51 protein-coding genes (1 of these 51 only partly in view) are annotated in these 55,692 nt (G+C 71.5%); 37 read left to right on the top strand and 14 right to left on the bottom strand.

The features are described 5' to 3' along the window. From tpx to ACFFF6_RS03015, 6 genes are all read left to right on the top strand, one after another. Positions 1-393: the 3' portion of a thiol peroxidase gene (gene tpx, locus ACFFF6_RS03040; protein ID WP_376978096.1), read on the top strand. 105 nt of this gene lie to the left of the window's left edge; the window shows 393 of its 498 coding nt (coding positions 106-498); the start codon falls outside the window, past its left edge; it ends in the stop codon at positions 391-393. A gap of 15 nt (positions 394-408) precedes the next feature. Beyond that, entirely contained in the window at positions 409-834 is a 426-nt protein-coding gene (locus ACFFF6_RS03035; protein ID WP_376978094.1) for a DUF488 domain-containing protein, read from the top strand. Then, on the top strand, positions 834-1,637 hold the full coding sequence (locus tag ACFFF6_RS03030; protein WP_376978092.1) for a sulfite exporter TauE/SafE family protein: 804 nt from the start codon (positions 834-836) through the stop codon (positions 1,635-1,637). Before ACFFF6_RS03035 ends, ACFFF6_RS03030 begins: the two co-directional genes overlap by 1 nt. A gap of 146 nt (positions 1,638-1,783) precedes the next feature. Next, on the top strand, positions 1,784-2,905 hold the full coding sequence (locus tag ACFFF6_RS03025) for an ROK family transcriptional regulator (protein WP_376978090.1): 1,122 nt from the start codon (positions 1,784-1,786) through the stop codon (positions 2,903-2,905). A 53-nt stretch (positions 2,906-2,958) separates the two neighbouring features. Then, positions 2,959-3,858 carry a sugar phosphate isomerase/epimerase family protein gene (locus ACFFF6_RS03020; protein WP_376978088.1) on the top strand — a complete coding sequence of 300 codons (900 nt, stop codon included), beginning with the start codon at positions 2,959-2,961 and terminating at the stop codon, positions 3,856-3,858. Positions 3,859-3,899: 41 nt separating this feature from the next. Further along, positions 3,900-4,961 (top strand): Gfo/Idh/MocA family protein, encoded by a 1,062-nt coding sequence (locus ACFFF6_RS03015; RefSeq protein WP_376978086.1) that lies wholly within the window; start codon positions 3,900-3,902, stop codon positions 4,959-4,961. A 124-nt stretch (positions 4,962-5,085) separates the two neighbouring features. On the opposite strand, the gene ACFFF6_RS03010 is transcribed toward ACFFF6_RS03015, so the two are convergent. Both ACFFF6_RS03010 and ACFFF6_RS03005 read right to left on the bottom strand, forming a co-directional pair. Continuing rightward, positions 5,086-5,910, bottom strand: a complete 825-nt coding sequence (locus ACFFF6_RS03010) for an alpha/beta fold hydrolase (protein ID WP_376978084.1) — start codon at positions 5,908-5,910, stop codon at positions 5,086-5,088. Between the two features lie 127 nt (positions 5,911-6,037). Continuing rightward, positions 6,038-8,266: an NADP-dependent isocitrate dehydrogenase gene (locus ACFFF6_RS03005; RefSeq protein ID WP_376978082.1), complete on the bottom strand. Its 2,229-nt coding sequence runs from the start codon at positions 8,264-8,266 to the stop codon at positions 6,038-6,040. Between the two features lie 206 nt (positions 8,267-8,472). Here ACFFF6_RS03005 and hisD point away from each other — a divergent pair, with 206 nt between their 5' ends. The 6 genes from hisD (at position 8,473) to ACFFF6_RS02975 (ending at position 15,817) form a co-directional block, all read left to right on the top strand. After that, positions 8,473-9,798: a histidinol dehydrogenase gene (gene hisD / locus ACFFF6_RS03000; protein WP_376978081.1), complete on the top strand. Its 1,326-nt coding sequence runs from the start codon at positions 8,473-8,475 to the stop codon at positions 9,796-9,798. 229 nt (positions 9,799-10,027) lie between these two features. Beyond that, complete coding sequence (locus tag ACFFF6_RS02995) at positions 10,028-11,125, top strand: LacI family DNA-binding transcriptional regulator (RefSeq protein ID WP_376978079.1); 1,098 nt, start codon at positions 10,028-10,030, stop codon at positions 11,123-11,125. Further along, positions 11,122-12,417: a sugar ABC transporter substrate-binding protein gene (locus ACFFF6_RS02990; protein WP_376978078.1), complete on the top strand. Its 1,296-nt coding sequence runs from the start codon at positions 11,122-11,124 to the stop codon at positions 12,415-12,417. The genes ACFFF6_RS02995 and ACFFF6_RS02990 overlap by 4 nt, the downstream gene beginning before the upstream one ends. Position 12,418: 1 nt before the next feature. Further along, positions 12,419-13,363, top strand: a complete 945-nt coding sequence (locus ACFFF6_RS02985; protein ID WP_376978077.1) for a carbohydrate ABC transporter permease — start codon at positions 12,419-12,421, stop codon at positions 13,361-13,363. Then, a complete protein-coding gene (locus tag ACFFF6_RS02980; RefSeq protein ID WP_376978075.1) occupies positions 13,360-14,178 on the top strand; it encodes a carbohydrate ABC transporter permease in 819 nt (272 codons plus the stop codon). The genes ACFFF6_RS02985 and ACFFF6_RS02980 overlap by 4 nt, the downstream gene beginning before the upstream one ends. A 58-nt stretch (positions 14,179-14,236) precedes the next feature. Then, positions 14,237-15,817, top strand: coding sequence for a glucoamylase family protein (locus ACFFF6_RS02975; RefSeq protein ID WP_376978073.1), 1,581 nt, complete (start codon positions 14,237-14,239; stop codon positions 15,815-15,817). A gap of 69 nt (positions 15,818-15,886) precedes the next feature. On the opposite strand, the gene ACFFF6_RS02970 is transcribed toward ACFFF6_RS02975, so the two are convergent. Next, positions 15,887-16,300 (bottom strand): DUF3054 domain-containing protein, encoded by a 414-nt coding sequence (locus ACFFF6_RS02970; RefSeq protein ID WP_376978072.1) that lies wholly within the window; start codon positions 16,298-16,300, stop codon positions 15,887-15,889. Positions 16,301-16,440: 140 nt separating this feature from the next. On the opposite strand from ACFFF6_RS02970, the gene ACFFF6_RS02965 reads away from it, so the two are divergent. From ACFFF6_RS02965 to ACFFF6_RS02935, 7 genes are all read left to right on the top strand, one after another. Next, positions 16,441-17,583 (top strand): histidinol-phosphate transaminase, encoded by a 1,143-nt coding sequence (locus ACFFF6_RS02965; protein ID WP_376978071.1) that lies wholly within the window; start codon positions 16,441-16,443, stop codon positions 17,581-17,583. Next, entirely contained in the window at positions 17,580-18,185 is a 606-nt protein-coding gene (gene hisB, locus ACFFF6_RS02960; RefSeq protein ID WP_376978070.1) for an imidazoleglycerol-phosphate dehydratase HisB, read from the top strand. The genes ACFFF6_RS02965 and hisB overlap by 4 nt, the downstream gene beginning before the upstream one ends. Next, positions 18,182-18,820 carry a hypothetical protein gene (locus ACFFF6_RS02955; RefSeq protein WP_376978069.1) on the top strand — a complete coding sequence of 213 codons (639 nt, stop codon included), beginning with the start codon at positions 18,182-18,184 and terminating at the stop codon, positions 18,818-18,820. Before hisB ends, ACFFF6_RS02955 begins: the two co-directional genes overlap by 4 nt. 10 nt (positions 18,821-18,830) lie before the next feature. Further along, on the top strand, positions 18,831-19,538 hold the full coding sequence (gene hisH, locus ACFFF6_RS02950; protein WP_376978420.1) for an imidazole glycerol phosphate synthase subunit HisH: 708 nt from the start codon (positions 18,831-18,833) through the stop codon (positions 19,536-19,538). Beyond that, positions 19,535-19,696 (top strand): CG2302 family histidine operon protein, encoded by a 162-nt coding sequence (locus ACFFF6_RS02945; protein ID WP_376978068.1) that lies wholly within the window; start codon positions 19,535-19,537, stop codon positions 19,694-19,696. Before hisH ends, ACFFF6_RS02945 begins: the two co-directional genes overlap by 4 nt. Before the next feature lie 64 nt (positions 19,697-19,760). Further along, entirely contained in the window at positions 19,761-20,495 is a 735-nt protein-coding gene (gene priA / locus ACFFF6_RS02940; RefSeq protein WP_376978067.1) for a bifunctional 1-(5-phosphoribosyl)-5-((5-phosphoribosylamino)methylideneamino)imidazole-4-carboxamide isomerase/phosphoribosylanthranilate isomerase PriA, read from the top strand. Then, on the top strand, positions 20,492-21,310 hold the full coding sequence (locus tag ACFFF6_RS02935) for an SseB family protein (protein ID WP_376978065.1): 819 nt from the start codon (positions 20,492-20,494) through the stop codon (positions 21,308-21,310). Before priA ends, ACFFF6_RS02935 begins: the two co-directional genes overlap by 4 nt. Before the next feature lie 348 nt (positions 21,311-21,658). On the opposite strand, the gene ACFFF6_RS02930 is transcribed toward ACFFF6_RS02935, so the two are convergent. After that, positions 21,659-22,018, bottom strand: a complete 360-nt coding sequence (locus tag ACFFF6_RS02930) for a DUF1844 domain-containing protein (RefSeq protein WP_376978064.1) — start codon at positions 22,016-22,018, stop codon at positions 21,659-21,661. A 43-nt stretch (positions 22,019-22,061) separates the two neighbouring features. After that, entirely contained in the window at positions 22,062-22,793 is a 732-nt protein-coding gene (locus ACFFF6_RS02925) for a DUF4352 domain-containing protein (RefSeq protein ID WP_376978062.1), read from the bottom strand. Between the two features lie 333 nt (positions 22,794-23,126). Between ACFFF6_RS02925 and infC the strand changes: the two genes are divergently transcribed. From infC to ACFFF6_RS02900, 5 genes are read left to right on the top strand one after another with little or no spacing between them, the layout of a single operon-like run. After that, complete coding sequence (gene infC / locus ACFFF6_RS02920) at positions 23,127-23,729, top strand: translation initiation factor IF-3 (RefSeq protein ID WP_446680627.1); 603 nt, start codon at positions 23,127-23,129, stop codon at positions 23,727-23,729. Positions 23,730-23,752: 23 nt separating this feature from the next. Further along, positions 23,753-23,947: a 50S ribosomal protein L35 gene (gene rpmI / locus ACFFF6_RS02915; RefSeq protein WP_376978060.1), complete on the top strand. Its 195-nt coding sequence runs from the start codon at positions 23,753-23,755 to the stop codon at positions 23,945-23,947. A 59-nt stretch (positions 23,948-24,006) separates the two neighbouring features. Continuing rightward, the gene (gene rplT, locus ACFFF6_RS02910) at positions 24,007-24,387 is read left to right on the top strand and encodes a 50S ribosomal protein L20 (protein ID WP_376978058.1); all 381 of its coding nucleotides are present in this window, start codon (positions 24,007-24,009) and stop codon (positions 24,385-24,387) included. Between the two features lie 19 nt (positions 24,388-24,406). Further along, positions 24,407-25,267, top strand: a complete 861-nt coding sequence (locus ACFFF6_RS02905) for a TrmH family RNA methyltransferase (RefSeq protein WP_376978056.1) — start codon at positions 24,407-24,409, stop codon at positions 25,265-25,267. Then, a complete protein-coding gene (locus ACFFF6_RS02900; RefSeq protein WP_376978054.1) occupies positions 25,264-27,354 on the top strand; it encodes a bifunctional copper resistance protein CopD/cytochrome c oxidase assembly protein in 2,091 nt (696 codons plus the stop codon). Before ACFFF6_RS02905 ends, ACFFF6_RS02900 begins: the two co-directional genes overlap by 4 nt. Before the next feature lie 25 nt (positions 27,355-27,379). Here ACFFF6_RS02900 and ACFFF6_RS02895 read toward each other — a convergent pair whose 3' ends face one another. The 3 genes from ACFFF6_RS02895 to ACFFF6_RS02885 are packed head-to-tail and all read right to left on the bottom strand — an operon-like array spanning position 27,380 to position 29,714. Continuing rightward, positions 27,380-27,976 carry a hypothetical protein gene (locus ACFFF6_RS02895; RefSeq protein WP_376978052.1) on the bottom strand — a complete coding sequence of 199 codons (597 nt, stop codon included), beginning with the start codon at positions 27,974-27,976 and terminating at the stop codon, positions 27,380-27,382. After that, entirely contained in the window at positions 27,973-28,593 is a 621-nt protein-coding gene (locus tag ACFFF6_RS02890) for an MBL fold metallo-hydrolase (protein WP_376978051.1), read from the bottom strand. Before ACFFF6_RS02890 ends, ACFFF6_RS02895 begins: the two co-directional genes overlap by 4 nt. Continuing rightward, on the bottom strand, positions 28,590-29,714 hold the full coding sequence (locus ACFFF6_RS02885; protein ID WP_376978049.1) for an S-(hydroxymethyl)mycothiol dehydrogenase: 1,125 nt from the start codon (positions 29,712-29,714) through the stop codon (positions 28,590-28,592). Before ACFFF6_RS02885 ends, ACFFF6_RS02890 begins: the two co-directional genes overlap by 4 nt. 161 nt (positions 29,715-29,875) lie before the next feature. Here ACFFF6_RS02885 and pheS point away from each other — a divergent pair, with 161 nt between their 5' ends. The 3 genes from pheS to ACFFF6_RS02870 are packed head-to-tail and all read left to right on the top strand — an operon-like array spanning position 29,876 to position 34,789. Further along, positions 29,876-30,991 carry a phenylalanine--tRNA ligase subunit alpha gene (gene pheS, locus ACFFF6_RS02880; RefSeq protein WP_376978047.1) on the top strand — a complete coding sequence of 372 codons (1,116 nt, stop codon included), beginning with the start codon at positions 29,876-29,878 and terminating at the stop codon, positions 30,989-30,991. Position 30,992: 1 nt separating this feature from the next. Beyond that, a complete protein-coding gene (pheT, locus tag ACFFF6_RS02875) occupies positions 30,993-33,602 on the top strand; it encodes a phenylalanine--tRNA ligase subunit beta (RefSeq protein WP_376978045.1) in 2,610 nt (869 codons plus the stop codon). Beyond that, the gene (locus tag ACFFF6_RS02870; protein ID WP_376978043.1) at positions 33,599-34,789 is read left to right on the top strand and encodes a family 20 glycosylhydrolase; all 1,191 of its coding nucleotides are present in this window, start codon (positions 33,599-33,601) and stop codon (positions 34,787-34,789) included. The genes pheT and ACFFF6_RS02870 overlap by 4 nt, the downstream gene beginning before the upstream one ends. On the opposite strand, the gene ACFFF6_RS02865 is transcribed toward ACFFF6_RS02870, so the two are convergent. From ACFFF6_RS02865 to ACFFF6_RS02840, 6 genes are all read right to left on the bottom strand, one after another. Then, on the bottom strand, positions 34,770-37,031 hold the full coding sequence (locus ACFFF6_RS02865; RefSeq protein ID WP_376978041.1) for an endo-beta-N-acetylglucosaminidase: 2,262 nt from the start codon (positions 37,029-37,031) through the stop codon (positions 34,770-34,772). The two genes, ACFFF6_RS02870 and ACFFF6_RS02865, sit on opposite strands and share 20 nt — an antisense overlap. A gap of 235 nt (positions 37,032-37,266) precedes the next feature. Beyond that, positions 37,267-39,021, bottom strand: coding sequence for an ABC transporter substrate-binding protein (locus ACFFF6_RS02860; protein WP_376978039.1), 1,755 nt, complete (start codon positions 39,019-39,021; stop codon positions 37,267-37,269). A gap of 4 nt (positions 39,022-39,025) precedes the next feature. Next, positions 39,026-40,009 (bottom strand): ABC transporter ATP-binding protein, encoded by a 984-nt coding sequence (locus tag ACFFF6_RS02855; RefSeq protein WP_376978037.1) that lies wholly within the window; start codon positions 40,007-40,009, stop codon positions 39,026-39,028. Between the two features lie 158 nt (positions 40,010-40,167). Beyond that, a complete protein-coding gene (locus ACFFF6_RS02850; RefSeq protein WP_376978035.1) occupies positions 40,168-41,286 on the bottom strand; it encodes an ABC transporter ATP-binding protein in 1,119 nt (372 codons plus the stop codon). Beyond that, positions 41,283-42,212: an ABC transporter permease gene (locus ACFFF6_RS02845; RefSeq protein WP_376978033.1), complete on the bottom strand. Its 930-nt coding sequence runs from the start codon at positions 42,210-42,212 to the stop codon at positions 41,283-41,285. Before ACFFF6_RS02845 ends, ACFFF6_RS02850 begins: the two co-directional genes overlap by 4 nt. A 1-nt stretch (position 42,213) precedes the next feature. Then, a complete protein-coding gene (locus tag ACFFF6_RS02840; RefSeq protein ID WP_376978031.1) occupies positions 42,214-43,170 on the bottom strand; it encodes an ABC transporter permease in 957 nt (318 codons plus the stop codon). 383 nt (positions 43,171-43,553) lie between these two features. On the opposite strand from ACFFF6_RS02840, the gene ACFFF6_RS02835 reads away from it, so the two are divergent. From ACFFF6_RS02835 to tyrS, 10 genes are all read left to right on the top strand, one after another. After that, positions 43,554-44,585 carry an endo-beta-N-acetylglucosaminidase gene (locus tag ACFFF6_RS02835; RefSeq protein WP_446680626.1) on the top strand — a complete coding sequence of 344 codons (1,032 nt, stop codon included), beginning with the start codon at positions 43,554-43,556 and terminating at the stop codon, positions 44,583-44,585. 66 nt (positions 44,586-44,651) lie between these two features. Then, positions 44,652-45,785 (top strand): N-acetyl-gamma-glutamyl-phosphate reductase, encoded by a 1,134-nt coding sequence (gene argC, locus ACFFF6_RS02830; RefSeq protein WP_376978028.1) that lies wholly within the window; start codon positions 44,652-44,654, stop codon positions 45,783-45,785. 59 nt (positions 45,786-45,844) lie between these two features. After that, on the top strand, positions 45,845-47,014 hold the full coding sequence (gene argJ / locus ACFFF6_RS02825; RefSeq protein ID WP_376978027.1) for a bifunctional glutamate N-acetyltransferase/amino-acid acetyltransferase ArgJ: 1,170 nt from the start codon (positions 45,845-45,847) through the stop codon (positions 47,012-47,014). Further along, positions 47,011-47,958: an acetylglutamate kinase gene (argB, locus tag ACFFF6_RS02820; protein WP_376978025.1), complete on the top strand. Its 948-nt coding sequence runs from the start codon at positions 47,011-47,013 to the stop codon at positions 47,956-47,958. The genes argJ and argB overlap by 4 nt, the downstream gene beginning before the upstream one ends. Continuing rightward, a complete protein-coding gene (locus ACFFF6_RS02815) occupies positions 47,951-49,204 on the top strand; it encodes an acetylornithine transaminase (RefSeq protein WP_376978024.1) in 1,254 nt (417 codons plus the stop codon). Before argB ends, ACFFF6_RS02815 begins: the two co-directional genes overlap by 8 nt. Before the next feature lies 1 nt (position 49,205). Continuing rightward, positions 49,206-50,189 carry an ornithine carbamoyltransferase gene (gene argF, locus ACFFF6_RS02810; RefSeq protein WP_376978022.1) on the top strand — a complete coding sequence of 328 codons (984 nt, stop codon included), beginning with the start codon at positions 49,206-49,208 and terminating at the stop codon, positions 50,187-50,189. After that, on the top strand, positions 50,186-50,734 hold the full coding sequence (locus tag ACFFF6_RS02805; protein WP_376978020.1) for an arginine repressor: 549 nt from the start codon (positions 50,186-50,188) through the stop codon (positions 50,732-50,734). Before argF ends, ACFFF6_RS02805 begins: the two co-directional genes overlap by 4 nt. Beyond that, positions 50,731-51,963, top strand: a complete 1,233-nt coding sequence (locus ACFFF6_RS02800; RefSeq protein ID WP_376978018.1) for an argininosuccinate synthase — start codon at positions 50,731-50,733, stop codon at positions 51,961-51,963. Before ACFFF6_RS02805 ends, ACFFF6_RS02800 begins: the two co-directional genes overlap by 4 nt. Beyond that, positions 51,960-53,438, top strand: a complete 1,479-nt coding sequence (argH, locus tag ACFFF6_RS02795; protein ID WP_376978016.1) for an argininosuccinate lyase — start codon at positions 51,960-51,962, stop codon at positions 53,436-53,438. Before ACFFF6_RS02800 ends, argH begins: the two co-directional genes overlap by 4 nt. Positions 53,439-53,688: 250 nt before the next feature. After that, the gene (gene tyrS, locus ACFFF6_RS02790) at positions 53,689-54,957 is read left to right on the top strand and encodes a tyrosine--tRNA ligase (protein ID WP_376978014.1); all 1,269 of its coding nucleotides are present in this window, start codon (positions 53,689-53,691) and stop codon (positions 54,955-54,957) included. The last annotated feature ends 735 nt before the right edge of the window (positions 54,958-55,692 follow it).

Raw genomic sequence — 55,692 nt, 5'->3', positions numbered from 1 at the left:
CCCGTCACCGTCGCGGGCCTGCGCGGACGCCGCGTCGTGCTGAACATCTTCCCCTCCCTCGACACCGGCACCTGCGCCATGTCCGTGCGCGCCTTCAACCAGCGCGCCGCGGGCCTGGAGAACACGACCGTCCTGTGCGTCTCGAAGGACCTGCCCTTCGCCCAGGCGCGGTTCTGCGGCGCCGAGGGCATCGAGGACGTCGTCACCGCCTCCGCCTTCCGCTCCGACTTCGGCGAGGCCTACGGCGTGACCATGGTCGACGGTCCCCTGCAGGGTCTGCTCTCGCGGGCGGTCGTCGTCCTCGATGCGGAGGGCACCGTGCTGTACACCCAGCAGGTCGGCGAGATCGCCGACGAGCCCGACTACGATGCCGCCCTCGCGGCCCTGGCCTGATCGCGCCGGCCTGAGATGAGCGGCGAGGCGACCTCGCTCCCGGACGGTCCGCAGCTGCGGATCGTCCGGGTGCACGAGGTGCTCGACACACCTGCGGAGGACGGCGAGCTGCGCGTCCTCGTGGACCGCCTGTGGCCCCGCGGCGTCCGCAAGGAGCGCCTGCAGGACACGTGGTGGGACAAGGACGCATGCCCCTCCGCGGAGCTGCGCAGGGAGTACCACAGCGGCGCCCTCGAGCGCCCTGCGTTCGCCGCCCGGTACCGCGCGGAGCTCGATCGCTCCGGCGCGGCCGAGGAGCTCCTCGGCCGCGCCCGCGGCGAGCACGCCCGGGTGCTGAGCCTGCTCGTGGCGGAGCGGGACCTCGCCTCCTCTCATGTCCATGTCCTCGTCGACGCCCTCGTCGACGCGGCGTCCCCGCCCCACGGAGATCCCCCCGCCTGATGATGGATCCGCTGTCCCTGGTCGTGCTGCTCGTGCTGGGCACCTTGGCCGGGATGATCAACGCCGCCGTGGGCTCCGGCTCGCTGCTCACCCTTCCCGTCCTGCTCGCGCTGGGCATCCCTCCCGGCACCGCGGTGCGCACCAACACCCTGGGCATCGTCTTCTCGACCATCGGCTCCGTGGTCGGCTTCCGGCGGGAGATCCGCGCGGAGGGCCGGGCGCTCCTGCCGCTCGTGCTGGTCACCTTCGTGTGCGCGGCCGCGGGATCGGTGCTGCTGCTCGTCTCGCCCTCGGAGGCCCTCGAGAAGGTCGTCCCGATCCTGATCGTCCTCGCGCTCGTGCTGGTGGTCGGCCAGCCGTGGCTCACGCGTCGGCTCGCCGCCCGCCGGGCACGACGCGAGGCGGCGGGGGAGGAGCCCTCCGCCGCGAGCCCCTATGCCCATCCCGGCATGCTCGCCGCGATGGGCGGCGCCGCGGTGTACGGGGGCTACTTCACCGCCGCCCAGGGCATCCTCTACATGGGGATCCTCGCGACCGGCACCGGGTCCTCGATGGTGCGGATCAATCCGGTCAAGAACCTGCTCTCGCTCGTGGTGAACGTGACGGCCGCCCTCGTGTACCTCGTCGCGCATCTCGCCTTCGGCGCGGAGATCCTCTGGCTCGGCGCGGCGGCGATCGCGGTCGGCGCGCTGATCGGCGGCTACGCGGGGGCGCATGTGGCGAAGCGGCTTCCCGACATCGTGCTGCGCGGTGCGATCGTGGTGGTCGCGCTGGTCGCCCTCGCCCGGCAGATGCTCGGCTGAGTCCCCGAGCCTCGAGGGCAGGGGTCCTCGCGCAGCGGGATCTGCGCGTGCTCGTTGACTCGCGGGCTTCGGGTCCCTAGGCTGGCATCGATTCTGCAACTGGGTTGCGAATACGGTTCCGCAGTGAGGCGAAGGAGAGGTGGCAGATGACCGGCGTCGACAGCTCTCCCGCGAGCATCCGCCATGCCACCACGCGCTCCTGCTATCTCGCCCTGCGCGACTCGGCGACCCCGCTGAGCGTGGCCGAGCTCGTGGCCGCGACCGGGCTCTCCCGGCCCACCGTGGACAGCGTCCTGACGGACCTGCAGGCCACCGGTCTCGTCGTCCCCGCCGCTCCGGGCGGCGAGGGAGCACCCGGTCGGCCCGCACGTCGTGTCGTCGTCGATCCCGCCGCCGCCCAGGTCGCGGCCCTCGACATCGGCGCCCGCACCATCCGCTGCGTCCTCACCGACGCGGCCGGCGCCGTCCAGGCCCGCAGCGCCGTGCCCGTGGACCTCGCGGACATCGGCGCCTGCATGCTCCGGGCGATCGCGGAGACCGGCGGCGAGCCGCGGGCCGTCGGCGTCGCCGCCCCCGGCCTGCTCGCCGCCGACGGCACGATCGCGCAGAGCCTCGCCCTGCCCGAGCTGGTGGGCCGCGACCTCGCCGGCGACCTCGAGCGCGCGCTGGGGTGCCCCGTCACCCTCGAGAACGACATCAAGCTCGCCGCCTACGCCGAGCATCATCTGGGCCCGGACGCCGACAGCCTCGTCCTCGTGCAGATCGGGCATCGGATCTCCGTCGGCCTCGTCGTGGGCGGGCAGATCCTCCAGGGCGCGCACCGTCTCGCCGGGGAGCTCGGCACCCAGCGCGGCATGCGCTGGACCCGCAGCTCGCAGCGCGGCCGCCTGGTCTGGTCCACGGGCGACGAGGCCCGGCCGCTGCTCGAGAGCGCGGCGACGGGAGAGTCCGAGGCCGTCGCGGAGATCGCCCGCTTCTGCGACGAGATCGCGCCCCGGCTCGCGGGCCTGCTGCTCGCCGTCGACCCGGAGCTCCTCGTGATCGGCGGCGGTCTCTCCCGCGCGGGGGAGACGCTCCTGCATCCGCTGCGCGCGGCGATCGAGCATCAGCTCATGGCTCCCGGCCGACCCCGGGTGCTCGCCGCCGCCCTGCCCACCGACGGCTCGCTCATCGGCGCGCTGGGCCGTGCCTTCGAGCACGGCTCGCCGGCGCTGCTGGGCGTCCCCGGCATCCCCCCGCCCTGGCACCGCCTGCGCGAGGCCCTCTGACCACCCGCCTCGCCCGACCTCCACAGAGCCCGACCCTGACAGAGAAGGACACCATGACCACAGACATCCGCTTCGGCTTCAGCTCCTACAGCTTCTGGCCCAAGCTCGCCTCCGGCGAGATGACCCTGCTCGACGTGATCGCCTGGGTCGCCGCGAGCGAGGGGGAGCACCTCGAGCTCGCCGTGCTCGGCGACGACGCCGACAGCCCCATCCCGACCATCGAGTCCGACCCCGCCTTCGTCCGGGAGGTGCGCGCCGCGGCGGAGTCCGCAGGCGTGGTCCTCTCGACCATGGCGATCGGCGCGGACCTCTCCTCGGCCGATGCCGAGGAGCTCGCCGCACAGGTCGCGCGGGTCAAGCGCTACGTGGACCTGGCCGACTCCCTCGGGATCCGCCAGATGCGCCACGACGTCGTCGCCCACGCCGGCCGCGAGGGCGACGACACGCCGCTGTTCGAGCAGGCCCTGCCCTCGATCGTCGCCGCCTCGAAGGAGATCGCGCAGTACGCGGCGACCAAGGGCATCACGACGAGCCTCGAGAACCACGGCTTCTTCGTGCAGTCCGCCGATCGCGTGCGCCGCATCATCCACGCGGTCGACGAGCCGAACTTCCGCACCACCCTGGATGTCGGCAACTTCGTGTGCGTCGACGAGGATCCCGCGGTCGTCGTGCCCCAGAACCTGCCGTACGCGATGGTCGTCCACTTCAAGGACTTCTACATCCGGCCCGCGGACGCCGACCCGGGCGAGGGCTGGTTCCGCAGCCGCGGCGGCAAGCATCTGCGCGGCGCCGTCGTCGGCAACGGCGACATCGACCTGGTCGCCGTCGCCCGTGCCATCAAGGAGTCCGACTACTCGGGCTTCGCCTCCATCGAGTTCGAGGGCTGGGAGGACAGCCTTCTGGGCTGCTCCCGCGGCATCGCCAACGCCAAGCGCCTGCTCGAGAACTCCTGATCCGCCCCACCCCACCACCCAGAACTGAGGAAGTCACCCCCATGACGAAGCTCCGCATCGGCGTGATCGGCGCCGGCAGCATCGCGCAGATCCACCTGGAGTCCTACAAGAACAACGCCGACGTCGAGCTCGTCGCCGTCTCCGACATCAACCACGAGCGCGCCCGCGCCGTGGCCGACAGCTTCGGCGCGCCCGATGCGTACGGCGATCCGCACGAGATGCTCGCCGACCCGAGCATCGACGCGGTGAGCGTGTGCACCTGGAACAACTCCCACGCCACCTGGGCGATCGCCGCGATCGAGGCCGGCAAGCACGTCCTGGTCGAGAAGCCGATCGCCCGCACCCTCGCCGAGGCCCTGGAGATCCAGAAGGTCGCCGAGGCCCACGACGTCGTCGTCCAGGTCGGCTTCGTGCGCCGTCACGCGCCCAACTGCCAGGTGCTGAAGACCTTCATCGACGCCGGCGACCTGGGCGAGATCTACTACGCCAAGGCCAGCTGCATCCGCCGCAACGGCAACCCCGGCGGCTGGTTCGCGGACAAGGAGATCGCCGGAGGCGGTCCCCTCCTCGACATCGGCGTGCACGTCCTGGACCTCGCCTGGTACCTCATGGGTTCGCCGAAGGCCGTCGCCGTGAGCGGCTCCGTCGCCCACCGCCTGGGCAACCGTGCGCACATCACGACGATGCCCCGGTACCAGGTCGCTGACTACGACCCCACCAAGAACAGCGTCGAGGACCTCGCCAGCGCCATGATCCGCTTCGAGAACGGCGCGACGCTCATGCTGGACTGCTCCTACTCGCTGCACGCCACCAAGGACTCGATCGAGGTGTCGGTGTATGGCGACAAGGGCGGCGCGGACCTGGAGCCCTCGCTCCAGATCGCGACGGAGATGCACGACTCGGTCGTCAACATCACCCCGCAGATCGCCTCGGGGACCTTCGAGTTCGGCGGCGGCTTCGCGAACGAGATCAAGAACTTCGTCGACACCTGCCAGGGTCGCGCCGAGTCCGTCGCCCCCGCCTGGCACGGCGTCGAGGTCGTCCGCCTGCTCGAGGCGATCTACCGCTCCGCCGAGGAGGGCCGGGAGATCTCGCTGGTCTGACCGCCCCGCGCTGCGCTCAGCCGCGGGCCCGCTGCGGCGCAGAGGATATGAGGCTGGCGAACCGGGATCGGAGGATCCCGGTTCGCCAGCCTCATACGGTGCGGCGGTGGAGCGGCGCCGCCGCTCAGCGCGGCGTCGGGCCGTCCAGGAAGGGGAGGACCTCGGCGAGGACGTCCTGCGCGGGGGAGAGGGTGCCCGCATGCGTGCGCCCTGGCAGCGGGACGAAGCGCCCGTGCGGCATGAGCGCGGCGGCATGCCGGGACTGCGCGAACCGCGGCTGATCGAGGTCGCCGGTCATCCACAGCGCGGGGACCTGGCAGGCGGCCAGGCGCTCCTCGGCGATGCCGGGGGTGGCATCGGTCGCGGTGAACAGCGCGGCCATCGCCAGCGGGTCGGTCCGGAGGAAGGCCGTCCGGGTGGCCTGCGCCGTGCGGCCGGGGGTGCCCGGGCCCAGCCCCTGGCGGGTGCAGAAGGCGTCCATGCCCTCCTCGCGCAGGGTGCGGATCGTGCCGGGGAAGAACAGGGAGTCCACCGCGCCCCGCTGATCGGCGGCGGAGCCGCCCAGGCACACCAGACGCGAGATGCGCTCGGGGTGCTCGAGGGCGAGGGTGAGGGCGATCCGGGCGCCCAGGGAGTAGCCGATGATCCCGACGGGCTCCTGCGCGCCGATGCGGTCCAGGACCGCGAGGACATCCGCGGCGAGCCCCTGCTGCGTATAGGCCCGTGGGTCGTGCGGCGTCCCGGAGCGGCCGTGGCCGCGCAGGTCGAGCCGCACCACCCGATGCCGGGCGGCGAGCGGCTCCAGGTAGCCCAGGCCTCGCCAGATGGCCCGGGAGAGCACCGACCCGTGCAGCAGCACCAGGGTGCGCGGAGGCGCGGCGGAATCGGCCGGGCCGGTCACGTCGTAGGCGATCGGCACGTCGTCGATCGGCGAGGTGATGGTGGGCATGGAGCTCCTGGGAGGAGAACGGCGAGGGGCCGGCCGGGGGAGGGGAGACAGACGGGGCCGATGGGCGCGGATGCGGGGATCCGGGCCCATCGGCCCCGAGACGGTGCCGCTCAGCGCGGCATGGGCGTCACAGCGCGGCGCTGATCTTCTCGACGATCGCGTTCAGGGTCGCCGAGGGACGCATCACCGCAGCGGCCTTCGCCGGCTCCGGGCGGTAGTAGCCGCCGATGTCCGCGGGCTTGCCCTGGACGGCGAGCAGCTCCGCGGCGATCGTCTCCTCGGAGGCCGCGAAGTCCGCGGCGATCGGTGCGAAGGCGGCGGCCAGCTCTGCGTCCTCGGTCTGCGCGGCCAGCTCCTGGGCCCAGTACAGGGCCAGATAGAAGTGGCTGCCGCGGTTGTCGATCGTGCCCAGCTTGCGCTGCGGGGACTTGTCGTTGTTCAGCAGGGTCTCCGTCGCGCGGTCCAGCGCGTCGGCGATGACGGCGGCGCGCGGGTTGTCCGCGGTCCGCGCGAGGTGCCGCAGCGACTCGGCCAGCGCGAGGAACTCGCCCAGGCTGTCCCAGCGCAGGTAGTCCTCCTCGACGAGCTGCTGGACGTGCTTGGGGGCGGAGCCGCCCGCGCCCGTCTCGAACAGGCCGCCGCCGTTCATGAGCGGGACCACCGAGAGCATCTTGGCGCTCGTGCCGAGCTCCATGATCGGGAACAGATCCGTCAGGTAGTCGCGCAGCACGTTGCCGGTCACCGAGATGGTGTCCTCGCCGCGGCGCACCCGTGCCAGGGTGTGCTTGGTCGCCTCGACGGGGGAGAGGATCCGCAGGTCCAGGCCCTCGGTGTCCTCCTGCGCGAGGTACTCCTCGACCTTGGCGATGAGATTGCGGTCGTGGGCGCGGGACGGATCCAGCCAGAACACGGCCGGCATGCCGGACTCGCGGGAGCGGCGCACGGCCAGCTGCACCCAGTCGCGGATCGGCGCGTCCTTGGCCTGGCAGGCGCGGAAGACGTCGCCCGCGGCGACCTCATGGGACATGAGCACGGCGCCCGAGGCGTCGCGGACCTCGACGCGGCCCTCGGAGGCGATCTCGAAGGTCTTGTCGTGGCTGCCGTACTCCTCGGCCTTCTGCGCCATCAGGCCCACGTTGGGGACCGTGCCCATCGTGGTCGGGTCGAAGGCGCCGTTCTCCTGGCAGTCCTCGATGGTCGCCTGGTAGACGCCGGCGTAGGAGGAGTCGGGGATGACGGCGAGGGTGTCCTGCTCGGCGTCGTCCGCGTTCCACATGTGGCCGGAGGTGCGGATCATCGCCGGCATGGAGGCGTCGACGATCACGTCGGAGGGCACGTGCAGGTTGGTGATGCCCTTGTGGGAGTTCACCATGGCGAGCGCGGGGCCGTCGGCGAGGTCCTGGTCGATCGCGGCGCGGATTCCTGCGCGGACGGGCTCCTCGAGGTCCTCGGCGCCGGCGAGGATGCCGCCGAGGCCGTTGTTGGGGGAGAGCCCCGCGGCGGCGAGCACGTCGCCGTACTGGGTGAACAGGGTCGGGAAGAAGGCGCGCACCGCATGGCCGAAGAGGATCGGGTCGGAGACCTTCATCATCGTGGCCTTCAGGTGCAGGGAGAACAGCACGCCCTGCTCCTTCGCGGCCGCGACCTGCGCGCGCAGGAACGCATCGAGCGCCTCGGCGCGCATGATCGTGGAGTCCACGACCTCGCCGGCGAGCACGGGGATCGAGGCCTTGAGCACGGTCTCGGCGCCGTCGGCGGCGACATGGACGATCGAGAGCGCGCCCTCGTCCTCGAGCACGACGGACTGCTCGTTGCTGCGGAAGTCGTCGGCGCCCATGGTGGCGACGGAGGTCTTCGAGTCCGAGGCCCAGGCGCCCATGCGGTGCGGATGGGTCTTCGCGAAGTTCTTCACGGCCGCGGGGGCGCGGCGGTCGGAGTTGCCCTCGCGCAGCACCGGGTTCACGGCCGAGCCCTTGACCGCGTCGTAGCGGGCGCGGACGTCCTTCTCCTCATCGGTCTGCGGGTTCTCCGGGTAGTCGGGAAGGGCGATGCCCTGGCCCTGCAGCTCCGCGATCGCGGCCTTCAGCTGCGGCACGGAGGCGGAGATGTTCGGCAGCTTGATGATGTTCGCCTCGGGCGTCTTCGCGAGCTCGCCCAGCTCGGCGAGGGCGTCGGCCTCGCGCTGGTCCTCGGGGAGCAGGTCGCCGAAGGCCGCGACGATGCGGCCGGCCAGGGAGATGTCCCGGGTCTCGATGTCGATGCCGGCGGCATGGGAGAACGCCTCGAGGATCGGCAGGAAGGAGACGGTCGCCAGCATCGGCGCCTCGTCGGTGTGGGTGTAGATGATGCGCGACATGGTCGGGGGTACTCCCTCTGGTCGGGGGCGTGGATATGTCTTGAGGTCAAGACTATCGAAGCGGGGCTGTGTCCTCCGCGGGCCGGCCGCGGCTGTCGGTCACGTCACCATGGTGGCACCGCAGGGGCGGTCGCGTCGCCCCGCGCCCGGTTCCAGCGTGCGGATCGCCCGGGGGGAGCGGAGGACGGGGCGCCTAGACTTCCCCCATGACCTACCTCTCCGTGACCGACCTGCGCGGCGCGGCCCTCAGCAGGGCCCAGCTCGCCGCCGCCCTCCCGCGCGCCGATGTGGACGTCGAGTCCGCGATCGCCGCGGTGCGCCCGGTGGTGGAGGACGTCGCCCATCGCGGCGCGGAGGCGGTGCTGGAGGCCTCGGAGCGCTTCGACGGGGTGCGCCCCGCGCATCTGCGCGTGCCCGAGACGGCGCTCGCGGCCGCGCTCGCGAGGCTCGACCCGGCGATCCGCGCCGCTCTCGAGGACGCGATCGCGCGCGTGCGCGCCGTCTCCGAGGCCGATGCCCGTCCGGACGAGCGCGTCGAGGTCGTGCCCGGCGGCATCGTCACCCAGCGCTGGATCCCGGTGCGCAGGGTGGGCCTGTACGCGCCCGGCGGGCGCGCCGTGCTCCCCAGCAGCGTGGTCATGAACGTGGTCCCTGCCCAGGCCGCGGGCGTCGAGCAGATCGTGCTCGCCTCGCCGCCGCAGAAGGAGTTCGACGGGCTCCCGCACCCCACGATCCTCGCCGCCTGCGCTCTGCTCGGGGTGACCGAGGTGATCGCCGCAGGCGGGGCCCAGGCGATCGCGCTGCTGGCCCACGGCGCGGAGGACCTGGGCGGGGGAACGGGCCTGGACCCGGTGGACCTCGTCACCGGACCGGGGAACGTGTATGTGGTCGCGGCCAAGCGCCTGGTCTCCTCGCGTGTCGGGATCGATGCGGAGGCCGGCCCCACCGAGATCGCGATCCTCGCCGATGCCGAGGCCGATGCCCGCTTCGTCGCCGCGGACCTCATCTCCCAGGCCGAGCACGACCCGCTCGCCGCGAGCATCCTCGTCACCGACAGCGAGGAGCTGCTCGGCCGGGTCGAGGAGCAGCTCGCGATCCAGGTCCCGCAGGCCGAGCATGCCGCCCGGGTCGAGGAGGCGCTGCGCGGCGTGCAGAGCGGGGCGATCCTCGTCGAGGACGTCGAGCGGGGTCTCGAGGTCGTCGACGTCTACGGCGCCGAGCACCTCGAGATCCAGACGGCCGATGCCTCCGCCGTGGCCGCCCGTGTCTCGAACGCGGGGGCGGTCTTCGTCGGTCCGCACAGCCCCGTGAGCCTCGGCGACTACGCGGCCGGGTCGAACCATGTGCTGCCCACGGGCGGGACGTCCCGCTCGACGGGCGGGCTGGGGACGCAGACCTTCCTGCGCGGCATCCATGTGGTCGAGTACGACCGCGAGGCCCTCGCCGGCGCCCGTGCGACCGCGACGACCCTCGCCGCGGCGGAGGGCCTGCCCTCCCACGGACGCGCCGTGGACATCCGCTTCGAGCGCTGAGCCCGGGTCGGCCGCGCGCCGCCTGCCCTGACGGCCCCCGTCCTCGGATGGGGGCCGTCGGCGTGCGTGGGCCCTGGTGGGGATGATCCTCCGGGACGGCCTTCGCGCCCGCTCTCGGGCACGATGTTGCCATCGGCCGATGGAAGCGCTTACAGTTGTCCGAGGCGCTGTAAGCGCTTCCAGTTCCGGTGCCCGACGCGGGCACGCCGCCGCTCGACGAGGAGGGCTCGTGATCACCGACGGCTCGACGCCCTCGACGGGCGCCACCATCTACGAGGTGGCGGCGCGTGCCGGGGTCTCCATCGCCACCGTCAGCCGGACCTTCGCGGGCCGCGCCGGCGTCGCCCCCCGCACCCGGGATGCGGTGATGACCGCCGCCCAGGAGCTGCGCTACGTCCCGGCCGCCGCGGCCCGTGCGCTCGCCGTCCGGCGGAGCAGGGCGCTCGGGGTGGTCCTGCCGCACATCGCCGGTCCCTACTACGCCCAGCTGCTGGTCGGCTTCGAGATCGCCGCCTCCGATCTCGGCCTGTCCGTGGTCCTCGCCCTGGTCTCCCCGTCGGACCATCGCGCCGACGCCGTCCGCGAGCTGCTGGGCCGCGTCGACGGCATCGCCTTCATGGCGCGCAGCGGAGCCGACGACGACGCCGTGGCGCGCGTCGCCGCCGTCCGCCCGACGGTCACCGTCGCCCGCGGTCGCAGCGCCGGAGCCGATGCCTTCTATGCGGAGAACCGCGGCGCCGCCCGGGAGCTGACGCGTCATCTGATCGACCACGGCCGTCGCCGCATCGGATTCGTGGGCCTGGCCGAGGACGGGTCCGACATCGGCACGCGTCACCGCGGGTATCTCGCGGCCCTCGAGGAGGCCGGGCTCGCGCCGGCACGGCACCTGAGGGCCGATCCCGTCGAGGAGGCCGGGCACGCCGTCGCCGATCAGCTCCTCGAGGGTCGCGGGGTCACCGAGCTGGATGCACTGGTCTGCGGGAACGACGAGCTCGCCATCGCGATCATCGCGCGCCTGACCGCGGCCGGGGTGCGGGTCCCCGAGGATCTCGCGGTCACCGGATGGGACGACACCCTCACCGCGCGCTACCTGGCGCCGAGCCTGACCACGGTGCGCTCGGACGTCGACGCGCTCGGCGGCCTCGCCGCCCGCCGGCTCGCGGGCCGCATCGACGGCGAGCCGGTGCAGGAGCCCGTCACCGTCGACTCGACTCTCGTGCTGCGGGGCTCCTGCGGCTGTCCGGCCCCGGCCCTCCGTCCTCCCGCAGCCCCTCCGCATCTCGCACGGCTCTCCCTCACCACCATCGAATCCGAGGAGTCATCATGACCATCACCCCGCGCCCCACCCGCCGCACCGTCACCGGGCTCGGCGCCGCCGCCGCGCTCGGCCTGCTCGCCGCCTGCGGGCGCCCCGAGGAGAACGGGGACGGCAGCGCCCCCGCCTCCGCCGAGCCGATCGCCGAGGGTCCCGCCACCGGATCCCTCACCGTCTGGGCGATGGGCGCCGAGGGCGAGAAGCTGCCCGAGCTGCTCGCGGGCTTCCAGGAGCAGAACCCCGACGTCACCGTCGAGGTCACGCCCGTCCCCTGGGACAGCGCCCACGACAAGTTCACCTCCGCGATCGCCGCCGGCACCGCTCCCGACGTCGCCCAGGTGGGCTCCACCTGGATGGCGGAGTTCGTGGGCCTCGGCGCCCTCGAGCCCACCCCCGAGGAGATCTCCGTCGACGACTTCTTCACGGGAGCGCTGGACAGCGTGACCGTCGGCGACACCGTCTACGGGGTGCCGTGGTATGTCGAGACCCGCGTGGTGTTCTACCGCAAGGACCTCGCCGAGCAGGCCGGGATCACCGAGCCGCCCGCCGACTGGGAGGGGCTCCTCGCCCTCGCCCGCGCCCTCCAGGAGAAGGCCGGTGCGACCTGGGGCATCTCGCTCCAGCCCGGCGGCACCGGCTCCTGGCAGAGCGTCATGCCGCTGATCTGGTCCAACGGCGGCGACGTCGTGGACGACCAGGGCGCCGAGTTCACCTTCGACGCCCCCGCGAACGAGGAGGCGCTCGCGTACTACCAGTCCTACTTCAGCGAGGGCATCTCGAACCCGACGCCGGCGGACGGGACCACGGAGCAGGACTTCGTCTCCGGGGCGGTGCCGATGTTCATCTCCGGCCCCTGGATGATGAGCGCCGTCGAGGCCCTGGGCGGAGAGGGCTTCGCCGAGAAGTACGGCGTGTTCGTGATGCCGCAGAAGGAGAGCAGCGCGAGCTTCCTGGGAGGGGCGAACCTCGGCGTCTTCCAGGGCACGAAGAACCGGGACGCGGCCTGGAAGCTCGTCCAGCACCTCTCGAGGCCCGAGGTGCAGGTCCAGTGGTTCGGCATCTCCACCGACCTGCCCGCGCTCCAGCAGGGCTGGGAGGACCCCGCGGTCGCCTCGAACGAGAAGTTCGAGGTGTTCCGCACCCAGCTCGACACCGCATTCGCCCCTCCGGTCGTCGCCACCTGGGAGCAGGTCGCCGCCGCGTTCGACGCCCAGATCGAAGAGGTCTGCAAGAACGGCCTCGCGGCGGCGGACGCCCTGGCGGCCACGCAGTCCGAGGCCCAGAGCATCGGGACCGGAGCCTGACATGAGCACCCTCACCCCCACCGCGGGAGCCGCCGGCTGCGGGCCGACCCGGGTCCGTCGGCGCCCCCGGCGCGGGACCGCCGAGGCCCGGGCCGGTCTGCTCCTCGCCCTGCCCTTCGTGGTCCTGTTCCTCGTGTTCACCGCCTGGCCCGTGCTGCAGTCGATGATCATGTCCTTCACGGACATGCGGATCACCGACATCCGCACGCCCTTCGCCGTCGACTTCGTGGGTCTCGACAACTACCGGACCGCCTTCGCCGACCCGGTGTTCCGTCGTGCGGCGCTCAACACCGGGGTCTTCGTCGTGCTCGGCGTGCCGCTGACGATCATCGCGGGACTCGCCGCGGCCGTCGCCCTGAACCGCGGAGTGGGAAGGCTGCGCGCGGTCTACCGGGTGGGCTTCTACACCCCGGTGATCACCTCGATCGTCGCGGTCGCGGTGGTGTGGCGCTTCCTGCTCCAGCCCGGGACCGGACTGGTGAACACGGTCCTCGGCTGGGTGGGCATCGACGGCCCGCACTGGCTCGGCGACCAGCGCACGGCGCTGCTCTCGCTCGTCGTGATGGCCGTCTGGCGCAACTTCGGCACCTCCATGGTCATCTTCCTCGCCGGGCTGCAGGCCGTGGATCCCGGACTGCACGAGGCGGCCGCGCTCGACGGCGCGGGGCGCTGGCGGAGGTTCCTGAGCATCACCCTGCCCTCGATCCGTCCGACGATGCTGTTCGTCCTGGTCACCACCACGATCGGATACCTGCAGTTCTTCGAGGAGCCTTTCGTGATGACCAGCGGCGGTCCGCTGAACGCCACCGTCTCCGCCTCGATGTACACGTACAGCCAGTTCGGCTACGGCAACTACGGCGTGGCCGGGGCGATGGCGTACCTGACGTTCGTGGTGATCGGCATCGTCACCCTCGCCCAGTTCCGACTCATGAGGGAGAAGCGATGATCGAGCGCCGCCGCCCCGTGCTGACCTCCATCGTCCTCACGATCTTCCTGCTGCTCGTGATCACCCCCTTCGTCTGGATGATCCTGGGGAGCCTGAAGACCCAGGGCGAGCTCCTGAGCGTGCCGCCGACGTGGCTCCCCGAGCAGCCCACCTGGGACAACTTCCGCCGGCTCTTCGAGAGGCCCTTCGGAGCGTTCTTCCGCAACTCAGCCCTGGTCGCCGTCGCCGTCACCGCCGGGAACCTGCTCTTCAGCTCGATGTTCGGGTACGCGCTCGCCCATCTGCGCTTCCCCGGAAAGCGGATCCTCTTCGCGCTGGTCCTGGGCTGCCTGATGATCCCGGGACTGGTCACGTTCATCCCGCAGTACGTCCTGGTGGTGAACCTGGGACTGGCCGACACCATCCCGGCGCTCATCCTGCCGTTCCTGGTCCAGCCCTTCAGCGTCTTCCTGATGCGGCAGTTCTTCCTGGGTCTGCCCCGCGAGCTGCTCGAGGCAGGACGGATCGACGGCGTGGGGGAGATCGCGATCTTCTTCCGCATCTACCTGCCGCTGGCGGGCCCCGCCTTCGCGACCCTCGGGATCCTCACCTTCCTGGGCTCCTGGAACAACTTCCTGTGGCCGCTGGTCGTCTCCTCGAGCGAGTCGACCTACACCCTCCCGGTGGCGCTGGCGCTCATCTCCACCGGGCAGAACGAGACCGACTACGGGCTCCTGCTCGCCGGCGCGACGCTCGTCGTGCTGCCGATCCTGGTGGTCTTCCTCTTCTTCCAGCGCTACTTCATCCAGGGCATCGCCGCCACCGGGATCAAGTGAGCGCGTGCTCAACGCTCCCGATCCTGCAGATCACCATCCACCGCCTCGAGGAGGCACCGTGAACACCGTCCATCGACGCACTCTGCTCACCGCCCCCGTGCTCGCCGTCCCGCTGCTGGGAGCCGGAGCCCCCTGCGGCCTCGCCTCGGCGGCGCGGAGCCCTGCCGCCCGCACCGCTGGAGGACCGGTCCCGGCCCCGCCCCTGGGGCCGCCGCGTCGCGGGGGCGGACAGGACGCGGTGCTGCGCCGCTGGGCGGCCGACACCTGGCGCAGCCTCGACGCGATGACCGTCCGCTCGACCGGTCTCGTCTCCGACGGCATCGGCGCCGACCTCACCGGCCGCTCGCGCCACACCTCGCCCACCAACATCGGCGGCGCGCTCTGGTCCGCCCTGATCGCGCGGGAGCTGCGTCTGATCACCCCGGGCGAGGCCCGCAGCCGCATCGCCGTGACGCTGGCCTCGCTCGAGCGCATGGAGCATCACGAGCCGTCGGGGATGTACGTGAACTGGTACGACGAGACCGACGGCACCGTCCTGCGCTCCTGGCCCGGCTCGGGCAGCCCCATGGTGCCCTTCGTCTCGAGCGTGGACATGGGCTGGCTCGGAGCGGCGCTGCACGTCGTCGCCCAGGCCGATTCCTCGAACCGCCGGGCGGCACGGCGCCTCGTCGACCGCATGCGCTGGGACGTCTTCTTCGACCGCGACGTCGCCGAGCAGCCGGGCCGGACCATCGGCGGTTTCTGGATCGAGGATCCGGGCCGCGACGACGCGGAGCTGCTGCCGCTGTTCCACGGGATCGCCGGGGAGGACGTCTGGTACCACACCGGGCACCACTACGACACGGCGGTCTCCGAGGCGCGGATGGTCACCTACCTCGGCATCATCACCGGTCAGATCCCCGCCGGCGCCTACTACACGACGCTGCGCACCTTCCCGCCGGACTGGACCTGGCCGGAGATGACCCCGGTGGGGGACTGGGCGGAGCACGAGGGGGTGCGCGTGTTCGAGGGCGCCCACACCTACCGCGGCATGGAGATCGTCCCCGGCTGGGGCGGCTCGATGTTCGAGGAGCTGATGCCGGACCTGTTCGTGCCGGAGGCGGCCTGGGCGCCGATGAGCTGGGGACGGAACCACCCCCTGCACGTGCGCGCCCAGCGCGAGCACGGCCTGGACGAGGCCGGCTACGGGTACTGGGGGTTCTCCCCGAGCTCGGACCCGCACGGCGGGTACCGCGAGTACGGGGTCGATGCCCTGGGCCTGAACCCGACCGGGTACTTCTCCGATGCGGCTGGAACGGACTGGCACGTGGGCGAGGAATACCCCCGGGGGCTCGACGGGGTCGTCACGCCGCACGCGGCCGCGCTCGCGCTGCAGTACGAGCGGGACGCCGCCGTCGAGAACCTCTCGAGGATCGAGACCGAGCTGGGCGCCTACGGGCCCGGCGGCTTCCACGACGCCGTGGCCGTGCGCTCGGGCGTGATCGCCCGGCGCCACCTCTCGCTGGACCAGTCGATGGTGCTCGGCGCGCTCGGCAACGTCCTGCTCGACGGGCAGCTGCAGGAGTGGTTCGCGACCGACGAGGTCGAGACGAGCCTGCGCGGGGTCATCGGGCAGGAGGAGTTCCGCACGCGCGGCTGACCGCACCGCCGGGCCCCGCGCCTCGCGCCGGCCCTCTCGCCGAGCGCCGGTGGCCGGGTGGGAGAGGGGTCAGGCCTCGGGGTCGTCCGCCGATGCGGCGAGGGCGGAGCCGTCGACGACCTCGACCCGCTCGCCGCGCGTGAGGAACAGGGCGACTGCGCGCCAGCCCAGCATGAGCACGCCGGTGACCGCCGCGGTGACGATGACGAAGCTCATCTCGGTGCCTGCGGAGAACAGGGCCCGGATCGCCATGCAGGCGACGACCGTGATCGCCCAGATCATCACGCCGTGCGGCCACAGGCGGAAGGGATGGTTCCACGAGCGGATCGCGAGATGACCCAGCAGCACTCCCACCAGGAACGGCCAGCCGACGGCGAACATGGTGGCGGTGGACAGCTGCTCGCCGTGCTGGAGCAGGCCGATCACGACGAAGACGAGCACGGCCAGGATGTCGCCCACCAGGGCGCCGACGGAGCGGAACATGCCGTCCAGGGTAGAGCAGGACGCGCCGCGGACCCTGACCGCGCCCGCCTCATCGGCGCACGGGGCGATGCGCATCACGCCCCCGCCCGGGCAGCGGACACGCCCGGGGTCCGCGGGCCCCGAGCCTCTACGATGGGCCCATGCCCGATGCCCGCTCCGCGCCCTCGCCCGCCCCGGCCCGTCCGGGCACCCCCGCGCCCCGCGAGGACCTGGCCGGCATGCATCCCTACGGGGCGCCGCAGCTCGACGTGCCGCATATGCTCAACGTCAACGAGAACCCCTTCCCGCCCTCGCCCGCCCTCGCGGCCGCGATGGGGGAGGCCGTCCGCGAGGCCGCGTCCTGCCTGAACCGCTATCCCGACCGCGAGTTCGAGGCGCTGCGCGCGGACCTGGGTGCCTACCTCGCCGAGGAGTCCGGGATCCCTGCACCGGCGGCCTCGCAGGTGTGGGTCGCCAACGGATCCAACGAGGTCATGCACCAGCTCCTGCTCGCCTTCGGCGGGCCGAACCGGACCGCGCTCGGCTTCGCCCCGCACTACTCGATGTACCCCGAGTACGCGCGGGACACCTTCACGCGCTGGGTGGCCGCCGACCGCGGTCCCGCCCCGGAGTTCGCGCTCGGCACCGAGCAGGTGCTCTCCGCCATCGCGGAGCACAGCCCGGACGTCGTGGTGCTCACCAGCCCCAACAACCCCACCGGCACCGCGCTCGACCTCGAGATCGTGCGCGCCGCCGCGAAGGCCCTCGCCCCGCGCCGCGGACTGCTCGTGGTCGACGAGGCATACGGGGAGTTCCGCCGTGACGGGGTGCCCAGCGCCCTGACGCTGCTTCCCGAGCATGCGAACCTCGTCGTCTCCCGCACCATGTCGAAGGCCTTCGCCCTCGCGGGCGCGCGCGTGGGCTACCTCGTGGCTGACCCCGCGATCGTCGACGCGATCCGCATCGTCCGCCTGCCCTACCATCTGTCCGCCGTGACCCAGGCCGTCGCCCGGACGGCGATCGCGCACCGCGCGGAGCTGCTGTCGCAGGTCGCCGTGCTCCGTGCCGAGCGGGACGCGCTCGCCGAGCACCTGCGCGGACGGGGCCACCAGGTGGCCCCCTCGGACGCCAACTTCATCCTGTTCCACGTCGGCGAGGACCGCCATCGGATCTGGCAGGCGCTGCTGGACCGGGGCGTGCTCATCCGCGAGGTCGGCCCCGAGGGCTGGCTCCGCGTCTCCCTCGGCACCCCCGAGGACAACACCGCATTCCGCACCGCCCTCCAGGAGGCCGACCCCCGATGACCGCCGCCCGCACCGCCCGCCTCACCCGCTCGACCAAGGAGTCCTCGGTCGAGGTGTTCCTGGACCTCGACGGCACCGGAATGGTGGACGTCTCCACGACCGTGCCGTTCTTCGACCACATGCTCACGGCGCTCGGCACCCACGCCCGCTTCGACCTGACGGTGAAGGCCACGGGGGACACGGACATCGACGCCCACCACACCGTCGAGGACACCGCGATCGTGCTCGGGCAGTGCCTGCGCGAGGCGCTCGGCGACAAGCAGGGCATCGCCCGCTTCGGCGACGCGATGGTCCCGCTGGACGAGGCGCTCGCCCAGGCCGTCGTCGACGTCTCCGGCCGCCCCTACTGCGTGCACAGCGGCGAGCCCGACGGGCAGGAGTACCACCTCATCGGCGGCCACTTCACGGGCTCCCTGACCCGGCACGTCCTCGAATCCCTCGCGCATCACGCGGCGATCTGCCTGCACATGCGCGTCCTCGCCGGACGCGACCCCCACCACATCGTCGAGGCCCAGTTCAAGGCGCTCGCCCGTGCCCTGCGCGCGGCCTGCGCCCGGGACGAGCGCGTCATCGGCGTCCCCTCGACGAAGGGAGCACTGTGAGCACCATCGAGCCGCCCGGCGAGGGCGAGGACCCCCGCCGCCCCGACGACGACATCGACGCCGAGTTCGCCCGGATGATGGAGGGCATGAGCCTCTCCGAGGAGCCGCTGACGGTCGAGGACGTCCTGTCCGCCCCCTCCGCCGTCCCCGAGCCCGAGGCGGATGCCGCCGGTGCCGAGGAGGAGCCTGCCCCGATCGCGGTGGTGGCGACCTCCGTCGCCGCGGCCAAGGCGCTCGCCGGTGCGATCCGCCTCGGCCGCGAGGCCCGCAGCGACGGCGTCGACATCCCTGCCGGGACCCTCGTCTTCGGCTCCGAGACCGGGGCCTTCGCCGCCGGCCGTCTCGACGAGGCCTCGGCCCATGATCTCGCCGCCGTCATGTCCACGGCGCTGCAGCGCGCCGGTGTGGTGCTGTTCTGGCGCCGCGGGGACCGGATGACCGCGACCCGGTACCACGGCGGCCAGCGCGGCGAGGACGTCTCTCCCGCGCTCGTGCTCGGCGCGGTGGACCCGCTCGTCGAGCAGCTCCTGCTGGGCGCCCTCGACCTCGCGGAGATCGGCGAGGGCATCGATCCCGCCTCGATCTCCCGCGCCCAGGCCGTGCGGTGGGTCGCGTTCCGCCGAAAGAAGGAATGACGTGACTGACGTGACTGACGTGCCCGAGGTGACCTCACCCCCCGTCCGCGGCGCCGCAGGCGTCCCCGCCCCCCGCGTCGTCGTCCTGGACCACGGCAGCGGCAACGTCCGCTCGGTCGTGCGCGCCCTCGAGGCCGCGGGCGCCGCCGTCCGCCTCACCGCGGACGCCTCCGCCGCCCTCGCCGCGGACGGGCTGGTGGTCCCCGGGGTCGGCGCCTTCGAGGCGACCGCGGCCGGCATCCGCGCCGTCGGCGGGGACCGGATCATCGAGCGACGCCTCGCCGGCGGTCTTCCCGTCCTCGGGATCTGCGTGGGTCTGCAGGTGATGTTCGACTCCGGCACCGAGCACGGGAGGACCAGCGCGGGGCTCGGCCAGTGGCCCGGCGAGGTCACGTGCCTGCAGGCGCCGGTCGTCCCCCACATGGGCTGGAACACCGTCGAGGTCGCCCCGGGATCGCGCCTGTTCGCCGGGATCGAGCAGGAGCGCTTCTACTTCGTCCACTCCTACGGGGCGCGCAGCTGGAGCCTCGAGCCCCTCGCGCCGCTGCCCGCGCCCCTGGTCACCTGGGCGGAGCACGGCGGGGACCGCTTCGTGGCCGCGGTCGAGAACGGGGCGCTGTGCGCGACCCAGTTCCATCCGGAGAAGTCCGGCGCCGCCGGAGCCCGTCTGCTGCGCAGCTGGCTGGACACCCTCCCCGTCGTGGCTGACGCCGCATGAGCCTCGCCCTCGCCTTCATCATGCTCTTCGCCGGTGGAATGCTGCTCGGCGGCACCTGGTCGTTCTTCCGTACGAAGAAGCCGTGGTGGCAGACAGCGCTGCTGGGGGTGGTCGGCGCCGTATGCATCGGCGTCTCCCTCTGGCGCATCCTCGCCTGACCTGCGTCCCCTCCTGCCGGACCGCACCGGCCCCGATCCACGACCCGCATCCCGGAGGTGCCCCGTGACCGCTCCCATCCTCGAGCTGCTCCCCGCCGTCGACGTCCAGGGCGGCCAGGCCGTGCGTCTGGTCCAGGGCGAGGCCGGCAGCGAGACCTCCTACGGCTCCCCGCTCGAGGCGGCCCTGTCCTTCCAGGAGGCCGGCGCCCGCTGGCTGCACCTGGTCGACCTCGACGCCGCCTTCGGCCGGGGATCCAACGCGAAGCTCCTCGCGGAGGTCTCGGCCGCCGTCGACCTGCAGGTCGAGCTGTCCGGCGGTATCCGCGACGACGAATCGCTCGCCGCGGCCCTGGCGACCGGCTGCCGTCGCGTGAACCTCGGCACCGCCGCCCTCGAGAACCCCGACTGGACCGCCGAGGTCATCGCCGAGCACGGCGACCGCATCGCGGTGGGCCTGGACGTGCGCGGCACGACGCTCGCCGCCCGCGGCTGGACCGAGGACGGCGGGGACCTGTGGGAGGTCCTGGACCGTCTGGACGAGGCGGGCTGCGCGCGCTACGTGGTGACCGACGTGACCAAGGACGGGACGCTGCGGGGCCCGAACCTCGAGCTGCTGGCCGAGGTCTGCTCCCGCACCGACGCCGCTGTCGTCGCCTCCGGCGGCATCTCCTCCCTCGCGGACCTCGCGGCCCTGCGCGAGCTGGTCCCGGCCGGGGTCGAGGGGGCGATCGTCGGCAAGGCGCTGTACGCGAAGGCCTTCACGCTGCCGGAGGCCCTCGAGGTCGCGGGGCGCCCGTGACCTCCGCCGGGGACGGCTCCGGCGCCGATGCCGTCCGGCGGACGCTGCCCGCGCACTTCCGGGAGAAGTCGCCGCTCACGGACACCGCCGGCACGCCGTGGAAGGGGCGCGACTACACCGTCAGCCCCTTCCCGACCGATGACGGCTCCGCACCGGCCCCTCTCGCGGCCGCTCTCGCAGCGCACCGCGCCGGGGAGGACCCGTATCGCGCCGCGCTGGTCGCGGAGCTCTCACGGCACCGGCTGCTGGTCCCGATCATGGCGATCGCCACCGAGACGGGCACCACGGCGCACGGCCTGACCGGGGACAACGGCGCGGACATGGCGATGGTCTCGATCACCGCCCCCGACGGCTCCCGCGTGCTGCCCGTGTTCTCCTCCGTCGCCGAGCTCTCCGCCTGGCGCGGGGATGCCCGGCCGGTGCCCGTGCCCACGGCACAGGCGGCGCAGGCCGGCGTGCAGGAGGGGTGCACGGCCCTGCTGCTGGATCCGGCGACCCCGGGGCCGGGAGGGGCACCGATCCTGCTGCCGCGCTCGGTGCTGTGGGCTCTCGCCCAGGGCCGGGACTGGGTCCCGCCCTTCGAGGACCCGGAGGTCGCCTCCGAGCTGGTGCAGATCGCGGAGCGCTGCGCAGGGGTGCTGGGCCTGCAGGCGCTGCCGGGCGACCGCACCGAGGTCAAGCTCCAGGTCCGGCTGCGAGCGGGGCTGGATCAGCGCGCGGTGCAGGCGGTCGTCGCGGACCTGGGCGCGCGCCTCGGGGAGTCGATGCTGATCGCGGATCGGATCAGCTCCCTGACCCTCGCCCTCGTGGGCTGACCGTCCCCGGGCGCTGCCTGTGGATGTGTCGGACGGGCGGGGGTTCTGCCTTATCCCCGGGCAGGCGTGGCCGTGGGGCGGAGGGCTGCCCGTGGATGTGTCTGATGGGCGGAGGTTCTGCCTTATCCCCGGGCAGGTGAGGTGCGCTGGGCGGGGGTTGTGCCTCAGCCCCGGGCAGGCGTGGCCGTGGGGCGGAGGGCTGCCCGTGGATGTGTCTGATGGGCGGGATTCTGCCTCATTGCCGGGCAGGTCGGGCGTGGTGGGCGGGGTCCTGCCGTATCCCCGGACAGGCGGGGCGTGGGGCTCGGGGCCCTGTCGTCGGCGAGCGGGGGCGGACGATCCCGGTGCTCAGCTGACCCGTCCGGTCCACTTCTCCCCGGGGGCCTGGCCGGGCTCATCGGGGAACGGGAGCGCCTCGGCGAAGGCGAGCTGCAGGGTGCGCAGGCCGTCGCGCAGCGAGCGGGCATGATCCCCGCCGATCTCCGGCGAGGCCGCGGTCACGAGCCCCGCGAGCGCCGTGATGAGCTTCCGCGCCTCGGCGAGGTCCTGGTACTGACCGGCCTCCTCGTCCTCGGCGAGGCCGATCTTCACCGCCGCCGCGCTCATCAGATGCACGGTCGCGGTGGTGATGATCTCGACCGCGGACACCTCCGCGATGTCCCGGGCGGGGTCGGCGGCATCGTGGAGCTCGGGCTCGGGCGTGGTCATGCGGTCCTCCTGAAGCGCCGGGGCGGACGCGGGGGCAGGCCGCTCACAGCGGCAGCTCGCCCGAGCCGCCTCCGGGGTAGCGGCTGAAGTCGACGTCGGCGCCGCGGATGACGGTGCCGACGGGCACATCGTAGACGGCGTGGAAGCGGACGGCCTCACCGGTGTCCGCCAGGCCATAGGCCTCGCTCTCGGCGAGGTGCGCCCGCCCGGCCTCCGGATCGGGCTCGTAGGTCGTCCCGTCCTCCCCGATGAGGCGGATCGAGGCGCCGAGGGAGACCGGCTGCGGGGAGTCGTTGACGATCTCGACCGTGAGGACGGCGAACTCGCCCTCGGGCACGATCTGCCGCCCGGCGTCGCCGACGGAGGCGACCCCCTGCTCGAGGGCGGCATCCCGGACCGTGATCCCGCCGAGCACGAGCTCGCCCCGGGCAGGAGAGCTGCTCGCCGCGGGGTCGTCCTGCGCGGAGGATCCGGACCGCTCGAGGTTCCGCAGCACCAGGAACCCGGCCCCGGTGCCGATGGCGCAGATCAGGATCCCGATCATGCACAGCGCGAGGATCAGCCCGCGACGGCTGCGGCGGCGGAGCGGCTCCGCGCCGGCGGGCTCCGGCATCCGACGGTTCCAGCCGGCCGGGCGCGGGGGAGGGGTCGGGAACTCCTCGGGCACAGGACGCATGACGGCCTCGCGGGGAGCGGTGCCCGTCGAGGGCGGAGCCCCGTCGTACGCATAGGGGGCCTCGCCTGCGGGGCTCTGACCGGTCCGGGGCTCGCTCACAGATCACCTTCATCGCTCGGACGGTGTCGCGGGCCGCGCACGGGCGGTGCGCGACGCACATCACCCTGCGGTGTCCCGCATCGCTGGTAGGATAGTGGATCGGAACATGTCGTTCCCGTCGAAGTGGAGACCCTCCCACCTCGCGGCAACCGCCCTCCGGGCGACAGCCGCCGGGTCAGTATCGCAGCCGGATTCTCGGATCCGGCGGGGCGCGCGTGCGCGTCCGGCGTGATCATCGGGCCTCCGCTGCCGCAGCGGGGGCCTTCGTCATGTCCGTGATACACGAGGTGAGGAGCCACCATCAGCGAACAGCGAATCAATGGCCAGATCAGGGTGCCGAAGGTCCTTCTGGTCGGCCCGGCCGGCGAGCAGGTCGGCATCGTCCGCGTCGAGGACGCCCTGCGTCTTGCCACGGAAGCGGATCTGGACCTTGTCGAGGTCGCGCCTGGGGCGAACCCGCCGGTCTGCCGTCTCATGGACTACGGCAAGTACAAGTACGAAGCCAACATGAAGGCGCGCGAGGCCCGCAAGAACCAGGCCAACACGGTCCAGAAGGAAATCCGGATGGGCCTGAAGATCGACAAGCACGACTACGAGACCAAGCGTCGCAACGTCGAGAAGTTCCTCGACGGCGGCGACAAGGTCAAGGTCATCATCCGCTTCCGCGGCCGCGAGCAGTCCCGCCCCGAGATGGGCATCAAGCTGCTGGGCCGTATGGCGGAGGACGTCGCCGACCGCGGCTTCGTCGAGGCGCACCCGCGCCAGGACGGCCGGTCCATGGTGATGGTCCTCGGTCCCCACAAGAAGAAGGCTCAGGCGATGGCGGAGGCGCGCAAGCGCCGGTCCGACGCCGAGAAGGCCGCCGCCCGCACCACGCAGGCGCCCGAGGCCTCGGACGGCGAGGACACCGCTCCCGCCGAGACCCCCGAGTCCTGACACACCTGAAGGAGATAAGGCACATGCCGAAGAACAAGACCCATTCGGGCACCAAGAAGCGCGTCCGCGTGACGGGCTCCGGCAAGCTCATGCGGGAGAAGGCCAACGCGCGCCACCTCCTCGAGCACAAGTCTTCGACCCGCAAGCGCCGTCTGGGCAGCGACACGACCGTCGCCAAGTCGGACACCAAGCGCATCAAGAAGCTGCTGGGCCGCTGAGCCCCTGTGCGGGATGAGATCCCGCACCCCAGAACTCGTCATCATCGAAGGAGAATCACGTGGCACGCGTGAAGCGGGCAGTCAACGCCCATAAGAAGCGTCGGGAAATCCTCGAGCAGGCCAGCGGCTACCGCGGTCAGCGCTCGCGCCTGTACCGCAAGGCGAAGGAGCAGGTGCTCCACTCGCAGACCTACAACTACCGCGACCGGAAGAAGAACAAGGGCAACTTCCGCCAGCTGTGGATCCAGCGGATCAACGCGGCCTCCCGCGCGAACGGCATGACCTACAACCGCTTCATCCAGGGTCTCGGCCTCGCGGGTGTCGAGGTGGACCGCCGCATGCTCGCCGAGCTCGCGGTCAACGACGCGCCGGCCTTCGCCGCGCTCGTCGAGGTCGCCAAGGCCGCCCTCCCCAAGGACGTCAACGCTCCTGCCGCCTGAGCGTCGAGATCCTGACGCCATGAGCTTCCCGGAACGCCCGGACGACCAGACGATCACCTCCCCCCGCTCGGATCGGGTGCGCAGGATCGCCTCGTTGTCCGGGCGTTCCGCACGCCGGCGTCACGGCCTGCTGCGCGTGGAGGGGCCCCAGGCCGTGCGCAGCCTGCTCCAGCACCGGCCGGATGCGCTCGGCGAGCTCTTCCTCACCCAGGAGGCTGCTGCCGCCCACCCCGAGCTCGCCGCCCTCGCGGCGCAGGCTGGGCATCGGCCCCGCCGCATCGAGCCGGAGGCCCTGCGGGCGATGGTCCGCGAGCAGGATGCCGAGGGCGCGCTGCAGAACCCCCAGGGCGTCGTCGCGACCGCGCGCACCGCCGCGCTCGACCTCCCGCTCGCCGCCGCCCTCGCGGGCCTGCCGGCGGGCCCGTCGAGCATCCTCGTCCTGCACGAGCTGCGCGACCCCGGCAACGCGGGGACCCTGATCCGCACGGCCGATGCCGCCGGCGCCGACCTCGTGATCCTCACCGCCGGCAGCGTCGACGTGCACGCCCCGAAGGTCGTGCGCGCCAGCGTCGGCAGCCTCTTCCACCTGGGGGTCGTGACCGGAGCGGATCCCGCGACCCTGTACCGGGACCTCGCCGCCGCCGGCGTGAGCATCGCGGCGACCAGCGGGTACGCCGCATCGGACCTGTTCGGCACCGCGCTGCCGCCGCGGATCGCCTGGGTCATGGGCAACGAGGCGCACGGGCTGCCCGATGCCGTCCTCGAGATCGCGGACCTCGCCGTCCGCATCCCTCTCGCGGGGAACGCCGAATCCCTGAACGTCGCGACCGCCGCGACCGTCTGCCTGTTCGAGAGCCTGCGCCGTCGAGGTGATCCGTGAGAACCGCCCCCCGCCGGGCCGCGGCGCTCGTCGTCCCGGCAGCGCTGATCCTCGCGATCCTCACCTCCTTCCTCGGCCTGCTCTCGACGGGAGCCCTGGCCGGGGTCCCGCTCGTCCCCGCCTCCCCGCTGGTCACGTGGGGCATCCCTGCGATGCGGGCGCTGCACCATCTGGGTTTGCTGCTGACCATCGGCGCGGGCGGCACCGCGCTGCTGCTCATGCCGGGCCCCGGTCGGAGCGAGACCGTCGCGCTGCGCGCGGCGGACGGCGATCGGATCGGCCGAGGGCGGGTGCTGCGCCTCGGCGCGGCGGGCGCGGCGCTGTGGTCCGCGGCGTCCCTCGTGCTCATCCCGCTGGGCGCCCTCGAGGCGGCCGGTGCCGGAGCGGGCGTGGACCTGTGGGAGCTGGGCCTGGGAACCGAGCTGGGACGCATCCAGCTGGCCGTGGCGATCCTCGCCGGCCTCGCGGCCCTGTGCATGGGACTGGCGCGAACGACCGTCGCCGGATGCTGGGGTCTCGCTTTCGCCGGCATCGGAACGCTGTGCCTGGGCCTGGCCGGCCACGCCGGGGCGAGCCTCGACCACCTCAACGCCGTCGACGCGATGGCCCTGCACCTCGCCGCGGTCGCCGTCTGGGGCGGCGGGCTGCTGGTCATCGGCCTGGTCCAGTCCTCTCTCGCCGCAGAGCATGCGAGCACGCTCATCCGCCGCTTCTCGCCGTGGGCGCTCGGTGCCGTCGCCGCCCTCGCGCTGAGCGGGCTCCTCAGCGCCTCCCTGCGCCTGGGCTCACCGGTGCAGCTGCTGAGCACGGCCTACGGGCGGCTGATCCTGATCAAGGCGGTCCTCCTTGTCGGCCTCGCCGTCCTCGGCGCCCTCCAGCGGCGGCGCCTCGGCGACCGGGTGCGCTTCCGGCATCTCGCCATGACCGAGGGGACGCTGATCGCGGTCGTGATCGGGGTGTCGATCGCGCTGGGGCGCAGCGCCCCGCCCGTGCCGCAGGCCATCCCGCCCGTGGGAGAGCTGCGGGTGCTGTCGCTGCTGGGCTTCGAGCCTCCCGCGCAGCCCTTCTCCCTGGTCACCCTGTTCACCGGCTTCCAGCCGGACTGGGTCTCGCTCATGATCGCCGCGGCCGCGGCGGGAGCGTATCTCGCAGGCGTCATCCGGCTGCGCCGCCGCGGCGATGCCTGGTCTCCCGCACGCACCATCCCGTTCCTGCTGGGCTGCCTCGCCTTCGCCTGGGTGATGAACGGCGGACCCGCCGCCTACGGCCGCTTCCGCTTCGACGCGCACATGGTCCAGCACATGGCGATGATGATGATCGTGCCGCCCCTGTGGGCGGTCGGCGGGCCCGTCACCCTGCTCTCGCGGGCGGTCGCCCCGCGCACCGACGGCTCCCGCGGTGTGCGCGAATGGGTGCTCGCAGCGCTCCACTCGGGCTACGCGCAGATCGTGTCCTCGCCGCCGGTGGCGGGCGTGATCTTCGCCGGGTCGCTGGTGCTGTTCTACTTCACGCCGCTGTTCGAGCTCGCCCAGCAGCACCACGCCGGGCACGTGCTCATGACCGTGCACTTCCTCGCCTCCGGCTACCTCTTCGCGTGGGTGCTGATCGGCGTGGACCCGGCGACGCGGCCCATCAACCCGATGCTGCGGCTGATGACGCTGCTGATCACCCTCAGCTTCCACGCCTTCTTCGGGGTCGCCGTGGTCTCCGCCACCTGGATCATCGCCGAGGGCTGGTACACCGAGCTCGGCATGTACGACCTCGCGGAGCTGACCCTGATCCAGAAGCGGGGCGGCTCCATCATGTGGGGTATCTCCGAGGTGCCCACCCTCATCTATGCGATTGTCCTCGCGCTCGGCTGGGTGAGGTCCGATGCGCGGCGGGCCCGCCAGTGGGACCGCAAGGCGGATCGCGACGGCGGCGCCGAGCTCGAGGCGTACAACGCCTACCTCGCGAGTCTGCGCGGGGAGGGTGCCGCGGCCCCGACGCCGGTCGCCGGGGAGCAGGCGGAGGCCGTCGCCGAGGGGGAGGCGCACGCGCCGCGTCCTGCGGAGCACCCCGCTCCCCTCGACGGCCCCGGGTCCTAGCGCGTCGGCCCGCGGGCGGGGAGTGTCAGCGCCCGAGGACGCGCGTCCCGGCGACGCGGTCGTGCAGGCCGCGTCCTGGTGCGAGCGCGACGGCGCCGATCATGGCACCGATCAGGGGGTAGGTGACCACGGCGGAGGCCAGGGTCGCGGGATCGCGCTCGTCGAAGCCGCCCCAGGCCGCGCCGAGGGCGAGCGTGTGCCCCAGTTGCCAGGGCAGGGCGATCTTCACGGTGTTGCGCAGCAGCGCCCGGGGCACCCCCATGGCAGGGCCGGCCGAGGGATCGAGGGGATCTGCGGTGGCGGCACCTGCCGTCCCGCCCTCGCCGTCATGCCAGCGCACGACCTGCAGCCCCTCCCGTCGCTTGCCCCAGGTGGCCCGCTGAGGACCGGCCTCCGCCCGGGCGGCGGCGATCGTGGCGAGCACCGGGGGGACGGCGCTCGCCACGGTGACGATGCGGCGCAGCGCCCGCGGATCCCGCACCGTGCGGGAGAGCAGGATCCCGGCAGGGACCATCGCCGCCGCGATGCCGAGGTATCCCAGGCAGTCGCGGGCATAGGCCCGTCCCCGTGCCGTCGCGAGCGGGTCGCGCCGCAGGAGGGTCGGGGACGGGCCGCCGCTCACAGCCAGTCGCCCCGCGCGCGCTCGAGCTCGGCGCCGATCGTCGTGGACGGGCCGTGACCCGTGTGCACGACCGTCTCCGGCGGGAGCTCGAACAGCCGCTCCCGGAGGGATCGCTCGATCGTCTCCCGGGACGAGAACGACCGCCCGGTCGCGCCGGGCCCGCCCTCGAACAGGGTGTCGCCGCTGAAGAGGACTCCCAGCTCCGGGACGTGGTAGCAGGTCGAGCCGGGGGAGTGCCCCGGGGTCGCGATCGCCTCGATGTCCACGCCCGCGACGGTGAACACGTCGCCGTCCTCGACCGCGTCGTCCCAGGGCAGCTCTCCGTGGGTGAGCGCCCACAGCTCGGCGTCGGCCGGGTTCAGCAGCATCGGCGCCTCGAGGGCCTCGGACAGCTCGGGGACCATCCGCACGTGGTCGTCGTGGGCGTGCGTCATGAGGATGCCGACGCATTCGCGGTCGCCCACGAGCGCTGTCACGGCGGAGACGCTGTGGGGGCCGTCGAAGACGACGCACTGCTCGTCGTCGCCCAGCACCCAGATGTTGTTGTCGACCTCGAAGGTCTCCCCGTCCAGGCTGAACGTCCCCGAGGAGACGCCGTGGTCCACGCGCGCGCTCATGCGGACGCCCCCTGCTCCTCGCGCACGCCGTTCTTCACGACGGTGCGCAGCACATGCCCCTCGTGCAGGGAGTTCAGGGCCTGCTCGACGCCGGCGAGGTCGGTGGTGCCGGTGACGAAGCGTCCCAGCGGCAGGCGGCCCTGGAGATAGAGGTCGGTGAGATAGGGGAAGTCCCGCTCGGGGAGGCAGTCCCCGTACCAGGAGGACTTCAGCGCCCCGCCCCGTCCGAACACGTCCAGCAGCGGGAGCGTCAGCCGGGCGTCCGGTCGGGGCACGCCCACGAGGACCACCCGCCCGGCGAGGTCGCGGGCGTAGAAGGCGGTCTCGTAGGTCTGCGGGATGCCGACGGCGTCGATCACCACATCGGCCCCGAACCCTCCGGTGAGCTCCTGGACCTTCTCGACGATCTCGTCGCGGGAGAGCCCGGCGGTGTTGATCGTGTGCGTCGCGCCGAGGTCCTTCGCCGCCTGCAGCTTCTCCTCGACGATGTCGAGGCCGATCACGGTGCTCGCCCCCGCCAGCACGGCGCCGGCGATCGCGGCCGAGCCCACGCCGCCCAGGCCGATCACGGCCACGGACTCGCCGCGCTGCACGGCGCCCGTGTTCAGCGCTGCGCCGAGGCCGGCCATGACGCCGCAGCCCAGCAGGCCCGCGACCTCCGCGGGCGCCTCGGGGGAGACCTTCGTGCACTGGCCCTCGTGGACGATGGTCCTCTCGATGAAGGCGCCGATGCCGAGGGCGGGGGAGAGCTCGGTGCCGTCGGCGAGGGTCATGGCCTTCGAGGCGTTGTGGGTCGCGAAGCAGTACTGCGCGACGCCCTTGCGGCAGGCGCGACACTGGCCGCACACCGCCCGCCAGTTCAGGACGACGAAGTCGCCGACCTCGACGTGTGTGACGGAATCGCCGACCACGGCGACACGGCCGGCTGCCTCGTGACCCAGCAGGAAGGGGAACTCGTCGTTGATGCCGCCGTCGCGGTAGGCGAGGTCGGTGTGGCAGACGCCGCAGGCCTCGATGTCGACGATCACGTCGTGCGGCCCGGGATCGGGGATGATCACGTCGACCAGCTGCGCCGGCTGCTTCTCGGCGAGGGCGACGACGCCCGTGACGGTCCAGGACATGGCTGGTCTCCTAGCTCCCCGCATGGGGTGATGGCGAGTGGATCATGTTGCGCCCAGCGTATGCGGTCTCGCGGTGCGGGACCTCCTAGAATGGTCGACGGTGCGGGTGCGCCCCGCTGGCGTCGCACCGTGCGCACACACCCCCGGACGAAAGCGAAACCGTGTCCGATACACCCCAGGACTCTCAGGACTCTGTCCTCCCGGTCATCGACGAGCAGGCCATCGGAGCCGCTGTCGAGACCGCCCTCGCCGCGATCGCCGCAGCGACCTCCACGACCGAGCTGAAGCAGGTGCGCATCGACCACACGGGCGATGCGAGCGTGCTCACGACGGCGAACCGTTCCCTGAAGAGCCTGCCCAAGGATCAGCGGGCGGCCGCGGGGAAGCTGGTGGGCCAGGCGAAGGGCCGCGTGCAGCAGGCCCTCGGCGCGCGTCAGGGCGAGCTCGCCGCCGCCGAGGAGGAGGCCGCGCTCGCGACGGAGACCGTCGACGTCACCGTGCCCACGGATCGTCGCCCGCGCGGTGCCCGCCACCCCCTGCGCATGCTCGAGGACCGGATCTCCGACTTCTTCGTCGGGATCGGCTGGGAGATCGCGGAGGGGCCGGAGATCGAGTCGGAGTGGTTCAACTTCGACGCCCTGAACGCGGACGCCGACCATCCCTCGCGCTCCCTGCAGGACACCCTGTACATCGCACCGGAGGGCTCGGGGGCGCTGCTGCGCACGCAGACCTCCCCGGTGCAGATCCGCGCGATGCTCGAGCGCGGCGCGCCGCTGTACATCGCGTGCCCCGGCACCGTGTACCGCGCCGACGAGATGGACGCGACGCATTCGCCGATGTTCAACCAGGTCGAGGGGCTCGCCATCGACAAGGGCCTGACCATGGCGAACCTCGTCGGGACCCTCGACGCCTTCGCCGCGCACCTGTTCGGCGGGAAGCCGATCACGCGCCTGCGCCCCAATCACTTCCCCTTCACCGAGCCGAGCGCGGAGATGGATTTCCGCTGCTTCCGCTGCGAGGCCCGCCTGGGCCTGGACCATGACGCGGATCCGCTCTGCCGGGTCTGCGGCGGCACAGGATGGATCGAGATGGGCGGCTGCGGCATGGTCCACCCGAACGTGCTGCGCGCGGCGGGCGTGGATCCCGAGGAGTACCAGGGATTCGCCTTCGGCCTCGGCATCGAGCGCATCCTCATGCTGCGCAACGGCGTCAAGGACATGCACGACATGGTGGAGGGCGACGTGCGCTTCCCCCAGCACTACGGGACGGAGATCTGACATGCCCCGCATTCCTCTCACCTGGCTCGGCGACCATGTCGAGCTGCCCGCGGACACCAGCGCGGAGGCGGTGGCCGCGGCCCTCGTCTCGGTCGGGCTGGAGGAGGAGGCGATCCACGGCGCACAGGTCACCGGGCCTCTCGTCGTGGGCCGCGTCCTCGCGCTCGTGAAGGAGCCGCAGAAGAACGGCAAGACCATCAACTGGGTGCGCGTGGACGTCGGCCCGGAGCACAACGACGTCGGCCCGGAGCACAACGAGGCCCTCGACTCCCCGAAGGACCCGCAGCCGGGCGACGAGGTCCCCAGCCGCGGCATCATCTGCGGCGCCCACAACTTCGTCGAGGGCGACCTCGTGGTCGTCTCGCTGCCGGGCACGGTGCTGCCCGGCCCGTTCCCGATCGCGGCCCGGAAGACGTACGGCCACGTCTCCGACGGCATGATCTGCTCGGGCGAGGAGCTGGGGCTGGGCCCGGACCCGGACGGCGAGGACGGGATCATCGTCCTCGGCCGCGGCCATGCCCGCGGGCTCGACGCCGAGCCGGGCGATGACGCGATCGCGCTGCTGGGCCTGGGCGACGAGGTCGTCGAGATCAACGTGACCCCCGACCGCGGCTACGCCTTCTCGATGCGGGGCGTCGCCCGCGAGTACGCGCACGCCACCGGCGCCGCCTTCCGCGACCCGGCCGCGAGCATCGAGGTGCCCGCGGCCTCCGGGCCCGGCGTCGAGGTCCGCCTCGCCGATGAGGCGCCGATCCACGGCCGCCCCGGTGCGACCCGCTTCGTCGCCCAGACCGTCACCGGCATCGACCCGTCCGCGCCGTCGCCGCGCTGGATGCAGCAGCGCCTGATCGGCGCGGGCATGCGTCCCATCTCGCTGATCGTCGACGTCACCAACTATGTGATGCTGGATCTGGGCCAGCCGCTGCACGCCTACGACGCCGCCCAGCTCGTCGCCCCGATCCGGGTGCGCCGCGCCCGCTCCGGGGAGCTGCTGGAGACCCTCGACGACAAGCCCCGGGCCCTGGATCCCGAGGATCTGGTGATCGCCGATGCCGGGGGTCCGGACGGCGACCGCGCGATCGGCATCGCCGGTGTGATGGGCGGCGCCTCGACCGAGGTGTCGGCTGCGACGACGGACGTGGTCCTCGAGGCCGCGACCTTCGATCCGACCTCCGTGGCCCGCTCGGCCCGCCGCCACCGCCTGCCCAGCGAGGCGTCCAAGCGCTTCGAGCGCGGCGTGGACCCGCAGCTGCCGCTGATCGCGGCGACGCGCGCCGCGCAGCTGCTGGCCGAGCACGGCGGCGGCACGATCGCCGCCGGCCGCACGGACGTCGGCGAAGCCCCCGTCCCCGCGCCGATCACCCTCGCGGTGGACGCCCCCGGGAAGCTCGTCGGCGTGGACTACACGCCCGCCGAGGTCGTCTCCTCCCTCGAGCAGATCGGCGCCGTCGTCGCCGGCGAGGCCGTCGCGGGCGGCACCCTCGAGGTCACGCCGCCCAGCTGGCGGCCGGACCTCACGATCCCCGAGGACCTGATCGAGGAGGTCGCACGGATCGTCGGCTACGACCGGATCCCCTCGGTGCTGCCGCAGGCCCCGGGCGGCCGCGGCCTCACCCGCGCCCAGCGGCTGCGCCGCGCCGCCGCCCTCGCTCTCGCCGAGACGGGCCTGACGGAGGTCACCTCCTACCCATTCATCTCCGGCGGCGTGCTCGACACCCTCGGCTACGAGGCCGATGATCCCCGCCGCGAGGCCGTGCGCCTGCTGAACCCGCTGTCGGAGGACGAGCCCCTGTTGCGCACCGCGGTGCTGCAGACCCTGCTGGCCACCGCGAAGCGGAACCTGGGCCGCGGGCAGGAGTCCATCGCCATCCTCGAGATCGGTGCGGTCTCGCGCGCCACCGGCGGCATCGTCCCGGTCCCGGCCCCCGCGGCGCGTCCCGGGGACGAGGAGCTGGCGCGGATCGAGGCGGCGCTGCCGGTGCAGAGCCGTCACCTCGCCGCCGTGCTGGGCGGGGCGAGCGGCCCGTCCTCCTGGTGGGGGAAGGCCGAGGCCTGGGACTGGGCCGATGCGATCGAGGGCGCCCGCCGGGTCGCCGCCGCCGTCGGCGCGCGCCTCGAGGTCCGCCAGGCGCAGCAGGCGCCGTTCCATCCGGGACGCTGCGCGGAGCTGCTGCTCGAGGACGGCACCGCGATCGGTCATGCCGGCGAGCTGCACCCGAAGGTCGTCACGGCATACAGCCTTCCCGCGCGCACCAGCGCTCTCGAGCTGGACCTCGAGGCGCTGATCGCCGCCGCCCCCGGGCTCGTCGCCGCGGAGCCCGTGCCCACGTACCCGCTCGCGAAGGAGGACTTCGCCTTCGTCGTCGAGGCCTCCGTGCCGGCGAGCGCGGTCGAGGCCGCGATGGTCGTCGGCATCGGCGACGTGCTCGAGAGCATCCACCTGTTCGACGTGTACACCGGCGACCAGGTCGGCGAGGGCCGGAAGTCCGTCGCCTTCTCGGTGCGGCTGCGCTCGGAGACCGGGACGCTCACCGCGGAGGAGATCGGGGCCGCGCGCACCCGCTGCATCGAGGCGGTCGCCGCCGCCGTCAGGGGCGAGCTGAGGGCGTGAGCAGGCCGGCCGCGGGACGGGAGGCCGCCGCGTCCCGTCCCGCGGGGCATCCGCGCAGCGGCCTCGAGGAGGGACGCTATCGCGGGCTCAGCCTCGACGTGGCGCGCCGCGCCTTCACGATCGATGGGACCGTCCGGCTCCTCGATCGCATGGCGGAGCTGGGGCTGACCGCCCTGCACCTGCACCTGACGGAGACAAGGCGGGTCGGTGTGCGGCTGCCCGGCTTCGAGGAGCTCGCCGCCCCGGACGCCTGGACCGCCGCGGACTGCGCCCGCCTCGTCGCGGCGGCCGATGAGGCCGGGATCGCGCTGATCCCCGAGATCGACCTGCCCTCGCACGCGGCGGCGCTCCTGTCCGGCCGCGAGTATCTGCAGCTGCGCGACCGCCGCGGCCGGGTGCACGCCGACCGTCTGGACGTCTCGCATCCGGAGTCCCTCGAGCTCGCCGCTGCCCTGCTGCGCGCGGCCGCGCAGCTCTTCCCGGGCGACGCGGTGCATCTGGGAGGCGACGAGTACTTCGCGGCCCCCTGGGAGACGGAGGAGGAGCAGCGGGCGGACCGCTTCCCGAGCCTCCTCGCCCACGGCCGGTCCCTGGTGGGGACGGCCGGCACCGCCGCGGACTCCTTCGCGCACTTCATGAACGCCCTCGCAGAGGTGGCCCGCGACCTGGGACGCACGCCCCTGATGTGGAACGACCACGTGGTCCCCGCCTCCCAGCATCCCGGGATCCCGATCAGCACCGACATCGTCCTGGACGTCTGGATCCGGTGGCGCGCCTGGACCCCGTCGGTCCTGGACTACCTCGCCTCGGGCTACCGCGTGATGAACTCGCACGGGGATCTGCTGTACTTCGTGCTCTCCGCGGACGGGGCCCCGGCAGCGCATGGGCGGCGCCGCTTCGGCCTGCTCGAGGATCTGTTCCGGCCCCGTCGGTTCATGGGGCTCGCGGCGCAGAACGAGCATCTGGACGTCCCGCCGGTCCCCGAGGGACATGCCGATCCCGTGCTCGGCGCGTCCCTGTCGGTGTGGTGCGACGCCCCGGAGGTGCTGGGCGAGAAGGAGCTCCTGGCGCTGCTGGACACCTGGCTGGTGCCCTTCGCCGCCTCCTTCGGGACCACGGCCCGAGCCGCTGCGCCCGCCGCCCTGGAGGGCGGCGGGCAGGCCCGGCTCAGGCCACCGGCATCGTGACGGCGGCCGGCTCCGACGTCCGTCCGTTGGGAGCGGTCGCCCGCAGCAGCAGCTCCACGGACGCCTCGCCATCCCGCACGGGGACGGTCTGCAGGTAGCAGCGGTCCGCGGTGATCCGCCCGAGCCAGACCAGCTGCGCGGGATCCTCGGCGCTGCCGCTGCGCAGGACGTCGTAGTACGCGACCGAGCTCTCGACGTCCCAGATCAGGCGTGCCTCGGCCGATGCTCCGTCGGGGCGGAGCCGGCTGTCCTCGAGGACGAGGCCGGTCGGAGCCGCGGGGGTCTGCTCCTGGAGGCCGTTCGCGGACACGGCGAGCTCCCCGATGCGAAGGTCGACATCGGTCCCGGCCGGCGCTGTGACCGCGAGGGAGACACCGATGATCGTGCGACCCTCCTCGCCGCCCAGGCCGATGACGGCCTGCTGCCAGTCCGAGCCCGCGCGGATGGTCCGCCATCCCGCCGCCCACGAGCTCGACGGCACCCAGCCACCCCGGCCCCAGCCGCGGCCGCCGCTGCCGTAGCCCCAGGTCGGACCGAAGTCGTCGTTCTGCGGGAGGACGTCGAGGTCGTGCCATGTCGTCGTGTCCGGATCGTCCTCGAAGACGAGGCCCAGGGACAGGTGCGCGACCGAGCCGGAGGTGTAGGTGAGGCTCGCCCAGGACTCCGCGGGGAGCTCGAGCTCGGTGCGGAACAGGCGGATCTCGACGCCGTCGTCGTCCTGGGGCGTGCCCGTGATCGCGAGGCTCGCACCACCGTCGAAGGCGGTGCCCAGGTCATAGTCGACGTCGAGCGGTCCGGTCGCAGGCTCGCCCGTGGTGAGGTTCCGCGTCCAGAACTGCCAGGTCGGCAGGAGGTCCTGGATACCCAGGTTGTACCAGGGCTCCGCCGAGCTGCGTCGCCCGGCGAGGGAGAACTGATCCGAGGCTCCGGTGTTGAAGCGGGTGAGGAACGGCAGCTCGGCGACCGCGGAGCGGGCGTGGACGTAGTCCGCCATCCCGTAGAGGCCGATCGGGCCGTCGGCCGGGAGCGCCGGGTTCTGGTGGGGACCGGACCAGAAGCGGCGCTCGCCGCGGTAGACGGCGTGGCGGACCTCTTCGAAGTCGGGCAGCTCGCCGCCGTGGGCGTCCTTCAGCTCCGCGTGGACGCGGCGGGTCGTCTCTGCCGTGAGACTGAACAATGCGGTGCTGCCCAGCGGCAGGCTGGAACCGTGGGGTGGGATCGCCTCGGCGAGCGGAGACCGGGTCGTGTCCACGCCGATCTCTCCCCGGAACCCCTCGAGCTCGATCCCGAAGAAGACCTGTCCGAAGGGGTCGATGTCGGTGACGGCGAGGGTGTCCACCGTCGTGCCCAGGTAGTCGGACCAGCTGTAGTCCAGGAACCAGCTGTCGGCCGCATCGGGTGTGGTGAGGTAGTCCGCCTGCTCCTGGGAGATCGATTGCCAGTCGGCGTAGCTGCGTCCATCGGGATTCGGGCCGTAGATCTGGAGGTGGATCTCGAAGCCGCTCTCGCGGGCGCGCTCGTGCATCGACTGGAACATGGCGAGCAGGAGGGGCTTGTCCGCCGAGTCGACGACGCCTTCCTCCATATCGAACATATATCCGTCGAAGCCGAAGTACGCGGCGAGATCGACGAGGCGGTCTCCGACGGGGAAGGAGCCGTCCGGGTCCTGCCGAAGCATCGCGTCGCGGGAGAAGTTGGTTGGCCCGGAGTTGAACATGAAGGCGAGGCAGCGCCCGCCGTTGCGATGGACGACATCTGTCAGGGCCGCGTTCGGGACGGCCGTGAAAACCTGCCAGTAGGAGACGAGGTCGCGATACTGGTGGAAGCGTGGGACCTGCACGTCACGCGCGTTTCCTGCACGGAAGTCGTGGGCGTACGTGAAACCGTCCGCTCCGTGCTCCACGAAGCTGTAGAACTCGGAGAAGTCAGCGACCTGAGGGCGGGCATCGAGCTCCGGGTGAGCCGCGAGGAGGGACGGGTCAGAGACGCGGCGAGCGCGGGGCACGAACGAGCGGTGATGGGCGAGATCCGCGTTGCGGTAGTCGAAGGCCAGGAACTCGTCGAGATCGGTACGACTGTCGAGGTAGAAGGCGAAAGAGCCTTCGCCGTCCTCGCGGGGCCATTCCCGGAAGAGGGGAGCGATTGAGTCAGGGTCGCCGCCGGCGGCCTGGGAACCAGGGGTCAGCATCGGTGAGCCGGGGAGGTAGGGGACAGCGCCGACGGCGGCCGCCACGGCGCTCATGCGCAGGACGGTCCGTCGGCTGAGGGGATGGCGTGAAGGTTGAGGGGAACCGGGGTGGTGGGATGACATCGTGAGCCTCCTTGCTCGGGCGGTCGAGGTGCTTAACCGCTGTAGTTCAGCGTAGACGTCGCTGTCCGCGCTGTCCACGGAGAGCTGGAGGGGCCGCGGTCTCCCGTGGCCCCTCCATCGCTCATCGGAACGACACCCCAAGAATCACGGTGTGCTGTCGGCTTCGTCAGGCCTTGGACGGAGTGAGGTCCGTGACCGTCCTGATGAGGTTGTTGTAGCCGTCCACGCGCGGGAAGTAGTCGATCTCCGAGGCCTCTTTCAGCCCGGACCACTTCTTCGTCGTGAACATTCCTCCGGCACCGTTGGACTGCACCGGGATATAGGGCGCTTCATCGGCTACCGCCTGCTGCAGGATCTGGCAGTTCTCCGTGATCTGATCGACCTGGTCCGGAGGTGTCGTGGTGATCGCCATGATCGCGTCGTTCGCAGCCTGAGGCATCTTCCACCGGCCGTAGTTGCCGTCCGCCGTCTCGTCGCCGATCTCGTAGATCTTGGTGTGCATGTACATGGTGAAGGCCTGGAATGCGCCTCCCGCCGCGTTGGTCGTCCAGAGCGACAGCTCGTAGTCGCCCTTGGCCTGCGCGGGTCCGAACACATCCGGGGGAAGCGGCGTGAAGGCGACTTTGAGTCCGAGATTCTTCGACCACTGGTCCACGACGATCGGCATCGTGGTCATCTCCGCCGGATTGTCGTTCTGGATGTGGAGCTTGAGCGGATGCTCAGTGCCGTCCTTCTCGAGGTTTCCGGCCTCGTTCACGGTCCAGCCGGCGTCTGCGAGCTCCTTCTTCGCGGCCTCGAGGTCAGGCGTCATCGGGTCCTTGAACTCGTCTTTCAGCATCGAGGCGTAGATGCCGGTGTCGAGCCCGGTGATCGACGGGACCGTGTAGGCGATGCCCGCGGCCTCGGCGACGATGCTCATGTCAGCGGCGGCGCGCAGGGCGCGACGGACCGCGACGTCCTGGGTGGGTCCCTTGTGCGTGGCCATGATGATGCCGCGGGTCGAGCCGTCGGGGTAGTAGTAGTACCCGTTGTGGTCTTCCATCGTGACGAAGTTGGTCACGACGCCGGGTGCCCCGCCCTGGGACCAGTCGACGTCTCCCTTGGTGATCTGGGACTCGATGTTGCCGGCTGTGCCGGACGGGATGAGGTGGACCTCCGTGAGCTCTGGGGCGATCTCGCCCCAGTAGTCGTCGCGGATCTCGATCTCGATCTGCTGCCCCGCGAACTTCTTCAGCCGGCCGGGACCGGTGCCGACGGGGTCGCGGTCCTGGTAGTTCTGCCGGTCGAGATCCTTGTAGATGTGCTCGGGGTAGATCGGGAAGTACAGCGACAGCGGCAGGTCCTCGGTGTACTGCGGCTCGTTGTAGGTGACCACGACGGTCTTCTCGTCGGGCGTCTCGATCGCCTTCGCGAGCCAGGGGAGATTGCCGTTCTCGTCGGGCGTGGTCCCAGGCTCCTCGAAGATGAACCCATAGGTGAAGGCGACGTCCTTCGAGGTGAACTTCTCTCCGTCGTTCCAGGTCACGTCGTCTCGCAGGACGTAGGTCGCGACTTTGCCGCCTTCGGTGTACTCGACGCTCTCGGCGAGGTTCGGGACGAGCTTGGAGCCGTCCGTCGAGGAGATGCGGAACAGCGTCTCCCAGAACAGGGCGTTTCCGGGCGCGGAGTCGCCGCCGCCGAAGACGTTGAAGTTCTCGGGGAAGACGTTCGAGGTCGCGACGGTCGCGCCGATGCGGAGGATGCCGTCGTTGTCGATCGTCCCCTCCGTGGCGCGTGCGCCGGAGCCGCCTGCGGGATCCGAGGTCGTCTCTGTGTCGGATCCTCCGCCGCAGGCGGCGAGCGCGGTCGCGGTGAGCGCCGCAGCGCCGAGGCCGAGCACCGAGCGCCGATCGAATGAGGTGCGCGTCATGCGCTGTGTCATGGAACTACTCCTTCTTCGCAGAGTTCTTGGGGGTCCGGGATCGGTCAGACGACGCACGTTCGTAGTCGGCGTCGTCCTCCGCCTGCCAGCACTGCACCGTGTGGGAATCCCGGATGCTGCGGAACAGGGGGAGGTCTTCAGAGGTGCACTTCGGCATGGCCACGGGGCACCTGTCCGCGAATCGGCAGCCCCGGATGTCCGACGTGTTGTCGACCGGGCGCGAATCCGCGATCGGCTCGTGCGTCGGCTTCCCGGAGCCCTTGTACCGGGCGGGATCGGGAGCGGCGCTTAGCAGCAGCTTCGTGTACGGATGCACTGGCGCGGAGATGATCGACTCGGTGCTGCCCGCTTCGATGATCTTTCCGCCATACATCACGTTGATGCGATCGGAAAGGTAACGTGCGCTCGCGATGTCATGCGTGATGTACATGACCGCGACCTTCTCGGTCTCTCGGAGGTCGCTGAGCAGGTTGAGCACATCGAGGCGGATCGAGGCGTCGAGCATGGAGGTCGGTTCGTCCGCGAGCAACACCTTCGGGTTCACTGCGAGAGCACGGGCGATTGCAACGCGCTGACGCTGCCCGCCGGAAAGATCCGTCGGATAGCGGTCGAGATACCGAGAGGTGGGGGTCATATTAGCTCGCTCGAGGAGCTCTGCGGCGCGCGCCCGGATTCCTGCCCGTCCCAGCCGCGGGAAGTGGATCTTCACGACGCGCGAGATGATGGTTCGGATCTTCTTGAGCCCATTGAGGGACGCGAAGGGATCTTGGTAGATGAGCTGCACGTTGCGGTAGTACGCCCGCTCGGCGCGTCCTCCGCGGACTCGGATGGGTGTTCCGTTGTAGAGCAGCTCCCCGCTCGTGGGTCGGTAGATGAGCGCGAACAGCCGAGCGATCGTGGTCTTGCCGGAACCGGACTCGCCCACGAGTGCGCTGATCTGCCCGGGGTAGAGGGTGAGGTCGACGCCGTCGAGAGCGCGGATCGTCACGGCCCGGCCATGGCTGTCGGTGCCTTGGAAGTGCACGTGCACGTCACGTGCTTCCAGGACGGGAACGACGTCGTCTGCGGCGCTCCCGAGGTTGCGTTGCGAACAGTCCTCCTGCCTCTGAGCAGGCTCGGGGGCGGGGCTGCGGTGTGCGGGCGAAGTCATGCGCTCTCGCCTCCCTTCGGTGCGTGGTCGCCAGAAGCGGCGGCCTGCTGACGCGCACGTTCGGCATCGTCGAGCTCGCCGTTCGTGATGAAGCATGCGCTGCGCCCTTGGGGGATCTCGCGCAGCTCCGGGGGCCGCTCATGGCAGATGGGCATAGCGAGCTCACAACGTGGGGCGAACGCGCAGCCCGACGGAAGGTCGAGCAGGTCCGGTGGGGATCCGGGGATACCCGAGAGACGCCGGACCGGTTCCGACAGTGGGGGGAACGCGCGGCGCAGCGCCCGCGTGTACGGATGCTTCGCGTCGTGATGGAGCCGCGCTGCCGTCCCGACCTCGACGATCTTCCCGCCGTACATGATCGCGATCCGGTCGGAGATCTCGAGCAGCAGGGAGAGGTCGTGGGTCACGAAGACGACGGCGAAGCCGAGCCGCTCCTGGGCGGCGAGGACCTGGTCCAGGATCTGGCGCTGCATGACGACGTCGACGGCCGTGGTGGGTTCATCCATGAGCACCAGGTCCGGGTCGCAGGCGAGCGATAGGGCGATGAGGGCCCGCTGCTGCATGCCGCCCGAAAGCTGGAACGGGAAGGCGGTCAACCGGTCGCGGCTGATGCCGACCATGGTCAGCAGGTCACCGGCCTGTGCCATGGCCTCCTTCTCACCCAGCCGGGGGTCGTGGGTCCGGATGACGTCGGTGAACTGCTCTCCGAGGCGGATCACCGGATTCAGGCTCGCCATGGCGGACTGCATGACCACGGAGACCTTCGTCCAGCGGTAGGGCGCGAGCTCCTCCTCGTCGAGGGCTGCGAGGTCGACAGCAGGCTCGTCGCCCCCGGGGTGGTACCAGATCGAGCCCGCGCTCGTGGCGGCGGGCATGCGCTGCAGGCGTCCGAGGGCGTTGAGCAAGGTGGACTTCCCGCTCGCCGACTCGCCGGCGACCCCGAGGATCTCTCCGCGCTTGAGCGTCAGGTCGATCTCATCGCAGGCACGGATGTTTCCCGCCTCGGTCACATAGTCGACGCACAGGCCGCGGACGTCCAGAAGGGTGGGCGATCTGTCGAGCCGCTCGAGGATCTGGGCCTCGGTCTCCTGGTTCTGGGGGACGGTGAGGGTCATCGTGCAGCCACCTCCTGGGGGGCCTGCGCAGCGGCCCGGCGTGCCTTGTCACGCAGGAAGATGCGCATGAGCTTCATCCGCTTGCTGGAGAGCGTGGGGTTGGTGATCTCGTCGAGACCGAAGTTGACCATCGTGGTCGCGAAGCCGATGAGGCACAGCGCGAGGCCCGGTGGGACGAACCACCACCAGAGACCGCGGAAGAGCGCGTTCTGGGTCATCGCCCAGTTGATCATGAGGCCCCAGGACGGCTCCGAGGGGTTGCCGATGCCGAGGAACGCGAGGGCGGCCTGCTGGTTGACTCCTGCGGCAATGAGGCCGAGGAAGAGCGGGGAGATGACCCCGAGCAGGTGCGGCATGACCTCGACGAGGATGATGCGGGCGCGGGATTCGCCGACGGTGCGCAGGGCGGTCGTGAAGTCCCGGCCGCGCAGGCTCATGGTCTGAGCGCGGATCTGGCGCGCGCCGCCGGCCCATTCGATCCCGCCGATGACGATCGAGACGAGCAGCCAGTTCGCGTTCTGGAACGCGGCGGCGACGATGAACAGCAGCGCGAATGTCGGAAAGTTTCCGAACACGAGGATCGCGCCGTTGAGGATCTTGTCCGCCAGGCCGCCGGAGAACCCGGCCCATGCGCCGATCACGATGGTCAGAACCGTGCCGATGATCGCAGAGGCGAAGCCGACCAGCATCGAGGTCCGGGTGCCGTGGAGCATCCAGGACAGGACGTCCTGTCCCTGGCTGGTGGTGCCCAGCCAGTGTGTGGAGTCGGGAGGGCCGCCGGTGAGGTGCTTGTAGTCGACGTCCTGGGGAGACATCGCCAGGACGGTGCTGCTGAACCATGGCCCGAAGATCGCGACGAGGGTGAAGACCGCGATGATGGCGAGGCCGACCTGCACCTTGCCGATGAGGAGAAAGCGCTTCAGCATGTCAGTTCGCCTCCCGGGTGCGCGGATCGAGCAGGACATAGACGGAATCCGCGATGAAGTTGAACAGGAGGGACGCGAAGATGACCATGAGCATGACGCCCTGCATGACGGGGTAGTCGCGGGCGGCTTGAGCGCCGGTCAGGAGCGAGCCGATGCCCGGGTAGATGAACACGGTCTCAGCGAGGATGACTGCGGTGAGCGCTCCGCCCATGCTCTGCGCGAGCCCGGTGAAGTTGGGCAGCAGGGCATTGCGAGCGGCATAGCGGTTGCGAATGCGGTTCTGCGCCAGGCCCTTGGCGCGGGCGAGCTGGACGTAGTCCTCGTTGACGGTCGTGATCATCATGTTGCGCATCGAGAAGAGCCAGCGCGCGAAGCCGACGATGATCAGGGTGAAGAAGGGCAGCGCCCCGTGGTGCAGGACGGAGAGCAGGAACGACGGGCTCAGCAGATCGATGTCGAGGGAGTTGTCGTAGGCGCCTTGGTTCGGGAACCAGCCGTGGGTGTAGGCGAAGTACCAGACGATCAGCAGGCCGAGCCAGAAAGCCGGGATCGAGCTGAAGAACATCGAGACCGGAGTGACGATCGCATCGAGCCGGCGTCCGGGCTTCCAGCCGAGCCGCGCGCCGAGGTAGGTGCCGACGATCCAGCCGAGGATCGTCGAGAAGATCGCCAGGTAGAGAGTCCAGGGGAGGGCCTTTCCGATCATCTCCGTGACGGTGATCGGGTAATACTGTGCGGACACTCCGAGGTCACCCTTGAAGAGCTGCGAGATGTAGTCCCAGAACTGTAGTGCGAGGGGGCGGTCGGGATCGCCATAGCGGGCCTTGATGAGGCGGGTCTGGTAGCCCGAGGGCGGTGCGCCGGTCCGGTTGGTGATCTCACGGATCATCTGTGTGGCCGGATCTCCGGGCATGAATCGCGGAAGGATGAAGTTCAACAGCACGCTGGCGATGGCCACGATGGCGTAGAGCGCGAGGCGCTGACCGAGGAACGAGAGCCCTGCGAGTCGCCCTGTCCAAGTCCGGTGGGAGCGCGGCATGTCGTCGGATGTTGCGTCGGAGGATGCGTCGGCACCGGGCGGAGGACCCGCGGGCGCCGGAGCATCCGGAACGGCAGAACCGGTCATGATCACCACCTTGTGAAAGGGACGCTCCGCGACTCCCGCGCAGTCGTCGTGACTGGTTGTCCTGCGTCACTATAGCGCTTAAGCTCGGGGGTATCGTGCACCGTTGCCGAGGTGTGACCTTCCGGGCTGCCGGGCGCGGATGCGCGTGCCTCCCTCCGACCTGGAGGGACGGTGGAAGCGCCGGGCTCGAGCCCGGAAGTGAACGGAGGACACCGATGTCAGCATCCGCATCTCGCCGCACATTCATCACTGGAGCGGGAGCCGTCGCGGTCGCGGCCCTCGGCGCGGGTTCCGCCGCGGCTGCTCCGCCGGAGCACTCGCAGGGCGCCGGTGCGGGGAAGGGGGTCACCGGGCGCGGAAGCATGCCTGACCATGCGCAGCGTCCGGCCTCGGCCGCCGGGAAGGTGCCGCCTGAGCTCGCCCCGCCGCTCGAGTTCGCCTACTTCCGTACTTGGCACGATCGGGCTGTGGACCCTGCGCGTCCCAACAGCTTCGCGGACGTTCCGCCGGAGATCGATGTGGTCTTCGTCTTCCCTGACTACACCCCGGACGACAGTCCGTTCTGGGACACGTTGCGTGACGAGTACGTCCCTGACCTGCATGCGCAGGGCACCCGGGTCGTGCGGACGGTCGATATCGGCGTGATCCTGGACCCCGCCGTCCCGGAGACGCCGGAAGGATATCGAGCCCACGCCGAGCATCTCGTGGCGACGCTCGTGGATGCCTGCGGGCTCGACGGGTTGGATGTCGACATGGAGCGCACGCTGAGTGAGGCTGAGACGGCCCGCGCGAGCGGCGTGTTCCGGGAGCTCGCGCGGCTGATCGGACCGCTCAGCGGGACGGGCAAGCTGTTCATCTACGACACGAACCGCGACGGCTTCGTGCCGCTGTTCCGGCAGACAGCCGACTGCCTCGATTTTGTGCTCGTCCAGTCGTATGGGCGGTCGCTCTCCTCCCTGCAGGGCACCTGGGACAGCTTCGCGGGGCAGATCGATCCAGCCCAGTACCTCATCGGGTTCTCCTTCTATGAGGAGCGCTCGACGAACCTCTGGGGTGACGCCGAGGAGCCGTTCGAGACCTCGCGCGCCGCCGCGTACGCGGACTGGCAGCCGGCCGGGGTGACCAAGGGGGGAATCTTCTCGTATGCCGTGGATCGTGATGGAGTCGTCGAGGGTGACGACGAGATCCGGCGAACGGACTACAGCTGGTCGATCCGGCTCAAGGAGCGGATGCTGGCGGGGAGCTGAGCGCATCGGACCGCCGGACGACCTACGGGTTGGCTGATAATGCATTGACCTGTATATAGTTGCTCTATGAACGCTCAGCCCCCTGTCGGTGACTCGTCGCGCCCCCTCTCCGTCTTCGGAGGCGGGGGCGCGCGCCCGCGCGTCGCCGTCGTCGGCGCCTCCGGATACGCCGGGGGCGAGACGCTGCGCGTGCTGGCCGGCCACCCCGGTCTCGAGGTGACCACGGTGACCGCGCACTCCAGCGTCGGCAGGCGGCTGTCGGAGGTCGCTCCGCACCTGGACCTCGGCCGGGACCTGGAGCTGGTCGCGACGACGACGGAGAACCTCGCCGGTCATGACGTGGTCGTGCTGGCCCTCCCGCACGGCCAGTCCGGGACGATCGCCGCCGAGCTGCGCGAGCGCGACCCCGACGTCCTGGTCCTGGACCTCGGCGCGGACCACCGGCTCGAGAGCCCCCAGGACTGGGAGGACTACTACCGGTCGGAGCACTCGGGCACCTGGACCTACGGCATGCCCGAGCTGCCGCTGCACCACGGTCCCGGCGGGGCGGCCCGGCAGCGGGAGCTGCTGCGCGGCGCCCGGGAGATCGCGGTTCCCGGGTGCAACGCCACCGCCGTCACCCTCGCCCTGGTCCCGCTCGTCCGAGCGGGTCTCGTGGATCCCCTGGCTCTCGGCGCCGTGCTCCCGGTGGGCTACTCCGGCGCAGGCCGCAGCCCGAAGCAGCACCTCCTGCTGTCGGAGGGCATCGGCGGCGCCGCTCCCTACGGGGTGGGCGGCACCCACCGGCACATCCCGGAGATCCTCCAGAACCTCCGCCGGGCGGCCGGCATCGACGATGCGCGTCTCACCTTCACCCCCGTGCTGGTCCCGATGAGCCGCGGCATCCTCGCGGTCGCGACCGCGCCCGCCGCTCCCGGCATCGGTGAGGACGATCTGCTGGCGGCCTTCGCCGCGGACTACGGCCAGGAGCACTTCATCACCGTCCTGCCGTCGGGCTCCTTCCCCTCGACCCAGCAGGTCGTGGGTGCGAACACGGTGCGGATCGGCGCGACGGTCGATCGACGCAGCGGCACCGTCACCGTCATCAGCGCGATCGACAACCTCGTCAAGGGCACGGCCGGGGCCGCGGTCCAGTCCCTCAACATCGCGCTGGGCCTGCCCGAGGCGACCGGCCTGACCCGCACCGCCCTCGCCCCCTGACCGCAGGGCGCCCCGTCCGACCTTCTCGCTCCCGCCGCTCGTCCACGAAGGAGACAGCCATGTCCATCACCGCCCCGCAGGGCTTCCGGGCCGCAGGCGTCGCCGCCGGCATCAAGTCCGCGCCGAAGCAGGATCTCGCCCTCGTCGTCAACGACGGCCCCCTCGATGTCGCCGCGGGCGTGTTCACCTCGAACCGCGTGCAGGCGGCGCCCGTGGTCTGGTCCCGCCAGGCGGTCTCGGACGGCCGCGCGCGCGCCGTGATCCTCAACTCCGGCGGCGCCAACGCCTGCACCGGCCCTGAGGGCTTCGCCGACACGCATGCGACGGCCGAGCACGTCGCCTCCCTGCTCGAGGTGTCCGCGCAGGACGTGCTGGTCGCCTCGACGGGACTGATCGGCGAGCGTCTGCCGATGCCGAGGATCCTCGCCGGCGCCGAGGCGGCCCTGGCCGCTCTCGGGGCGGGGCCGGAGGCCGACGAGTCCACGGCCCGCGGCATCATGACCACCGACACCGTCCCGAAGCAGGCGAGCGCGACCACGCCCTCCGGGGCGAGGGTCGGCGGGATCGCGAAGGGCGCGGGCATGCTCGCCCCGCAGCTGGCGACGATGCTCGTGGTCCTCACGACCGATGCCGTGGTCTGCGCCGCCGATGCCCGGGCGGCGCTGCGCGAGGCGACCCGCACCACCTTCGATCGCGTCGACTCCGACGCCTGCATGTCCACCAACGACACGGTGCTGCTGCTCGCCTCCGGCGCGAGCGGCGTCTCCCCGTCCCTCGAGGAGCTGACCGAGGCGGTGCGGGAGGTCTCCGCGGACCTCGCCCGCCAGCTCGTGGCCGATGCCGAGGGTGCGAGCCACGACGTGCACGTCCAGGTCACCTCCGCGACGACCGAGGAGGCCGCGCTCGCCGTGGCCCGCGAGATCGCGCGCTCGAACCTGGTCAAGGCCGCGATCTACGGCAACGACCCCAACTGGGGCCGGATCGTCGCCGCGGCCGGCTGCGTGCCCGAGTCCGTGGCCCCCTTCGACCCGGCCGATCTCGCGGTCAGCGTCAACGGCGTGCAGGTCAGCCGCGGCGGGGGAGTGGGGGAGTCCCGCGACCTCGTGGACATGACGCCGCGGGAGTGCCTCATCGAGGTCGATCTCGGCGCGGGATCCGCGTGCGGGGACATCTGGACCAATGACCTGACCCATGACTACGTCGAAGAGAACAGCGCCTACTCCTCATGAGCACACCCGGAACCGGCAAGAACCCGCTCACGCAGCTCGATGCGGCCCGCACCGAGGCGCGCGAGAAGTCCGAGGTCCTCATCGAGGCGCTGCCCTGGATGCAGCGCTTCCGCGACCGCATCGTGGTCGTCAAGTACGGCGGCAACGCCATGATCGACGAGGAGCTGCGGCGCGCCTTCGCCGCGGACATGGTCTTCATGCGCAGCGCCGGGATCCACGTGGTCGTCGTCCACGGCGGCGGCCCGCAGATCAACGAGATGCTGGGCCGCGTGGGGATCGACAGCGAGTTCCGCGGCGGTCTCCGCGTGACCGATGCCGACACGATGGACATCGTGCGGATGGTGCTCGTGGGTCAGGTGGGACGGGAGCTGGTGGGCCTGATCAACCAGCACGGCCCCTATGCGATCGGTATGTCCGGGGAGGACGCCCGCCTGTTCTCCGCGGTGCGCCGCGGCACCGTCGTGGACGGCGAGGACGTGGATCTGGGACACGTGGGCGCAGTGACCGATGTGCGTCCCGATTCGATCCAGGACCTCCTGGACGCCGGGCGGATCCCCGTCATCTCCTCGATCGCCCCGGAGATCGGATCCGATGGCCGGCCCACGGGCGAGGTGCTCAACATCAACGCGGACCTCGCGGCGGCGGCGATCGCCCAGGGCCTGGACGCGGAGAAGCTCGTCGTCCTCACCGATGTCGAGGGGCTGTACGCCAACTGGCCGGACCGCTCCTCCCTCATCTACGAGATCGCGGCCTCCCAGCTGCGGGAGATGCTGCCGGAGCTGACCGCGGGCATGATCCCGAAGGCGGAGGCGCTGCTGGCCGCCGTCGACGCGGGCGTCCGCACGGCCACGATGATCGACGGCCGCATCGAGCATGCGGTGCTGCTGGAGGTGTTCACGACCAAGGGCGTGGGCACGATGGTGAGGAGGGATGACTATGTCTGACACGTCCATGTCCCAGGACGCGGCGCAGGATCCGCGGTCCGCGGGGTACGCGGAGCGCTATCGCGCGGCCATGATCCCCGTCTTCGGCACCCCCCAGCGCGTGCTCGTGCGGGGGCAGGGCGCGAAGGTCTGGGACGACCAGGGTCGTGAGTACCTGGACCTGCTGGCGGGGATCGCCGTGAACGCGCTGGGCCACGCCCATCCCTCCCTCGTGGCGGCCATGACCAAACAGGCCGAGACGCTCGCGCACGTGTCGAACTTCTTCGCGACTGGCCCGCAGATCGAGCTCGCGGAGAAGCTCCTGCGGCTCGCTCAGGCCCCGGAGGGCTCGGGGGTGTTCTTCGCGAACTCGGGCACCGAGGCGAACGAGGCGGCCTTCAAGATCGCCCGCCGCACCGGGAGGCCGCGGATCCTCGCTCTGGAGAACTCCTTCCACGGGCGGACGATGGGCGCTCTCGCACTCACCTCCAAGGAGGCGTACCGGGCCCCGTTCGCGCCGCTCCCGGGCGGCGTCGAATGGGTTCCTGCCGGGGACGTCCAGGCCCTGCGCTCCGCGCTCGCCGACGGCGATGTCGCAGCGGTCTTCGCCGAGCCGATCCAGGGCGAGGCCGGGGTGCTCCCGCTCGATCCCGCATACCTGCTCGCGCTGCGCGAGCTGACCCGCGAGCACGGTGCCCTGCTGATCCTGGACGAGGTGCAGACCGGCATCGGCCGCACCGGGCGCTGGTTCGCGCATCAGGCCGTCCCCGGTGTCGTCCCCGATGTCATGACCCTCGCCAAGGGTCTCGGCGGCGGCTTCCCCATCGGCGCGGCGATCACGTTCGGCCCGGAGACGACCGAGCTGCTGCACGCCGGTCAGCACGGCACGACCTTCGGAGGCAACCCGCTCGCCGCGGCGACGTCGCTCGCGGTGCTCGGCACGATCGAGGAGGAGGGCCTGCTCGCCCACGTGCAGGCGACCGGGGAGGAGCTCGCCGCCGCGGTGCTCGCCCTCGGCGACCCGCGCGTGCTCGGCGTGCGCGGTGCCGGGCTGCTGCGCGGCATCCAGCTGTCCGAGCCGGTCGCGCCCCTTGTGGTGCGGGCCGCTCTCGAGGCCGGGTTCATCATCAACGCGACGGGCCCGTACACCCTGCGGCTCGCCCCGCCCCTGAACATCGAGACGGAGCAGCTGGCGACCTTCGTCGCCGCGCTGCCCGCCCTGCTGGACGCGGCCGTGCAGGCGGCCGCCCACGAGGAGGAGAACTGACATGCCCCGCCACTTCCTGAGGGATGACGACCTCTCGCCGGCCGAGCAGAAGGAGGTCCTGCAGCTCGCCCTCGCCTTGTCCGCGGATCGCTTCGCCAGGCGCCCCCTCGCCGGCCCCCGCACGGCCGCGATCATCTTCGACAAGTCCTCGACCCGCACCCGGGTGTCCTTCGCGACAGGCGTCGCCGAGCTCGGCGGCAGTCCGCTGGTGCTGGACGCGGGCTCGAGCCAGATGGGCCGCGGCGAGTCGATCGCGGACACGGCCCGGGTGCTGACCCGCCAGGTCTCGGCGATCGTGTGGCGGACCTTCGGGCAGGAGCGGATCGAGGAGATGGCCGAGCACGCGACCGTTCCGGTGATCAACGCGCTGACCGACGAGTTCCATCCCTGCCAGATCCTCGCGGATCTGCAGACCATCGCGGAGCACACCGGAGGCCTCGCGGACGGCGAGGCCGCCCTCGCCGGCCGCTCGATGGCCTACCTGGGCGACGCCGCGAACAACATGGCGCACTCGTACCTCCTGGGAGGCGCGACGGCCGGGATGGATGTGCGCATCGCCGGGCCCGCCTCGCACCAGCCCGATCCGGCGGTCGTCGCCCGCGCCGAGGAGATCGCCGCCGCGACCGGCGGACGGATCACCATCACCGACGACCCGATCGCCGCGGCATCGGGCGCGAGCGCCGTGATCACGGACACGTGGGTGTCCATGGGGCAGGAGGGGGAGGACGGCCGCGACGCCGACACCTTCTCGACGTACGGCGTCAGCGAGGAGCTGATGGCGCACTCCGGCGGGATCTTCCTGCACTGCCTCCCGGCCTATCGCGGCAAGGAGGTCGCGGCCTCCGTGATCGACGGCCCGCGCTCGGTCGTCTGGGACGAGGCGGAGAACCGTCTCCATGCCCAGAAGGCCCTGCTCACCTGGCTGCTGGAGCATCCGGACGAGGCCACGGCGGCGCATGCGATCCCCCAGGACCTGCGCCGATGAGCGAGCAGCCGCGCACCAAGACCTCCCGTCAGCAGCGCATCGTCGACCTCCTCGAACGCGGGGAGGTCTCCTCCCAGGCCCAGCTCGCCGACCTCCTGTCCGCCCAGGGCATCGAGGTCACCCAGGCGACGCTCTCGCGGGATCTCGTCGAGCTGCGGGCGGATAAGGTGCGCGGTTCCTCGGGGGCGCTCGTCTACCGGGTGCCCCCCGAAGGCCCCGATGTGCGCCCCGGACGCCCGGCCGCGACCGAGGAGCATCTCGGAGCCCGGCTGCCTCGCCTGGCGGAGGAGCTGCTCGTCTCGGCCGAGGCGAGCGGTAACCTCGTGGTGGTGCGCACCCCGCCGGGCGCCGCCCAGTTCTTCGCCTCCGCGGTGGACCGATCCGTCATGCCCGACGTGCTCGGCACCATCGCCGGGGACGACACCATCATGCTGATCACCCGCAGCCTGGACGGCGGGCAGCGCCTCGCGGACCGGCTGCTCGAGCTGGCCTCGGGCCGGCGCGAGAACTCTTCAGACCCCCAGACCTCCAAGGAGACCTCATGACCGAACGCATCGTGCTCGCCTACTCGGGCGGCCTCGACACCTCCGTGGCCATCGGCTGGATCCACGACGCGACCGGGGCGGACGTCATCGCCTGTGCCGTCGATGTCGGCCAGGGCGGAGAGGACCTCGAGGTCATCCGTCAGCGCGCCTTGGACTGCGGCGCCGTCGAGGCCTACGTCGCCGATGCGCGCGACGAGTTCGCCGACGAGTACTGCATGCCGGCCCTGAAGGCCAACGCCCTGTACATGGACGCCTACCCGGTCGTCTCCGCGATCTCCCGCCCGGTGATCACGAAGCACCTGGTGAAGGCTGCCAAGAAGTACGGCGCGACCACCGTCGCCCACGGCTGCACCGGCAAGGGCAACGACCAGGTCCGCTTCGAGGTCTCGATCACGTCGCTCGCCCCGGAGCTGAAGTGCATCGCCCCGGTCCGCGACCTGGCCCTGACCCGCGACCGCGCCATCGAGTACGCCGAGCGCAAGAACCTGCCGATCGCCACGACGAAGCACAACCCCTTCTCGATCGACCAGAACGTGTGGGGCCGCGCCATCGAGACCGGCTTCCTCGAGGACATCTGGAACGAGCCGACGAAGGACGTCTTCAACTACACCGACGACCCGGCCTTCCCGCCCGTCGCCGACGAGGTGGTCATCAGCTTCGAGCACGGCGTCCCGGTCGCGATCGACGGCCGGAAGGTCACCGCCCTCGAGGCGATCCAGGAGCTCAACCGCCGCGCCGGCGCCCAGGGGATCGGCCGCATCGACATCGTCGAGGACCGCCTGGTGGGCATCAAGTCCCGCGAGGTCTACGAGGCCCCGGGCGCGATGGCGCTGATCACCGCGCACCAGGAGCTCGAGCGCGTCACCCTCGAGCGCGAGCAGGCCCGCTTCAAGCGGCAGGTCGGCGACCGCTGGACCGAGCTGGTCTACGACGGCCAGTGGTTCTCCCCGCTGAAGAAGTCCCTGGACGCCTTCATCGAGGACACCCAGCGCTACGTCAGCGGCGACATCCGCATGACCCTGCACGGCGGCCGCGCCACCGTCACGGGCCGCCGCTCCGAGACCGGTCTGTACGACTTCTCGCTGGCGACCTACGACGAGGGCGACACCTTCGACCAGTCGCAGGCCCGCGGGTTCATCGAGATCTACGGCCTGGCCGCGAAGCAGGCCGCGGCCCGCGACGTGGCCCTCGGGAACGGCGAGGACCTCCTCGTGGAGGACGAGGCGTGAGCACTCCCGACGGGCAGGCCCCCGCCGCGGAGACCCCCGCGGACGCCGCGACCGGCGCGGAGCGGCTGGCCCTGTGGGGCGGTCGCTTCGGCTCCGGCCCGGCGGCAGCGCTCGCGGCTCTGTCGGTCTCCACGCACTTCGACTGGCGCCTCGCGCAGTACGACATCCGCGGCTCGCGCGCCCATGCGGATGTGCTGCACGCCGCGGGCCTGCTCAGCGACGACGAGCTGGCCGGCATGCAGGACGCCCTGCAGCGCCTGGCGGCCGATGTCGCCTCCGGCGCCTTCGTCGCCGCCCCTGACGACGAGGACGTCCACACCGCCCTCGAGCGGGGGCTCATCGAGCGGGCCGGCACGGAGCTCGGCGGCAAGCTGCGGGCGGGCCGTTCGCGCAACGACCAGATTGCCACGCTGATCCGGCTGTTCGTGCGGGACCAGGCCCGCAGCATCGGCGCCCAGGTCCTCGACCTGGTCGACGTGCTGCAGGCGCGTGCGGTGGAGGTCCACGGCGCGCCGATGCCGGGCCGCACCCACCTCCAGCACGCGCAGCCGGTGCTGCTGAGCCACCACCTGCTCGCCCACGCCTGGCCGCTGCTGCGCGACGTGGAGCGACTGCGGGACCTGGACCGCCGCGCGGCGATCTCCCCGTACGGCTCCGGGGCTCTGGCCGGCAGCTCGCTGGGGCTGGATCCGGAGGCCGTGGCGTCCTCGCTGGGCTTCGACGGCAGCGTCTGGAACTCGATCGACGGGACCGCATCCCGGGACATCGCGGCGGAGTTCTCCTTCGTGCTGGCGATGATCGCGATCGACCTCTCGCGCCTGGCCGAGGAGATCATCCTGTGGAACACGAAGGAGTTCTCCTTCATCACCCTGGACGACTCCTACTCGACGGGGTCCTCGATCATGCCGCAGAAGAAGAACCCGGACATCGCCGAGCTCGCCCGCGGCAAGGCCGGGCGCGTGATCGGCGACCACGTGGGCCTGCTGTCGACCCTCAAGGCGCTGCCGCTGGCGTACAACCGGGACCTGCAGGAGGACAAGGAGCCGATCTTCGATCAGGTCGACTCGCTGGACCTCGTGCTGCCGGCCTTCACGGGCATGGTCGCGACCCTCACCTTCCACCTCGAGGAGATGGCGGCTCGCGCGCCCCAGGGCTTCTCCCTCGCGACGGACATCGCCGAGCACCTGGTCCGCAACGGCGTCCCGTTCCGCGATGCCCACGAGGTCTCCGGCGCGTGCGTGCGCGTCGCGGAGGAGCAGGGCAAGGAGCTGGTGGACATCACTGATGCCGAGTTCGCGGAGATCTCGCCTCATCTGGACCCCTCCGTGCGGGGCGTCCTGAGCGTCGAGGGCTCGATCGCCTCCCGGGACGCGAAGGGTGGCACCGCCCCCTCGCGCGTGGCCGAGCAGGAGGATGCCGTCCGCCTGGTGGCCGGCGACCTGCGCGGCTTCACAGGGCAGGCGGCGCGCGGCTGAGACCGCCCTCGATCCGCTGCTGCGGCGGCGGCCGCCGCGGGGCCGCGCCCGCCCGGCCGCTCCTGCGGTGACAGGGGAGCCCGGCAGGCCCGCCGGGCCCCTGCGATCGCGGGGAGTGTCGTCCTCCTCCCGTGGCGGAGGACGGCCGGGCAGCCCCGGGAGGTCGCCTGGCACAATGACGGGGAGCCGGCTGCGTCGGCTCCCCGTCCCCGTCCGTCGGGACGGGCCCCACTGCAGAAGGAACTGATCGATGACATCCATCCTGGACGAGCTCTCCTGGCGAGGTCTCGTGGTGCAGTCCACCGGGCTCGAGGCCCTCGGATCGGCACTCGCGGATGGTCCGATCAGCCTGTATTGCGGCTTCGACCCGACAGCCTCGTCCCTGCACGTCGGGCATCTGACCCAGGTGCTGACGATGCGCCGTTTCCAGCTCGCCGGACACCGCCCCTTCGCCCTGGTCGGCGGGGCGACCGGCCTGATCGGCGATCCCCGCATGTCGGGGGAGCGGGTGCTGAACGATCCGTCGATCGTCGCCGGCTGGGTCGAGGGCCTGCGCGACCAGATCTCCCGCTTCCTGGACCTCGAGGGTCCGGCCGGCGTGCAGATGGTCAACAACCTCGACTGGATCGGGCAGATGAGCGCGCTCGAGTTCCTGCGCGACATGGGCAAGAACTTCCGCATGGGCACGATGCTCGCGAAGGAGACCGTCGCCCGCCGCCTCGCGAGCGACGAGGGCATCAGCTACACGGAGTTCAGCTACCAGGTGCTGCAGGGCATCGACTTCCTCGAGCTGTTCCGTCGTCACGGGGTCACCCTGCAGTACGGCGGCAACGACCAGTGGGGCAACCTGCTCTCCGGCGTGGAGCTGATCCACAAGACGGAGGGTGCGAGCGCGCATGCGCTGACGACCCCGCTGGTCACCAAGGCCGACGGCACGAAGTTCGGCAAGAGCGAAGGCGGGGCGGTCTGGCTGGACGCGGAGCTGACCAGCCCCTACGCCTTCCACCAGTTCTGGCTGAACTCGGCCGATGCCGACGTCGTGAAGTACCTGCGGTACTTCACCTTCCGCGACCGCGAGGACATCGCTCAGCTCGAGGCCGCGACCGTCGCGGAGCCGCACCGCCGCACCGCGCAGCGGGCGCTCGCCGACGACCTCACGACCATGGTCCATGGCGAGGCGGCGACCGCGCAGGCCACCGCCGCCGCAGCCGTGCTCTTCGGGAAGGGCGACGTCCGTGCCCTGGACGAGCCGACCGTCGGCGCGATCGCCCGCGAGCTGGGGGTCGTGGACGCCGGGGGGACGACTGCTCTCGCGGAGCTGTTCGTACGGACGGGGATCCTCGAGTCCAAGGGCGCGGCGCGCCGGGCGGCTCGCGAGGGCGGGCTCTCCGTGAACGGCACGAAGGTCTCGGAGGACCAGCTCGAGCAGGAGCTCTCGGCTCTCGAGCTGCTTCCCGGCGGGCACGTGCTCCTGCGGCGCGGGAAGAAGAGCGCTGCGATGGCGCGCCGGGTGGGCTGAGCGCTCCGGTTCGCCCGACCCGTGCCCGATCCGCACGGCCGGGGCCCGCGGCCGCGCCGCGCATGATCACGGACGGCGGTCCCTCCTCGGAGGGCCGCCGTCCTCGTCTCTCCTGCAGCGGCGGCTTCGCGGGAGAGCGGGGCCGACCCGGCTCCCGCTCTCCGGCGGGAGACCGCCACCTGTGCACGGGGCGCGCCGAGCTCTGTGAGGCCGACCTCTCTTGCAGCTCACACTACGCCGCACATGAGCTCGTGAGTGCGCAACAAAGCCTCCTGACCTGCGATGATGAGGTGCCGAGGTCGGGTCGACGGGCATCCGAGCCGCGTTGACGTCGATCAGGGATCGCCGTACTGTTCTTTCTTGTCAACGACGAGGGCGGCCACGAGGCGCCGGACGATCATGCAGATCGGACGGGGCGCAAGGGTCGGCCGCGACGAGGACCGGGCTTCGGCCCGCCGCAGCCGCGGGAGGCAGGATCCTGATCGGATCCCGCTGTGACCCAGAGCACGCGGAGCGGAGTTGGACCTGGCCGCGAAACACTGCTAGAGTAGTGACTCGCGCCGGAACGACGACGCGAAGCCGGTGGGAGACCACCGGGACGAGCCTCCGGAGCGTCCTGCAAGCAGGGACGCGACAGATGTGCGCGTGTTGTTTGAGATCTCAATAGTGTGTCTGTTTGTTGATGCCAAATTTTTATGTTTGGCATGACGGATGATAGCGAAACAAGTTTTGCTA

This window comes from Brachybacterium hainanense, from assembly GCF_042434575.1.
GTDB lineage: Bacteria > Actinomycetota > Actinomycetes > Actinomycetales > Dermabacteraceae > Brachybacterium > Brachybacterium hainanense.
This window is presented reverse-complemented; position numbering and strand designations above follow the sequence as displayed.

Excerpts from the sequence above, each read along its gene's own strand:
- ACFFF6_RS02930 (WP_376978064.1), bottom strand. The coding sequence starts at position 22,018 with ATGACCACGCCCGAGCCCGAGCTCCACGATGCCGCCGACCCCGCCCGG.
- ACFFF6_RS02860 (WP_376978039.1), bottom strand. The coding sequence starts at position 39,021 with ATGACACAGCGCATGACGCGCACCTCATTCGATCGGCGCTCGGTGCTC.
- ACFFF6_RS02980 (WP_376978075.1), top strand. The coding sequence starts at position 13,360 with ATGATCGAGCGCCGCCGCCCCGTGCTGACCTCCATCGTCCTCACGATC.
- pheT (WP_376978045.1), top strand. The coding sequence starts at position 30,993 with ATGCCCCGCATTCCTCTCACCTGGCTCGGCGACCATGTCGAGCTGCCC.
- hisD (WP_376978081.1), top strand. The coding sequence starts at position 8,473 with ATGACCTACCTCTCCGTGACCGACCTGCGCGGCGCGGCCCTCAGCAGG.
- ACFFF6_RS03015 (WP_376978086.1), top strand. The coding sequence starts at position 3,900 with ATGACGAAGCTCCGCATCGGCGTGATCGGCGCCGGCAGCATCGCGCAG.
- ACFFF6_RS02945 (WP_376978068.1), top strand. The coding sequence starts at position 19,535 with ATGAGCCTCGCCCTCGCCTTCATCATGCTCTTCGCCGGTGGAATGCTG.
- ACFFF6_RS03025 (WP_376978090.1), top strand. The coding sequence starts at position 1,784 with ATGACCGGCGTCGACAGCTCTCCCGCGAGCATCCGCCATGCCACCACG.
- ACFFF6_RS02970 (WP_376978072.1), bottom strand. The coding sequence starts at position 16,300 with ATGTTCCGCTCCGTCGGCGCCCTGGTGGGCGACATCCTGGCCGTGCTC.
- argF (WP_376978022.1), top strand. The coding sequence starts at position 49,206 with ATGCCCCGCCACTTCCTGAGGGATGACGACCTCTCGCCGGCCGAGCAG.
- argC (WP_376978028.1), top strand. The coding sequence starts at position 44,652 with ATGAACGCTCAGCCCCCTGTCGGTGACTCGTCGCGCCCCCTCTCCGTC.
- rpmI (WP_376978060.1), top strand. The coding sequence starts at position 23,753 with ATGCCGAAGAACAAGACCCATTCGGGCACCAAGAAGCGCGTCCGCGTG.
- ACFFF6_RS02885 (WP_376978049.1), bottom strand. The coding sequence starts at position 29,714 with ATGTCCTGGACCGTCACGGGCGTCGTCGCCCTCGCCGAGAAGCAGCCG.
- ACFFF6_RS02905 (WP_376978056.1), top strand. The coding sequence starts at position 24,407 with ATGAGCTTCCCGGAACGCCCGGACGACCAGACGATCACCTCCCCCCGC.
- argB (WP_376978025.1), top strand. The coding sequence starts at position 47,011 with ATGAGCACACCCGGAACCGGCAAGAACCCGCTCACGCAGCTCGATGCG.
- ACFFF6_RS02850 (WP_376978035.1), bottom strand. The coding sequence starts at position 41,286 with ATGACCCTCACCGTCCCCCAGAACCAGGAGACCGAGGCCCAGATCCTC.
- ACFFF6_RS03010 (WP_376978084.1), bottom strand. The coding sequence starts at position 5,910 with ATGCCCACCATCACCTCGCCGATCGACGACGTGCCGATCGCCTACGAC.
- ACFFF6_RS02805 (WP_376978020.1), top strand. The coding sequence starts at position 50,186 with ATGAGCGAGCAGCCGCGCACCAAGACCTCCCGTCAGCAGCGCATCGTC.
- ACFFF6_RS02865 (WP_376978041.1), bottom strand. The coding sequence starts at position 37,031 with ATGAGCGCCGTGGCGGCCGCCGTCGGCGCTGTCCCCTACCTCCCCGGC.
- ACFFF6_RS02985 (WP_376978077.1), top strand. The coding sequence starts at position 12,419 with ATGAGCACCCTCACCCCCACCGCGGGAGCCGCCGGCTGCGGGCCGACC.
- ACFFF6_RS02815 (WP_376978024.1), top strand. The coding sequence starts at position 47,951 with ATGTCTGACACGTCCATGTCCCAGGACGCGGCGCAGGATCCGCGGTCC.
- ACFFF6_RS02835 (WP_446680626.1), top strand. The coding sequence starts at position 43,554 with ATGTCAGCATCCGCATCTCGCCGCACATTCATCACTGGAGCGGGAGCC.
- ACFFF6_RS03030 (WP_376978092.1), top strand. The coding sequence starts at position 834 with ATGATGGATCCGCTGTCCCTGGTCGTGCTGCTCGTGCTGGGCACCTTG.
- ACFFF6_RS02845 (WP_376978033.1), bottom strand. The coding sequence starts at position 42,212 with ATGCTGAAGCGCTTTCTCCTCATCGGCAAGGTGCAGGTCGGCCTCGCC.
- argJ (WP_376978027.1), top strand. The coding sequence starts at position 45,845 with ATGTCCATCACCGCCCCGCAGGGCTTCCGGGCCGCAGGCGTCGCCGCC.
- ACFFF6_RS02965 (WP_376978071.1), top strand. The coding sequence starts at position 16,441 with ATGCCCGATGCCCGCTCCGCGCCCTCGCCCGCCCCGGCCCGTCCGGGC.
- ACFFF6_RS02890 (WP_376978051.1), bottom strand. The coding sequence starts at position 28,593 with ATGAGCGCGCGCGTGGACCACGGCGTCTCCTCGGGGACGTTCAGCCTG.
- ACFFF6_RS03035 (WP_376978094.1), top strand. The coding sequence starts at position 409 with ATGAGCGGCGAGGCGACCTCGCTCCCGGACGGTCCGCAGCTGCGGATC.
- tyrS (WP_376978014.1), top strand. The coding sequence starts at position 53,689 with ATGACATCCATCCTGGACGAGCTCTCCTGGCGAGGTCTCGTGGTGCAG.
- ACFFF6_RS03020 (WP_376978088.1), top strand. The coding sequence starts at position 2,959 with ATGACCACAGACATCCGCTTCGGCTTCAGCTCCTACAGCTTCTGGCCC.
- hisB (WP_376978070.1), top strand. The coding sequence starts at position 17,580 with ATGACCGCCGCCCGCACCGCCCGCCTCACCCGCTCGACCAAGGAGTCC.
- ACFFF6_RS02800 (WP_376978018.1), top strand. The coding sequence starts at position 50,731 with ATGACCGAACGCATCGTGCTCGCCTACTCGGGCGGCCTCGACACCTCC.
- ACFFF6_RS03005 (WP_376978082.1), bottom strand. The coding sequence starts at position 8,266 with ATGTCGCGCATCATCTACACCCACACCGACGAGGCGCCGATGCTGGCG.
- ACFFF6_RS02990 (WP_376978078.1), top strand. The coding sequence starts at position 11,122 with ATGACCATCACCCCGCGCCCCACCCGCCGCACCGTCACCGGGCTCGGC.